Here is a 56,236-nt window from a genome sequence, read left to right as displayed (position 1 = left end):
AACGTACGCGACATATAGAACGAATCCAATATCCCGCTTTCGGCCACCTCTTCCGCGATGCCATTTACAAAATCATCATCAAGGAACACGCCAACTTCGCCGCGTTCCGAAAAATCGGTCAACGTCGTGAATAAGGTAGCGCTATTCACAGATGTATCCTTACGCTGCTTCATAAGCGCGAGCGTCAGCGACAACGTGGTGCCCGCAATGCAATACCCCACCGCGTTTACTTTTTTCACGTCGCAGATTTTTTTCACTTCGTTGATTGCAGTCAGAAAACCGTCTTCGATATAGTCTGTCATCGATGTGTCTTTGTAACTTGCGTCCGGGTTAACCCATGAGACGACAAACACAGTGTGCCCTTGATCAACCGCCCATTTGATCAGGCTATTCTGCGGCTTAAGGTCGAGAATGTAGAATTTGTTGATCCACGGCGGAAAAATGACCAGCGGCATTTCATGAACTGTTTCGGTCGTAGGTGCATATTGGATCAGTTCAAACAAATGGTTCCGAAACACCACGGACCCTGGCGTCGTCGCAATGTTCTGCCCCAATTGAAACGCCGATTTATCCGCCAAAGTCACGACCAGATCACCATTGTTCGCTTCGAGATCAGCGATCATGTTTTCCAGCCCGGCAATCAGGCTTTCACCCTCTGTCTCGGCGGCAAGGGCTAATGCCTCGGGGTTGGTCGCAAGAAAATTTGTTGGGCACGCCATGTCTAAAATCTGCTGACTGAAGTAGCGCAACCGCTTCTTTTCATCCGAATCAAGCGTATCTATATCCTCGACCGCCTGCTGCACCGCAGCGGAATTCATCATATATTGCTGTTTGATATAGTTGAAATACGGGTTGGTTTCCCACAGTTCATGCGAAAATCGGCGGTCCGTTGGTGTTTCATCCGTAGCAGGCGAAAGTTTGCCTTGTACCAAAAGGTGCTGCGCCTCGACGAAATGCTTTACGGATTTTCCCCAAAATTCGATCTGATGCTCGATCAGTTTGGCCGGATTTTGCATCATTTCGCCCATATAAGCGCTTGCGGCCTTTAAATAGAGCTCTTGACTTGGTCCTTGCAGAGCAGAGGGGATCTTACGTCCGTGGCTCATTGCCTTAAGGAGACGTTGCGTCAGCTCCTCAATATGGACAAGATTAGCCTCTAAAGTTGTAACATTGTGATCAGACGCCGCGTTTGTTTCTAAATCGTTAGTTGTCATATTCACGTTCCCATGCCTATGCTGCAAGTGCAGCATGATCTGCGCGCCCCTAACCGGAGATGTTCTGATGAAGTATATGATGACCTACGACCTGATGGAAAGCGCGCGAAACACAAACCAATGGCTTGGGGCGACCGCACGTGCCTTTGCATCATATCCAATGATGTCGGTTGGGGCGAACCCTGCGATGGATTGGCTTATGGCGTGGGGTGAAGTTACGGAACGCACGTTTGCACGTATGATCGTCAAGCCTGATTGGAACATTCCGCCGGTCACCTGCGAAAAAGGCAAAGACCACCCTGTCGTCATTGAAACTGTCATTGAACGCCCTTTTGGTGATTTGATCCACTTTACGATCCCTGGCCGTAAGCCAAGCAAACGTCGGGTGTTAATTGCCGCACCGATGTCGGGTCACTACGCCACTTTGCTTCGTAAAACTGTGATCAGCCTGCTGCCTGATTGTGACGTTTACATTACTGACTGGCACAATGCCCGTGACATTCCCGTCAGCGAAGGCAAGTTTGATGTCGAAGACTACACGCTATACTTGGTCGATTTCATGCGTGAACTCGGCTCTGATATTCACGTGATTGCCGTCTGTCAGCCTGTGCCTTTGGCGTTGGCTGCGACTGCCTATCTTGCCGAAGAAGACCCCAAAGCGCAGCCGCGTTCGCTGACCCTAATCGGCGGCCCGGTTGACCCAGAGGCGAACCACACCGAAGTCACCGACTTTGGTCGTTCTGTCACCATGGGTCAGCTGGAACAGACCATGATCCAGCGCGTCGGCTTCAAATACGCAGGTGTTGGTCGTACCGTTTACCCCGGACTGCTTCAGCTCGCTTCATTTATCTCGATGAATGGTGAAACGCATGCCAACGCGTTTCGCGATCAGATCATCAAGACCGCCAAGGGCGAAGCACGCGAACACGATAAGCATAACGCGTTCTATGACGAATATCTTGCCGTCATGGATATGACCGCCGAATTCTACCTATCAACCGTTGAACGGGTCTTCAAAAATCGTGACATCGCGCGCAACGATTTCAGCGTTGCAGGCCGCAAGGTTGATATTGGGAAAATCACAACAGTCGCAGTGAAAATTGTTGAGGGCGAAAAGGATGATATCTCAGCGCCCGGTCAGTGCCTTGCTGCGCTGGACCTGTTGACCAACCTGCCTGACAGCAAAAAAGCGTCGCATGTTGAACCCGGTGCAGGTCACTATGGTATCTTTGCGGGCGGAAGCTGGCGCAATAACATCCGCCCACTTGTGCTTGATTTCATCGACGCGAATTCTGACGAGCCTAAAAAGCAGAAAGCCGCAAACAAAAACGCCGCCGCCTAGCCTAGTTACGCAACATCAGCGGCGCTTTCATCCAAGTCCGAAGCGCTGCTGTTACCGCATTCGCGGCTTCGACAGTCGGAAGATACCCTGCATCCTCGATCACCTCGAGCGTCGCATAGGGAATAAGTTCAGCCATAAACTCGTGACGTTTCACTGGATAGTGGCCATCATGACGGCCGCAAATCACAAGTGCAGGCTGTGTGATCTTGCGCAAAACAGGTTGTTGGTCCTTACGGCGCTGCATCGCCCGCGCCTGTTTGACATAGGCTTCGGGCCCCAGCTGATTACCCATCATCGTGAGCAACCGCACGAGAGCAACTTTATCGATATTCGGAGACATCCATGTCGAATGAATTTCATGCTGCAGCACATCGGCCCAGCGCCCCGCCCGTGCCGCAATAATTTGTGGTTCCCGCGCAGAGGCCGCTTCGGGCGTGTCAGGCTGTGGGCTCGTGCTAATCAACGCGATACGCGTGACGCGTTCTGGCGCCCTACGCAGAACCTCCATCGCGACCATGCCGCCCATCCCCATGCCTGCTAGTGCAAATTTTGACGGCGCCCATGACAGGATTTGCGAAGCGACTTCCTCCATCCGCTCACCCTTAGTGGTCGGCGCAAACATCACAGCATGATCCGACCCGAGATCACTGATCTGCGGTTCGAAAATGCGTGCATCGCACAGCATTGGTGGGATCATCACCAGCGTCTCACATGGCATTTATGCTTAGACCTGTCTGCATACCTAACCTTTTAGGTTTTTCGTTCGCACAACTCTGACGCGGTATGCTGCCCCACGCAACCATTCGGCAGCGTTAAAGCGTCTTAAGCCAAGCCGAAATCCGCCGAGCAAGTGGTTCCGTCTGGTTAGGACTAAAGACATCACCTGCCATAACATGCCCATTCACATCGTCGCCCGGACCTGGAATTACGATGTCTTCGGTTGTCGGACCACCCCAGCGCGCGATGACTTTACGGGTCAGTTTGGGGTGCACGACAGTGTCAGCTTCGTTCATGACAAACAAAGCAGGCGTTGTGATTTGTGACAGATCGGCATGGCGCGCTGCACGCACGGCATCAGCCATCGGGTATAGCGCCTCGGTGGGGTAAGATGTCGTCCAATACGCGCTGTGCCCATCGTTAATGGGTACAAAGCTCCGTGTTTTCCCCACCACATAACGGCCCCATTTCCGCACACCCGGCATATCCAGCAGGGTCTGTGCGATCCAGCTACGCAAACCATAGTTCGGGGAAATCAAAATTGCGGCTTTGGCCTCTACCCCTTGGGCTAGGGCAAGCGTTGCCAAGGTACAGCCTGTAGAACACCCCATCAGAATGATTTCATCTCCGATGGTTTGGGCGATTTCGACTGCCTCGGCCACGTCTTGGGTCCATTCAGCAAATGTAGCGGTCGCCATCGCCGGACCATCTTGGCCATGCCCAGATAGTCGTGTGAAAAAGATATTCGCCCCAAGATCTTGGGCAACACGTTCTGGAAGCGGGCGCAATTCCGCAGGTGATGCGGAAAACCCATGGATATTCAGAATAACGACCGGAGTTTTAGTGCTTGGTTCACCGGCCCACACGATGTGCTTTTCACAACCGGGCCGCAAATTTGGAACCTTCGCCTCTGCGGCAGCCAAATCCTGTTCAAGCGTTGTGATATCCATCAAAATCACCATTTTATTCATGTTGCAGAACACCATAGCCAAGGCTTCGGCCTTGGACCAGTGGTTACCCTGCGGCGTGCAGCACCTCGGTAACCGACTGTTCAATCAGTGTCAGACAGGTATCATCAGAGAACCGATGATCTGCACCATCGACCAAGGTCAAACGCATATCCGGCCCAGTGGCGTGATCTAACAATCGCAGTGCAACGGACATGTCGACATCCTCATCGGCTGTCCCTTGTAAAAACCGCACAGGGAATGGCAGTGAAAGCGGGTCACGCAGTACCAGTCGATTACGGCCTTCTTCGATCAATCTTTTCGTAATGATATACGGTTCGCCATAATCGGATGGCAACGCGACCTGCCCTGCTTCTAATTCGGCTTTCTGCGCGTCGTTAAACCCGCCCCACATACTGTCCTCGGTGAAATCGGGGGCAGCGGCGATCGTAACCATTCCCACGATACGTTCTGGCATTGCGCGGGCAACCTGCAACGAAATCCACCCCCCCATCGACGACCCGACAAGCACGAGGTTCCCAGCAAGCAGGCCCAGCGCGGCGCAGGCGTCTTCGAACCAGTCACCTATTGTGCCGTCTGTGAATTCCCCATCGCTTTCGCCATGACCCGAATAATCGAACCGTAGAAATGCGCGACCTTCTTTGCGCGCCCAGTCTTCTAAATACACGGCCTTTGTACCGCCCATATCCGATTTAAAGCCGCCAAGGAACACGATTGCCGGGCCAGTACCATCGGTCAGATGATATGCAATTTTGCGCCCTTGTGGCGTGGTGAATGTCGGGGTGTCAGAGGTCTTTGTCATAGGGTGAAATCATCACAAGCAGCGCTATCCTGCAAGCCCCATTAGGTTACCCTATTATCACGTTACTAAAAAGTAACATATAAGCGATTCTATGGACAAGATATTCAAAGCTCTCAACGACCCTGCCCGCCGTGCGCTATTAGACAGCTTGCGCAAGCAAGACGGACAAAGCCTAAGTGATCTTGAACAGGTGCTAAGTCTGAGCCGTTTTGGCGTAATGAAACACCTGAAGTCACTTGAAGACGCAGGGCTGATCGTCACGCGCAGACAAGGGCGGTTCAAATATCACTATCTAAATGCACTCCCGTTACAGGAATTGATGGATCGCTGGGTTGCACCATTTTTGCAGCCACAGGCCCGTGCTTTGACCGCATTAAAACAGAAACTTGAGAGAGACACGAGAATGGGAAAACCCGATTTCATGATGCAGACATTTATCCGCTGCACCCAAGATGCGCTTTGGTCTGCCCTGACAGAGGCTGACCAAATGGCGGCCTATCACTTTGCCTGTAACGTGGTGCAAGGGAATGCTGCTATCGATCAACCGACCGCGTTTATCCTGCCCAATGGCGACGCAATGTTGCGACAAGTGACGACCGCATTTGATCCCAAAACCCGTATTGCGATGACGTTTGAACCGCTTTTCATGGGTCCCAATGCCCCGTCTAGCCACATGGTCTATCTGATCGAAGATCAGGGAGGTCAATGCAAACTGACCATTGAACATTACGATATCGCACCGGGCCAAGAAGGATTTGCCGAAGGCTGGGCGCGATTAGCAGCCTCTCTCAAATCATACCTCGAAACTGGCGCTGCGCTTAAAGCGGCGATGTAACAAAGGAAACGATGATGACTGATAAACCAAAATTTATGATGCAAACCTATATTAACTGCACCCAAGACGCGTTGTGGGACGCGTTGATAAATGCCGATGCTTTCCAGCACTATGATTTTCTTCAACAAACCGCGACACGCGATAACGACAAAGTCACCTATATGATGCCTGACGGTACCGTCACCCTTTATGCTTGCGACCTAGTGGTGACGCCTAAGACCAAGCTTGTCACGACCTTTGAACCAACTTGGGAACCCGATGCCCCACCATCCAAGATTACCTATGAAATCGCAGTCGAAGGCGATTTTTGCTGTCTGACCGTATTGCATGAAAACCTGAACAACGATCCGTCAGACGGCACTGCAGACGGCTGGGTACGCAGCATCGCAGGGCTTAAAACTTGGTTGGAAACCGGCAAACCCGCGCACTTTGGCGGCGCATATCTGATGGAGGGTATGTGAACCGCGTTTTTCTGGATCAGGATCATTCATGCCGTCGGGATGATCTCTGGCCGATTGAAAATGCCGCTGCGCCCGTTGATCTTTAATCTTGGCGTGCTTTGCGTTCTGGTCATGGGAATTGCTGTCTTTACAGCACCCTGAACTATTTCGGCTGTCAGGCATTGCTTGACAGCCGTTTTTATTGGCTCCATTTAGCAGCACACACATAACCCGCAACCGGGCGTTCCGTGGGCGCCAAACTGACGAGGAGCCGAACATATGGCCCAAATCTCCCTTACATTTCCTGATGGCAACAGCCGTTCCTATGACGCTGGCGTAACCGCCGCCGAAGTCGCTGCTGACATTTCGTCGTCGCTGCGCAAAAAAGCGATCTCTGCGACTGTAAACGACCAACACTGGGATCTTCAGTGGCCGATTGATGCGGACAGCAGTATCGCCATTAACACCATGAAAGACGAAGAACCCGCGCTAGAACTGGTCCGTCACGATCTGGCGCACATCATGGCGCGCGCGGTTCAAGAACTGTGGCCTGACGTTCAGGTGACCATTGGGCCGGTAATCAAGGACGGTTGGTACTACGACTTTGACCGCAAAGAACCGTTTACCCCCGAAGACCTGACTGTCATCGAAAAGAAGATGAAGGAAATCATCAACAAGCGTGATGAGGTCCGGACCGAGATTTGGGAACGTGAAAAGGCGATCGCCTACTACGAAGATCGCGGTGAACCCTATAAGGTCGAGCTGATCGAAAGCATCCCGGGTGATGAACCGCTGCGCATGTATTGGCACGGTGACTGGCAAGACCTGTGCCGCGGCCCACACCTGCAGCACACCGGCCAAGTTCCGGCGGACGGTTTCAAACTGATGTCTATCGCAGGTGCGTACTGGCGCGGTGACAGCGACCGCCCGATGCTGCAACGTATCTACGGCGCGGCCTTTACCAACAAAGAAGGCCTGAAAGCCCACCTGCATATGCTGGAAGAAGCAGCCAAACGCGACCACCGCAAGCTGGGCCGCGAGATGAACCTGTTCCACATGCAAGAAGAAGCGCCCGGTCAGGTGTTCTGGCACCCCAACGGCTGGACTGTTTACACTGAACTGCAAGACTACATGCGCCGCCAGCAACGTAAGGGCGGCTATGTAGAGGTGAACACCCCGCAAGTCGTTGATCGGAAGCTTTGGGAAGCCTCAGGCCACTGGGAAAAGTACCAAGAGAACATGTTCATCGTCGAAGTCGACGAAGAGCATGCCCGCGAAAAAGCCGTGAACGCGCTGAAGCCAATGAACTGCCCGTGCCACGTGCAGATTTTCAATCAGGGTCTTAAATCCTATCGTGACCTGCCGTTGCGTATGGCGGAATTCGGGTCTTGTGCCCGCTACGAACCGTCAGGTGCGCTGCACGGCATCATGCGTGTGCGTGGCTTTACCCAAGATGATGGGCATATCTTCTGTACAGATGATCAGATCGAAGCAGAAACAGCGCGCTTCATCGAATTCCTGTCGAAGGTTTATGCTGACCTTGGGTTCCACGATTGGACCATCAAACTATCCACCCGCCCTGAAAAGCGGATCGGTTCGGATGAAACATGGGATCACATGGAAAAGGCGCTTGGCGATGCCTGCCGTGCGGCTGGGTACGAATACGAAGTGCTTGAAGGTGAAGGCGCGTTCTACGGTCCAAAGCTAGAGTTCACCCTGACCGACGCGATTGGCCGGAACTGGCAATGTGGTACGCTACAAGTAGATGCCAACCTGCCCGAACGTCTGGACGCTAACTTTGTTGGTGAAGACGGCGCCAAACACCGCCCCGTCATGCTGCACCGCGCGACACTTGGGTCGTTCGAACGCTTTATCGGTATCTTAATCGAAGAACACGCTGGCAAGCTACCGTTCTGGCTGACCCCGCGTCAGGTGGTTGTTGCGACCATCGTTTCTGACGCCGATGATTACGCGAACGAAGTGGTCAAAGCGCTGCGCGCCGTTGGTGTCCGCGCCGAGGCCGACACCCGAAATGAGAAGATCAACTACAAGGTTCGTGAACACTCTGTCGGTAAAGTTCCGGTCATTCTGGCGCTGGGGGCGCGCGAAGTGACCGAGAAAACTGTGACTGTCCGCCGCCTTGGCGAAAACAAAACGTCTGTAACATCTCTTGATGAGATCGTTGCAGAGTTGGGAAAAAGCGCCACAGCACCCGATCTTTTGTAACATTCCAGCGCTGGAAGCTGTAACAAACCCGCCGGGCATTTCGCCCGGCGGGTTCTTTTTTGTCAAATCCCTTAGTGCGACAGGGCGCCGCAGCAACCCATACGTGTTCACACGACCTCACGGAAACGCGATGCACGCGGCTGTGAATAGAAACCCGACAACCGGAACGATTAACATTTAGGCATCGCCGCTGATAGGCGACGCAAAAATTTGATCCAACTGAAGGAAACCTTCCATGTCCAACACCAAAAAATCACTTGTTCTTGCTACTGCTGTTGCATCTGCTGTTGCTGGTCTTGCAACGACTGCCCACGCTGCTGACGAAAAATGCTATGGTGTTTCACTTGCCGGTGAAAACGACTGTGCTGCTGGCCCAGGCACAAGCTGCGCAGGCACATCTTCTGTTGATTATCAGGGCAACGCTTGGTCGCTGGTTCCAGAAGGCACATGCACAACGATGGAACTACCCGCGATGGCTGACGGCAAAGAGCGCATGGGTTCACTAGAAGCGCTAGAGCGCGACATCCCTGCATAAGCCCAAAATATGGTAAGGTGGGTTTACGCCCACCTTACACCCGTTCTGACAGGAGCCTGCCATGTTTGATGTGTCTCGCGATGCCCCGCTACCCCCGCTTCCCGGTGTTGGCTACAAGCCACAGCACTACGCTGACATTATCAAAAATCCTGACCCTGTTGGTTGGCTCGAAATTCATGCTGAAAACTATATGGGTGACGGCGGACGCCCCATCGCCCAATTGCGCCACCTTGCTGAACGCTTTCCGATTTCGGTTCATGGTGTCGGCCTTTCTATCGGATCCGAGGGCGACCTTGACCCCGATCACCTTGCCCGGCTCAAGCATCTTGTTGATTGGCTGAACCCTGCCAGCTTTTCTGAGCACCTCGCGTGGTCGACCCACGACAGTCATTTTCTGAACGACCTATTACCCCTGCCCTACACCGAAACAACGCTTGCGCAGGTGGCCAGCCACATTACCCAAGTCCAAGATACGCTTGGTCGTCAGATGTTATTAGAAAACCCATCCAGCTATCTGGCCTTTGCGGAATCCACGCTGTCCGAAACCGAATTCCTACGCGAGATCGCCGCGCGCACCGGCTGTGGCCTGCTACTTGACGTGAACAACGTCTTTGTCAGCGCGACCAACCTCAAAACATCCCCCCAAGCCTATATCGACGCCTTCCCACTAGAGGCCGTCGGCGAATTGCACCTTGGTGGCCATGACGAGGACGAAGATGAAACCGGCGCGCCACTGCTGATCGACAGCCACGGCAAGGCAATCGTCGATCCTGTTTGGTCGCTACTGGACTACACGCTTGAACGGTCTGGCCCAAAGCCGCTGTTGATCGAATGGGATAACGATGTGCCCGATTGGGCCACATTGGCAAAAGAAGCCACCCGCGCCGCAACTGCGCTGACAAAGGTCGCAGCATGAAAGTGAACCAAGAAGCGTTTCAGGCCGGGCTGTTTGATCCCGCAGCGCCTGCCCCGACTGGGCTGCAAAACCCCGACGGCGCACCCGCAACAAAACGTTTCGATGTCTACCGCAATAACGTCGCCGTCAGCCTGTCTGACGCGCTAGAGGCCGCCTTTCCGGTGATCCGCAAACTTGTCGGCGATCAGTTCTTCCGTGCGATGGCTGGCGTCTACCTGCGCAAACATCAACCGACTTCTCCGCTGATGATGTTCTACGGGGAAAAGATGCCGCAGTTCTTGCGCCGTTTCCCCCCAGCACAAAGCCTGCCGTATCTACCTGACATCGCAAAGCTAGAGTTGGCAATGCGCCGAGCATATCACGCCGCAGATGCGACAGCGGTTGACCCTCAGGCGCTCGCCGCGCTTGCACCAGATGCGTTGCTTGCGTCGCGCTTGCGTCTTGCGCCGCCGGTACAGGTGCTAACCTCTGACTATCCAATCCACGGTATATACCGTGCAAATACCACCAATGACGCACCCAAACCCGTGATGCAGCCTGAAGCAGTTCTGATTACCCGACCCGGCTTTGATCCGCAAATCCACCTTATCGACCGCAGCACCGCGACTTGCGTCACCGCGCTGATGGATAACACCCCATTGGGCGAGACCCTGACCGACGACCGTTTGGATCTAGGCGCGACGCTGTCGCTTTTGCTCGGCCAATCCGCGATTACTGAAATTCACTGAAAGGAGCAGACATGCAACTCCCCCCATTCATTACCCGGAGCGCCGATCAGTTGAACCGTTTAGGTGATCAGGCCCTTCCCTTGCTTACGCGATTTGTCTTTGCGGCAGTTCTGCTGATGTATTTCTGGAATTCGGGCCTGACCAAATTAGGTGACGGGATATTTGGCTTCTTGTCGCCTTCGTCAGGCGCATACGTACAAATCTTTCCTCGCGCGATGGAGGCGGCGGGCTATGATACGTCGCAACTATCCCTGTTTCATTGGGCGGTTGTCACGGCAGGCACATTGGCCGAGTTCATCTTGCCCCTTCTCATCGTCATCGGGCTTTTGACGCGACTTGCAGCACTTGGGATGATTGGGTTTATCGTGTTGCAATCCCTGACTGACCTATTCGGTCACGGGGGTATTGCACATGACGGAACTTTGGGCGCGTGGTTTGATCGCGTGCCAGATGGATTAATCCTAGATCAACGCGCGTTCTGGGTGCTGTGTCTGGTGACACTGGTCTTCAAAGGGGCCGGCGCATTATCCGCCGACCGCTTGCTGTTCAAAAATGCGCCTTAGGCTCATCCGGTTTACCGGCTGCGATGGCCAACACGCCACCAAGCCCCGCAAATCCAATTGGGAACATGGTCGCTACATTGAACCCAAACGCGGTGTAAAAACACAACGCCGATAGGATCATCAGCCCGCCACCCCAAAGGGCGCGCGCTTTGGCCATCGCACCACCTGCAATCGCCAGCAATGGGGCCATGAAGCTCGCAAAACGGATAAAGCTTGGGTTATCGAAGACACCAAACACCTCCCCCACCTCAGTATGTCGTTCAGTCAATTCGGCATAGCCATAGCCAAACAGGCCAACAAAAATACCCATGATGCCTGCAATCAGGCCAAGGGTGAGTGCGGCATTGCGCATCTGTGTCTCCTTACTGCTCGGACGTCACATAAACACGCGTTGGCTATTCGCCAAGGTGTACGGCCTGTGCGTCGGCCTTCCAACCGATCGTCCATTGGCCATCGGCCTCGATTACTGGGCGCTTCATCAATGTTGGGTGCGCCGCCAATAGCGCAGCAGGATCACTGGCCTTTTCCTCATCAGACAAACCACGCCATGTTGTCGAAGCGCGGTTAATCGCTTTGTCACCAAACTGGGCAATAATTTGGGCGCGATCCGCGTCTGATACGCCATCAGCGCGAACATCTATGACCTGCGGGTCGTGTCCCGCAGCGAGTAGTGCCTTTAATGCTTTGCGACACGTATCGCATGATTTTAGACCGAAAAAACGCATAACGCCTCCTGAATGAGCAATTCGCAACCTTTCGCCAATCAGACGAAGTGTCACTTGCATTTTGCATAGAACACCTAACTCTAGAGAGACAAGGCTTGGGTGCGCTCACTCAAGTAAAGACGACGAAACGGAGGAAGACTCATGCCAAGCGGCACTGTAAAATGGTTCAACACGACCAAAGGGTTTGGATTTATCGCGCCAGATGAAGGCGGATCGGACGTGTTCGTCCATATTTCAGCCGTCGAACAAGCAGGCCTGACAGGGCTCGCCGACAATGAAAAGGTGACCTTCGATTTGATCGAAGGACGAGACGGCCGCAAGATGGCCGGGAACTTAGCGCAGGGTTGACCGCGTTAAGCCGCGATCTTTAGCTTGGCCCGCTCGATGTGGGCCTGGCCGTTTGCCAGACGGTCGCAAGTGCGGGTCAAGCGATCCACCAAATCCATGCGGATTGGGGAAAATGTGTCGCGTGGCGCAGTGTCGGTATTTGGTTGGGTATTCATGTGTTCACTCATCACTAGACCTGGCTCTCTGTTCGTTAGCTGGGACGTATTTACAAAACCATATATATCGCAAAACAGCCCATAACTTATGGGGAAAAGCGGATAGGTTGCATCAAGTGACGCTAGGTCATGCGGCCTTGAGGTATGCAAAAGAGACCAGCCCACAACCAGAAGAATCGCTCAACCTATACTTTGGGTAAGGCTGAAGGAAATACCGCCTTTGACCAACAGAATCAGTCGGAATTTTCATTTTGATGGCGTTTTCGCCACCAATCTAGCATTTCGGCAGACAAAGATCGGCACATCTTTGCCGACCCACACCCCTAGAGCCAGACCGCCCGGGCGTCACTCCCCCAACCTAACGTCCACTGCGTTCCATCTGTGATGATGGGGCGTGCCATGAGGGCGGGTTGTGCCTCTAGCTGCGCATCTGCCTCGCTCTCGCGGAGCCACGCATTCAGGTTGCGGTAGGTCTGTGACTTACGGTCGATGATATTGTCGCCGAATTCCGCAATGAGCGGTGCCCACTCTGCTTCGGACAATGGATCGGCCCGCACATCACGAAAATCCACATCCCGCCCCGCAGCTTCAAGCGCCTTGACAGCCGCCTTGCAGTCGGAACAGGTGGGAAGGCCATAAAGGATCATGTGCTTGGGTCCGGTTTAGTTGCCGGGCGACCTTAGCGGTGCAGGAAGTCATGCACAATAAGATGGGCGGAACCTGCGGTCTATGTTTCATGAAACACTAGGGGAGCGTTCGGACCTCGGGGGTGAACCGCGTCCAGGAAAAGGTCCAGTGGACCTTTTCAGCGGTGAACGCGCGAAGCGCAGGGGGTGCGAAGCGCAGGGGGTGCGAAGCGCAGGGGGTGCGAAGCGCAGGGGGTGCGAAGCGCAGGGGGTGCGAAGCGCCCTCCCCATGGGGGAGGTCCGGGCGCTGCCCGGCGATGCCGGGCTGTGGTCAACATTCTTTGCGAAATCTTGCTGCACACTCCAACAAGTATTTTTGTCTTTCACGTTTCTCCGTCGACTCGTCAAGGTCGGCAAAGGACCAGAATTCTGTCAGTTGAGAAAACTCAAATGGGTTCGTAAGGAAATTCATTAGCATAGGCTGAATTAGCGAACGCACTTGAAAGACAAGCGACTCGGAGTCATCTGCACGGATAGGTTTTCCATGTGAAATAGAGTTCCTACGATGCATCAAGTGACGACCAAGTTCGCGCATTTCTTTTCGGTCTCTAAAAAACGACGCCGCCCTCTCAACAAGCAAGTCGTTTTTTGTATAGTTCGGACCTGCGATTAATTCGAGGAGTCGCCAAGCGTCCAAGAAAGCCGCTTCCGGGTCAGTGTGTCGAAATGCTCGGTAGTGTCGGCGCAACGCCTCTCCGGCTTCTTGTCTCCAAGGAAGGTTGGGAAGCGAACTCCTAATCTTATGCGCATACTCAAGCACCACTTTAGTGCGCTCAGCATCCAACTCCTTACTTTTGCTTCTCAAGGACCATTTATCATACCAAAAAGTATCTGTAGACAAAGCACCGTCCATTTCATGGACCGTAATCTGCGGTGCTACAAGTGTCGTCGCAATTGGCGTGTTTGGAGTTGTTGGTATGATGCTTTGGCCCCGACCACAAAGAACTGACAAGACCCCCAGTTCCAACGATATTGCATCATCCGCTTGCATGTAAGCATCTTCGGGATCAATGGCCTTCACAGTGCCAATCGCTAGTGGCAAAATTGGGAAACTATAGCCTGGAAGATCGGCCGAGAAATCTCGCCCATCTACCTGATTTACCCTCTCTTTGACCGCTTTCTTAATAAAGGTACTGTTCGTCGAAAATCCAAAATTTAGCCAAACCTCGCACTGCTTCCGTCGTCCACTGAGTAGATTTGAGTTCCCCCACATTGGAAACAGAACTTTATAGTTCTTGGTTCTATCTTTTTCTAATTCATGTGCGACACGTCGGCAGTCTTTTAAGAACTCTCCGATCGACAGGTCTTGCTTGGCCTTTATTGCTCTGCCGACCACGCTTCGAATGAAAGCATCAGATTTCCCTCGCGCAATAAGTGCCGAAGCCAAATAGCTTTCCCATTTATCCATTGCAGTAATACTTGGTAAGCTAATGGAGCCGTCACCATTGATGGTTCGGGCGCTGGAGATCGCATTTAGCGCAACACTTAGATCAAAGCCTTTTCGCGCCTCGATCACCGCGGTACCTGTTCAAAAAGCAAGTACGTTACACTCATTGAATCCACTCACCCAATAATCCCTTCAAACTCCCGCCATTCACCTTTGCTCATCCCAGAGGTTTCCTGCGTGACCTTTTCACCCTTAAGCATACGTCGCACGCAGTCAATCGCCTTGCCGGATAGGTTGGCTCCGCCCATGCGGTAGTCTTCGAAGGCGGAATAGGCGGCGGGCACCCAGAGGGCGAGCCGTTTTCCAATATCGACGCAGTGACCATCTATAGAATACGTACATCAGCCGCAAGACTGGTGGCTCTGTCGATCAAAGGTGGTACTTTGGCCGCAACTGTTACTTTGGGTCACAAAAACATCGCTCAAACAGTTGGATATTACAACGCTCGAGGGGATTGGGACGTCGAGTTTTCTGAGCTCATATCAGAAGTCGACGAGGCGCTTGGGTCTGAAATCATTAAGGAATATCAGGATGGTATTGTGCCTCCAAAACTGGAGCAGTTCATTGAACCCATTCTGACGGCTGCAGACCAAGGTTCAGAAATGCCAAAAAACGGAGAAGAAGATACTGGCGAGACCAGTGTTGCCGACGCACGACGAGCCATTGGGTCGTCTTTCCGAATTGTAAGGCGTGGGGTCCTTTGCTCAGCGCGGGGAATGGAGCTTGGCCGATGCTCCAACCGAAGGGGCGTACAAGATTTCACAAACTGTAAATCGGACTGCTTGTGGAGGTTTGAGACCGCTGCGGTGGTGGAGGACCTACGGCAGGTTATTGAAACCTATCTTGAGCATTGGAGTAGCATTGACAAAAATGAAGCACTTTTGGTTTCAGAAGCAGTGGAAGCGCTGGTTGACGCTTTTGAAGGCCGGGACTGGCTTATACAGGAATTTAAAGATGAACCGCTTTACCTCAAATTCATTGACGCCTTGGCGGAACCCCGCATAGCTTCGATCTCAACCAGAGTGAAGAAATTCAAGCTTAAGGTTCAGGGGTATTTATAAGGTGTCGTCTCTCGCCGATTATTCAAGCCGCACGAAGGCATCCACAGTCCAACGCGTTCGGGATGCTATGCTGAAGATGGAACCCGAGGTGCCGTCAGCTTCGAGCACTAAACGGCCAAAGATCACTTTGAGGGCCGTGTGCCAAGTTGCGGGGATTACCGAACAAACACTGCATAAAAAAGAGCATTCCTTATTGAAACAAGAGGTTCGTGAATGGATCGGCAAACTATCCCCGGAGGCCGTGCAACATACGTCAGACCTGAAAAACAACGGGGCAAAGACGCTGAAAATTGTAAACAAGCAGCTGAGTACATTAGCGGCGGAACTCTTGGTCTTGAGGAAGCGAGCCATTGATCTCGAGGCTGAGAACCGCAAGCTACGCCACGAAGCAAAATTAACAAAACAATCGCGATAATGATCATCGAACCTCTTTTGGATACAAGCCGAAAGGACTACCTTGGTTGAGAGAGAAAGCCGCAACAGCTCTGGCATCTTTGGTGATTGAATAATTTTCCAGGCTTTGCCAAGTACCAGAACTAGAAAAATTGTGTGACCTAGGGAGATCGAAGTGCAGCAGTATCATGATGCGTTAAACACCATTTTGGAATGCGGTGAGGAATCGACTGACCGCACGGGCACGGGAACACTCTCCTACTTTGGCTTGCAGTCGAGGTATCGCCTGTCCGACGGCTTTCCGCTGGTAACGACCAAAAAACTGCACCTGAAGTCGATCATTCACGAACTTCTTTGGTTTTTGTCAGGCGAGACCAATATCGGCTATCTGAAAGATAATGGCGTTTCGATTTGGGATGAGTGGGCTGACAAAAATGGCGATCTGGGACCTGTCTATGGCCGCCAATGGCGCGCTTTTTCATCGCTTGAGCCTACTGGGCAGATGTTTGAGGGTAAGCCTCTTTATAAGGAACGGGGCGTCGATCAGATCACAAATCTTATTGATATGATTAACGCGACACCTGATAGCAGGCGCCTTATTGTATCCGCCTGGAACCCTGCCGACGTGCCACAGATGGCGCTCCCTCCATGCCATACGATGTGGCAGGTCCGTATTCATAATGGTCGGTTGCACCTTCAGCTCTATCAGAGATCGGCTGACATGTTTCTTGGCGTTCCCTTTAACATCGCATCCTACGCGTTGCTTCAGGTTATGCTGTCACATGTGATGCAGTATGAGCCAGGTGATTTCGTCCACACCCTTGGAGACGCACACATCTATTCGAACCACATGGATCAAGTCAAATTGCAGCTTTCGCGGACTCCGAAGGCGCTACCAACAGTAAGAATCAATCGTAAAGTGACCTCCATCTTTGACTTTAAGTACGAGGATTTTGAGTTCATAGATTATGACCCCGATCCTGCCATCCGCGCACCTGTGGCGGTTTAAGCCATGATTTCTTTGATTGTCGCGCGCGCAGCCGAAGGTGCAATAGGGTTGGAGGGATCAATTCCTTGGGACATCCCGCAAGACTTAAAATTCTTCCAGCGTGAAACGGTTGGGGGAGCGATCATCATGGGACGCAACACCTGGGATAGCCTTCCGTTTAAACCGCTATCCAAGCGTCTCAACATTGTCGTATCCTCAAATCCAAATGCAGCGGAAATTGCTGCTCCGTCGGTCGCCGCCGCGATCAATTATGCGCGTGGGGCAGGTTTGAGCCGTATATATGGCATAGGTGGAGCGCAAATTTATCAAGAAATGCTGCCGCTTGCGCATAGGTTGTTGATTTCCGAAGTGGATATTGAGGTTCCTAATGCCGATACATTTTTCCCCGACTTTGATGCGGACCTGTGGGAGAAGATCAGCAGCATATCCCTCAGCGATGGCGACCCTACATGCACTTTGCATGAGTATATCAGGCGAAACCAAGACGCTTCCAGTTGAGACAATTCTGAAAGAACACGGTGGAAATTCTCTTTCAATTCGCATGTTTGCCTGAGCGGACTGTTGGGGCGAGTATGAACTGATAAATTTCAATTGACGTCGTTTAATCAATATCAACCTAAACGACACTTAGCCCGTCGATCCCCTGCCCTGTCTATCGCTCAAAACGAAACCGGCAACGATGCCGGTGTCACGTAATCTCGACCAAAACGGAAGACTACCAACAGCAACCTCAAACGGCTCTAGCTCGCTTTCGCAGATCGACTGGTTCGAGACCTACGCTTCGCCCTCGGTTTGATCTTGTGGTCGGCAATACGAGTGAGGACATCCGTCAGCCAAGCCTGCGGATCCACGTTGTTGAGCTTTGCGGTTTCCATGAGGGTGTAGATGATGACAGCCGAGGTGCCACCGCGTTCAGAGCCGACGATGACGTTGTGGTGGTCGCGATGAAACGAGACTTCTTTGAACGTCCTTTCAAGTAGGCATGAATACGCCGTTGCCGAAACGGGCAACAAGAGTATCAAGCAACTGCTTCTCTTCTACGTCGAAGCTCCCAGCGTCTACTAATCGCCAGTTGTTTTCGTACAGGCCAAGCGCCTCAAGTCCGTCCAAGACAGCATTGTCAGGGCGGTTCCAGCACAAAGTGCGTAACTGAGGATATGCGTTCACATAGATTTGCATAATTGAGTATTTATCAGTTTCAACTGCTAGTTCCAAGTTTTTCTCGATCGCGAGCCGCAACTTGGGATCAGCGTTGGCTGCCAGCATATTCACTATGACATATCAGGCTTTAGCCAAGCTAAACTCAGCGCCGTCGTACACCAGCTTAACGAGCGGCCTCGCAAGACCTTGCAATACCGGCCATTCGCTGCGACCGCGAAAACAAGAGGGTCGCGGATTCACAGTTCGCGGGACGAAGCCGCCCTTGTGGGGGAAATATCTAGTGTCTGCTCTGCACTTCCGGACTCCCGCTGCGTAGGAAAACCGCCTACTTTCTAACACAAGAGTGCCACAGTGGCTCCCTATCGTTTCGTTCGATCTCCTGCTATATGTTAAAGGCTTTGACTTATGCCCAAAATTGACGACGCAACGCTGGCGCTTTGGGATGACCAGTCCAACCGTAATCGCCAACTGGATCCCGATGAAGTCGAACAGATGGTCGAGGCGTCCCGCGTTCCGAGTGTTTTGATAATAAAGACGATCACCGACGAAACGCCCGGGGCGTCGGGCTGCTGGTTAGGTGGTGATCCAACATTGCCGGCGCACATTGAATGGCCGTGGGTGAAGTCGGTGCCGATACCAGAAGAATTACATGACTATTATGCTAGGAACAACAAGCCGCTTCCCAAGGTAGGTCCGCTATATCCGATGCATTTCTTCGCACAGATCAATTTGGCTGAGGTGCCAAGAGCACCCGGCATGATCGACTTACCTCTTGAAGGGACATTGTTCTTCTTTGCAGACTATGTAGGTAATGCCGAGAAAAATGTACGAAACCCCAACTACAAGATCATCTATGTCAAAGATGACATCTCGGATAGTCCCAAGCAATCCCAGCCTCAATTCCCGGATGACTTTGACGACTCACATATGATGTACTGGTGGAAGAAGAACCCGGTGAAGTCATTCCGGCACTGGCCAATTACTTTTGCGAACTTTGGCATCATTCATGAAAATAGGTTTCCTAACGATGACTATTGGACGTATGCGCTTAATAAGACCATCGATGAGTGGGACAATATGTTTAGAATGGCTGATAAATCGGGCCATAAAAAGCGTGGCCCTTGGGGCACTGTACCCATGCCGAGTGGGCAGCGACGCCGTGAAGAAAAAAAACAGCATCATTTGTTAGGCATAGATACGCCGCCCGGCTATTCCGGTCCGTACAAACCCGATACTATCCGCCTATTAACTCTTGAACACGATTCTAATCTGAATTTCTGGCACACGGGGCAAATTGGTTTTTTCATCGCTTTTGATGATCTGGCCAAGCGGAACTTTGATGCAGCGTGGGCCTTTACCGAAAGCTCTTAGTCAAGACAAAATCACAACCCCTGATAATTCGGGGGCTGGACATACAACGCCTGAAACTTAACCCTCACCTCGACCTCAGCCGCGTCGTTTGAGCCCATCATTCTTCCAATCAGGAAAGCAGCCATTTGTGTATTACGCTGTATCGGTCAAAGTGGGCTCTTCGCGGTCATAAGCTGCGCAGACCACGAACGGCTGGTCTAGGATGAACTGACTTTCGCTGCACGGCGCATGAACCGGTAAGATGCGGGACGGAGCGCTCTTTCGCTGCAGCTGCGCTGAGGTCCGCTTTAGCAATGGAGAGCCCTATATGCGGGCATCAGAGATTTGGAACATTCTGAGATGCATGTAGAACAGTAGCGTTCGCTAGTTGAGTCCGAACGAACGCATCGATTTGACGAAGGTCAGGCAAAAACTGCTCCGAAAAGCGGTATTCGACAAAGCGCTCTTGCGGCAGCCAGAATGTAAAACGACAGCTGCCAAACGCTGCGGAGGACCGGTATTTTGCGCACCGGCCAAATCCTGACGGTTCACCCGCATCATTCAAGACTGTGAACGCCGCACCACTTGTTGCCGCACGCCCAATGCAACCTTCGCGATATTCAAAGCGTGGGCCTCGGTCTTTATGGCGTTGCAGTATGTTTTCGGACTCCGCCAACGTAGGCTCGCGATACCGTGCGATACCGGGTGCAATCTCGCCGTCGATCACACATTCGAATTGGGTCAGTTTTTTCAACTTCATCCATGAATGAAGGTGAAGTGCCCCAGTCTTTCTGAGTGGCGTATCTGCGGGGTTCAGGTTGGAGCGTAACATGAAGGGACGATGTCGGCTGATCGTCAAACTCGCCCTGAACATTTCCAAAATCAGGCAACGAGAACAAGAGCCTCACCGGAGTTGAAGAATTTTCGATGGATTGAAGCCGTCGCTCCATGATGGGTCGAAACACTCGAAAACCGTCGCGTATTGTCACAACTGGTCTGTCGGCATCAAATCCAACGATTGCATCATTTACGGCGAGAACGGGATCGACATTCATACCAATGGGAAAGTTGAACGCCCAGATGAGACTGTCAGTGCCTTCACTATAGCGCGTGCTACCAGGCTCAAACAGAACGGTTTTTTGCCCAATCATCTCCGCATAGGACGGTGCATTCGACGCTTCTGTGTCGTTGACCAGATAACCGAGGGTGAGATCGAGTGCCGCGAGCAATCCGATCCCTATACACAACTGGCCGATCAAGCGTCGCGATCCCGTCTCGGACGTCTCGGGCACAGGATCATGGGATGTAGTTGGGACATCGCCATAGCGGTTTTGGTATGTGTCGCCTTTCCTTAGGCCGACATAGACGGCAAATAGAAGGCTGGTGAACGCTCCGAGAATTGGGCTATTCAGTACAATAACAGCGAACGCGATAGAGCCCAAAAGAACCCCAAGATACAGGCGACCCGATAACCCAAAATCCTGGCTGCGGCGCACGCCAACCGCAAGCAACGGGAGAATAAGAGCAATGTTAATCAGCGTACCGAGGGTGCCGAGCAGATAAAAGCGATGGGTCCCGCCGAGGACTTTTTCGACAAGCGATGTGCTGAACCAAGTTCCCAAAAAGATCTCGACGCAGATACGGACCGAGACGCAACACAACACGAAATACCAATACTCACGGCGCGATGCGCGACCTTCGAAGGTGGAGTATTTGTCCCAAAGGCTGGATTTGATGGCTTGCTTGAAAGTCATTTGGAACCTCGTCCAAATATACTTAGCGTTCGGTTGTGACCATAAGAAGGCTGTGGAACGGCAACAAGTAGGCCCAACAGGACCGAACATGCATATTTGGGCGTTTCCAAGAACAAGCGGAGAACAAACTGAAGCCGTGATCATTCAAAGCGCTGCATTTGAACAATTAGGATGCCCCGGTCGTTACAATCGCCAATGACAGCATTGCATCCCTCTCAAGTTACCTTTGATCACCTTCCGAAAGCCTTCTGCGATGCGCCGCTACCTTATGTCGATTACCGCAAGTTGACATATTGCACCAACGGCGGCCCCGTCCTCTGCCTGAGTTCAAGAAAAACCAGCTGCATCCTTCGCATTGGCGCAGCTTTGCTGCTTCGGGGGAGCAGAGGAACCCTTCGACAAGCAGGACAAATCGGTCGATCCAGTAATGGCTATGGTTGCCGGTGGTGATCCATTTTGCTGGGGTGGTGCTCAAATCCAAATGTGCGTGTCCCAGAGACGACTTGATTTGAGCCTCAAATTTCTGGATGTCAGCAGGATCGGCTGTCGTATTCCCCAACGAGGCCGAAAGGACGCAGTGTGCAAGCTCCCGAAACTTTACCAGCGCGTCCACATCATCTTGCGATGGCGAGCGGCCTTTTGCGTCTTCATCCTCAGTAATGCTGGCCGTGAGCCAATCCAGCAGCGCGTCAGGTGACGTGATCAAATTGGCTGACCGCGACTTATCGGTGTCCCCAACGGTGTTGAGGAAATCCAAGGCCATATGCCCCCCCACAAAATTCTCATCTGACCACATGGTAACCTCATTTAATATTTTATAGGTTACATTCGTTGAAAAATGGTGTAACCGCTTATTTATCATAAAGCATTACGGGAAAATAGCTATGCTGTCGCTATCCGAACGTTACGATCACAACGGACAATCTATTGCCTGGGGGAAAATGGGAACAGGTGATCCGCTTGTGCTGGTGCATGGGACGCCGTTCTCATCACAGGTCTGGCGACGGATCGCGCCTTTGTTGGCCCAACGATGGACTGTCTATTTTTTCGATTTGATTGGCTATGGCCTGTCGGAGAAGACAGACAATCAGGATGTATCTCTGGCCGTGCAGAATGATCTTCTGGCCGCCATGTTCAACCATTGGGATTTGGATCGTCCCGAAATTCTGTGTCATGATTTTGGGGGCGCGACCGCTCTGCGGGCCTACTATCTGAATGACCTGAGATACAAACGCATGACGATTTTTGACCCTGTTGCGGTCGCTCCGTGGGGCTCGCCGTTCGTTGCGCATGTCAGACAGTACGAGGCTGCATTTGCAGGGCTACCGGCCTATGCCCACGATGCGCTTTTGCGGGCTTATTTGCAAAGTGCCGCGCACAAGAAACTAACGGACGAAGCACTACAGGTCTACATGGCACCTTGGCAGGGCGAGGTGGGACAGCCAGCTTTCTATCGTCAGATCGCACAGATGGATCAGAAATACACCGATGAGGTCGAGAGCCAGTATGCGTCACTGGATTGTCCCACCACGTTGCTTTGGGGCGAAAAGGACGAGTGGATACCCCTGGAACGCGGTCACAAATTGGCAGGTATGTTGACTGACGGCCAGATCACGGTGATCCCAGACGCTGGACATCTGGTTCAAGAGGACGCGCCAGAAGCCATCGTTGCTGCTATGTTCCAGCACAGCCAATAAGGGGTCGACTCCGGCTGAGTGCAGAATAGGGCGGTAAGGAATTTTTTCCCCTCGGAAAAGCGGGAGAGCGGCTCTTCGCTGCGCGGTGCATGAACTGGTAAGTTGCGGGACAAAGGTAGCTTTCGCTGCAACTGCGCCAATGGCTGCTTAGTTGTTACTGGCGGGGCTGTAAGGAATGAGTAACACTACTGAGACAGCTCACATTGAGGAACGTCTCTCATCCCGATACCCATTGGTTACAATGAAGCGCTAAAAACGCCTAAAATGGCCCGTCGCATTGAGGCGATATGGTCGTTTTCTGCATGCACTTCCGGCAGTGCCGTCATTCTGCCGGATGGGCGTTGCGATATCATTGTGCGCAACCATGCCAGCACACCGGATGAAGTTACGCCGATCATCACTGGACCCGCGACGCAGCCTTATCGTATTGATTACGATACAGGCGACCAGTGGTTTGGCATCCGCCTACGCCCGGAACATGGTGCGGCATTGTGGCAAGATGATTTGGGCAATGCGCCTGACAGCGTCTTGAGGGGACCGGAAGCGCTGGATCGCTTGCCTTCGCTCGCCGCGCTTCATGGGGCAGCCCTGACGCTCGATGCTTTAGCGCAGATTATCCCCGCCCAAACTTGGCCTGATGTCGAACCGCGACTTACGCGTGCAATTGACATACTTCACGCGTCTGGTGGACGGCTGCGCATTGATGCATTGGCGCAATTCGTTTCATGTACTGCCCGGCATCTGAACCGTCTCTTTCGCCGCAATATTGGTCTTTCTGCCAAGACCTACGCACAGCTTATACAGTTCCATCGCACACTCAAATTAATCACCAATGGTAATGTTCCGATCATCGCCGCCGCGTTCGAAGGTGGGTATTCAGATCATGCGCATATGGCCCGCACCTTTCGCCGTTTTGGTGGGTTCACACCAAGCGGGATTCCAACAGACTTGTCATTGCCAGACATCCCTCCCAAATAGGTCCGATTTATTCAAGACCTACATGTTGGCGTGGGATACGATCATCTGATGAAACTCGGATACACAATAATTTATGTAGCAGATGTGCCCAAAACGGTCGCATTCTACGAAGCCGCCTTCGGGCTCAAACAACGCTTTATTCACGAGAGCAATCTTTATGGAGAGATGGAAACTGGTGATACAATCCTAGCTTTTGCAGGGACCGAAGCCGCCGAGATGAACGGTCTGGCCATCATGCCGAATACCCCAGATGGACCCGCCGCTGCATGGGAAATCTGTTTTGTCACGGATGATGTGGCAACCGCTTATGAGCGAGCACTGTCAGAGGGTTGCCAGCCAGTCAGCGCTCCTAGCGAAAAGCCGTGGGGGCAGACAGTCTCCTATGTCCGCGATCTGGACGGCTGTATCGTCGAGATTGCCTCTCCCATCCAAGGTTCGGTGTGACATGGACGACGCGACGAAAACGAAGATCACCGACAGCTTGGAAGAAATGATAATTGAGCTGGCACCTGATGCTAACCTGCGACCGATGTATGGCGGCACAGTGGTCGAACTTGAAACAGACAACCCAAAAAGCCGCATTGGCGGTTTCTACGTCTATGCCGATTACGTGTCATTTGAGTTTGCCAATGGTGTCCAATTCGAAGACCCGGACGGTGTGCTGGAAGGGACTGGAAAGTTTCGACGGCACGTCAAACTACGCAGTGCTGGCGATGTAAAGACCAAAACCTGCACGGGCTTTCTAGATCAAGCTGTCGCGCTGTCCCAAACTAACTAAGCCGACATTCGAACACCGCGCAGCATCGGTGAAAGTGGGCTCATTTCTGCCGTTATTTGATATTTGATGTGACAAATTCATGCGTTGGTATAAGTTGAGCCTCTCTGAGGCTTTCAACGGAATCGGTTTAATTTTGGGCCGCCAAACTACTGAGGAAACGCCGCCCAGTATGCAATACTTCACTCAATCCAAAGTCGGAAACGCAGCGATTAGATTGGGATAGAAAGAATACGCTAAAGCAATAATAGCATTCATTTCATGGTCCGCATCCGTCCCAATCCATTCTTGAGGTGAAATCGTTTTCTTAAGGTCGTATAGTCTCCAAGCTCGGGCCAAAATGGCCTCATAGGCTCCTGCTTCATTAGGAAAGAACAAACCCTCTGAACACAAAACGCATCTATACATAGAACAGAGTTCCCCTTTTCTATGACTGGGGTCAATATGAGGAGGTGGTTGGCGTGGACTTTGGCATCTTGCCCCCGACGGCGTACGCCCCCCACGTAGCTTGGAGCGTAACTCATCCGAAATATCGGAAAGCGAACCTGAATAACAACGGGCCATCAACGTCTTCGGATCAATTCCGTTGCCTTCTTGCACTTCCTCCAATGCTGCACCCGTAACTGTGGCAAATTTTCGAAACATCTCTTCAACACGGCTCTTCTGATTAAGATAACGCATTGTTGTACCAATAGATTCATGGTCCAAAACGGATTGAACCGAGAACACATTCCCATCTGTTCTCTCGAACTCGCGTACGGCTCGGGCATCCCTGAAATCCGAAAATCTTAAGTTTGATATCTCAGAGCTTGATCCAGTGCGTATTCCGAAAGCACACTGCATGATGTCCATTTTTGCAGCGGCATGGAATCCAATTTGATACAACAGGCGCTACGGTAGCCGAGGCGGGAAGCGCGTAGACCTCAAATATCGCAGCGGTTCCCGCCTCGGCGGCCATTTGAGTCAAGTCAGAACAGCCCATTCCCGACTTTGGATGTGTATACGTGATGCTGCGGTCGCAGCCCCCTTTCCCGACATTCGCTGCGTGCGCGAAATCCGGGTATGCTCGAACTCACGGTCTGCGGACAAAGCCGCCATCCGACAACATTGCATGAATGGTCGCTTTTGCGGGCCACTCACCGCGTCACGAGCTCTATGCAACCGTTGCATATCACCTTTGACGATGCCGCTCTTGTTCAAGAGAATATAATTTGTTAGCTTAAAGCCGATCAGGGAGGTCCTGATCGATAAATATTCGCAGCGGAGGTCGCGCGTAATGAGCAAGATGCACACATTGGCCGTTTTTATCGGCCGTTTTCAACCATTTCACGTCGGGCACATGGATGTCGTCGAAAACGCTTTGGCACAATCTGACAGTTTGTTGATTTTGGTCGGCAGTTCTTATCGCCCACGCAGTTGGAAAAACCCTTTCTCATATAACGAACGCATGTCGTTCATTCGTGATGCAACGCAAGGCACCGCCAAACCGGTCGCGACATTGCCGCTTGTGGATACGTTGTACAATGATCGCGCGTGGACGACCAACGTTCGTACCGCTGTAACATTGCATATGCGCAAGGTCGGATTGGACCCGGATCAGACCCAAATCCTGTTGGTTGGTTTAGAAAAAGACAAGTCATCCCAATACCTGAACTGGTTCCCGTCTTGGTCGTTGAAGTCTATCTCACCCACCCTGCACAATGGGGATGTCATTAGCGCGACTGATTTGCGCGGAGGGCTCTTCTTTGGAGAAGATGTGACTGACTTGGCGGATAGATTTGGGCATCAACAGGTGGCTGCAGTCCAGCAATGGATGGATCAAAGGCCCGATGCCGTTGATACAATCCGCAAAGAAGGCGCGTTCGTTCGCAGCTATCAGGACCGCATTGACGCCGCAGAGGCCGTCTATGGTTACCCTATCCCAATCAACACCGCAGACGCTGTTGTGATCCAGTCCGGTCATATCTTAATGGTCGAACGCAAGATGGAACCGGGAAAAGGCTTATGGGCTTTGCCTGGCGGCCACATCGATCCTGGGGAAACCGCGGAAGAAGCCAGCCTACGCGAGCTTTACGAAGAGGCGGGCCTCGACATGCCCAAAGGCGCGATGCGTGGGCGGTTGCGGGCTCGGCGTGTGTTTGATCACCCTGACCGGTCTGAACGCGGCTGGGTGCGGACAGAGGCTTTCGTGTTCGAACTGCAAGACCGCAAAACACTTGAGAAACTCAAGGCGGGCGACGATGCAGCCAACGCGCGGTGGGTCCCGATTACCGAGATTATGCCAGATACAATATTCGAGGATCACTTTGATATCATCCAAGCCCTCGTCCCCGATGTGCCCTTTGCTTATTCGTCCATTCTGATGGCGCAAAGCTAAGGCCCGTTGCCCGCAAAGAGCATATCTTTGCATCCTAAATCTGCGGGAGGTCCGCAGGTTTCATATCCGTCCAAATCCGAGGAGGAACAGGACAATGACTTACGACCCAATGGGCGCGCACGCGCTTTTCCAAGATGCTGTAGATGTAGCCAACATTCTGTTCGATACTGACAGCTACAAACTATCCCATTATTCCCAGTACCCTGAAGGCACCCAATATGTGTCATCATACGTCGAGCCGCGTAAGGCATGGGGCCAAATCGACAAAGTAATGTTCTTTGGTTTGCAGATCGAACTGGCAAAACTGGCCGGGCAGGTTGTGACCCAAGCCATGTTGGATGAAGCAACTCCGTTTTTGAAAGCGCACGGTTTCGATATCTTCGTTGAGGGCTGGCAGTACATCCTCGAAACACACGATGGTCGCCTGCCAATCCTGATTGAAGCCCTGCCCGAAGGCACACTTGCGCCCGCCGCGATCCCGCAACTGCGGATCGAAAACACTGATCCCAACTGCTACTGGTTGGTGTCATATCTGGAAACACGTTTGCTGCGGGCTGTCTGGTATCCATCAAGTGTGGCAAGCCTGTCTTATTATGTCATGAACGAAATCCGGGCGCGTCTTGTAATGACTGATGGGGACATCACCGGTGCAGAGTTCAAACTTCACGACTTTGGTGCGCGGGGTGCGACTTGCTTTGAGGCCGCGGGCATTGGCGGGGCAGCACACCTTGTGAGTTCTTTGGGCACCGATACTATTGCAGGGTTGGTCTACGCGCGAAACTTTTATGGTGCTGATATGGCTGGGTTCTCAATTCCTGCCAGTGAACACTCCACCATGACTGCTGCAGGCGAAAGCGGTGAATTGGACCAGATGCGCCGGTTCTTGCAAAAGAACCCGCAGGGCATCATCGCCTGTGTCAGCGACAGTTATGATCTGATGCGCGCGGTCAAAGACTATTGGGGCGGTGCGTTGAAAGACAATGTGTTGGCGCGTGATGGTGTCTTGGTTGTTAGACCCGATAGTGGCGACCCGTTAGAGATCGTCCCCGATGTGATCGAGGCATTGATGGCCAAATTCGGATATGATCTGACCAAACAGGGCTACCGCATTTTGCCAGAAAAAGTCCGCGTGATCCAAGGGGATGGGGTAAACAAGGAGTCCATAGTGCAGATCATGGATGTGATGATTGACCGTGGTCTAGCGATTGGGAACATCGCGTTCGGGATGGGCGGTGGCCTATTGCAAAAGATCGATCGTGACAGTTTTGGATACGCAATGAAGGCCTCTGCCGTGTTCTATGATGGCATGTGGCACGATGTCTTTAAGGACCCAATCACCGCAAACGGTAGCAAGACCTCCAAGAAAGGCAAACAAGGGGTCATGCGGTCCGATTCTGGCCTATTTGTTGCCAGACCGGCAGCGAACATACCCGAAGGGGCGGAAGCCTTGGAATGTGTGTTTCTGAACGGTGAGATCAAAAAGGTGCAGACCTTTGATCAAATCCGCGCAGTTGCATGGCCTGACGCCTAAGGGGTCAACCGAACGAAATCTACTACAGCGGCCTCTTCGGGGGCCGCTGCTTGGCTTGTTCTGGTCAATGGGCTCGTTTCCTGCTTTTAAAAGAAAAGAGACAGCATTCCAGATTGGCCCACCATGTTTACCATGCCAAATGACGTGAGCGTTTATACATTTTTCGACAATATTTCGGATATCGAAACCTTGCACGCTGGCGAAACGTTCGGTCAGCGCCTTGAAGCTGAAATCGACGCGCATCTTGGGCAAATCCACGCGGAAAATCTGCTCCTGAACACGATTGCGCGTTACCGGGATGTCGCCTCGGCCAGCGGCCTGTCCCGCTATGCCTTTAATAAAATGGTGCGCGATGCGCGCTATGATCTCACGATCTTAAGGGAACAGATGGGGCAAATGACCGAAGGGGCAGAGCTTGATCAATTGCCAGACGGCGGTGCGATAAATACGGCCGACCTTATGCGTCAGCGCGCGGCGATGTTGGGGGCAGTGATGTCATCGACCCCAATTTTGTTGCGCGATCCGTGGGGCGGCAAACCGGTCACAACACAATATGGGTTTGAGGATGCAAAGGCGACTGTCGGAAACATCGGGTTTAGCGCCGTCGCCACGCCACGCTACAAGGGTATTTCTTATCGGTTTGCAGTGATGAAACACGAACACGACGGATTCGTGGATCATAATCCCGCGATTATCCTGTCCGACGCATTTTGCGATGCCTTTGAAACTTACAGATCAGATACCGGCTACGCCGCGAACGATCATCCCTTGATGGGGGCTATGGTCGCTGCCTTAAAGCCAAGCGTACACGATCGTTTCCACAATTGGCTTTTGTACGACACCGACGCGAAAAGTGAGGCGTTCAAAGCATGGGGCGACGACATTTTTTTCGTTGATCATAATGACAAGAACCCACTCTTGATAAACTATGAACAAATCGCCTTGTGTTTCCACCTTTACGTCCATCAGACCCTGTCACGGTTGGTTCCAGATCATGAAGAAACGATCTATGGCCAGTTCGAAGCCTGTATCTCTGAAATTGAGGCGTTCCGTCACAATATGAACAAAGGCGGCAATCCGCTGGCGGACGATATTGCAGACGCCACGCTGTATCTCATTGCTTCGAATATTTGCTTCGTCCTCGACCCCTTCAGTATAAAATTTCGATCTTGTCTTGCCCATGCGCCAGACGTCCATCAGCGGATCGTTTCGCCTCGGCCCGACGGACGCGGGATCGCGCATACCCTTCGCATGCTGCACGGCGGGTCAGATGCGGTTCCATCACTGCGATATGGCGGCGCAAAGGAAGCCGTTTTCGAGTATATTCTGCGCTATCCGCTGGTTGAGGAAATCCAAGCCCGACAGGGCGCCGCGAAGATCGCGACAGGTCCCAAAGCCATTGAAACGATACTCCAAGGTATCGCACCGGCGTTGTCTGAAAGGCTGTCGAAAAGGATCGTATCGGACGAAAGCGGGTTTCTGTTTCTGCGAATTGAGCGATCGGAGATCGACTACACCAGTTTCGTTAAACGTAATCAAGAAAAGCGGGTTCTCTTGGTGAATATCCCCGACGGTCAAAACGTCATCTTTGAAAGCGCCCGGCGGATTTCTTTGCTGCAGAACGTGACCAAGCAACGTTTCGTGTTACATGGCGGACGCGATATACTTGCTGTGAATGTGCGGGATGAACAGATCGCGCATGATCTGCTGGAGCAAGCGCGGACATCGCGCGGAATTGACCCACAAAAAATCGTCGAACGCGCGCAGTATCTTGCGCAATTGACCGGCAGTGCCGAGGTCGCGGACCTCTACGGTCTATCCAAGCCGAAGGCGAAATCTGCTGCCCTTTATGCGTTTCGAAAAACCGGTTTCTACGTGCGTAGGTTGGAAAAATACCTGGCATCATCGGTTGGGCCAATCCTCCTGAACCTCGAAAATAATGACGACCAGAGGTTACTGCGCGGTGCTTTGGTTTACATTCCGTTTGACGCCTCGCCAGCGCAGGACATCTCACCAGACTGTCATCTGATCGAGCAAACGGATTACCAGCGGGACTATGAGACACGCGAAACAGCGCAAGCTCTTCCAAAGTTCGAATTGACCATGGGCAATGTTGTCGAAACACGAACAGACATGGACGTGGTATACGACGTATTAGAAAAACTCTCGACGCATAATGTCGTCGTCGCCCATCGCGGAGATTTGTTTGCGCAGGAGCAAGGCGGCATTTTCTTCTAATATCCGAAAGCTGACATTGGTGCATCATGCAGCACAAAGCACTTTGGGCTCGTTGCAGCCATCGGAGCTCGAGCAGCATGTAGGATCTCAGGCAGGTTTGCCCAGTTGAGAACGGCCCATTCCCGCCGTTCGCTGTAACGTCAAGTTTCTGCGGTTGCTCAGAGTCAACGTCATGCTACGTTCACTGTCGAATTGTTCATCATGGCTGTTTTTGTGTTCTGCCTGTAAACTGAAGTGCATGACCATCGAACCAAGACTGGACATCATCGGCGCGGCGCTGGCCGATCCAAGCCGTTCCCGCATTCTGTGCGAGCTGATGGATGGCCGGGCCTTCACCAATAAGGAGCTGGCGTGCGCGGCCTGTATCAGCCCGCAGACCGCGAGCGCGCATCTTAAGCAGCTCGAAGGGGCCGGTCTAACCGCCTCGCTACGCAGCGGGCGACACGTCTATCACCGGATTGCCAATGCAGACGTGGCCGCCACCCTTGAAGGTCTGGCCCAGCTTTCGCCGACCGACCATTTGTCGCGGCCCGGTCGGCACGACGCTGACACGCCGCGCGCGCGCAGCTGCTACAACCACATCGCTGGCAAGTTGGGTGTCTTGATGACGGATCACCTGGTCGCGCGCGATGTGCTGACCGTGCGCGATGACGCAATCATTGCTGGCCCACATTATCAGGTCTTTCTTGATGACATCGGCATCGAGATACCATTTGGGGGCATGGGAAAGCCTCCAGCAAAGCTTTGTCTCGATTGGACAGAACGGCGGCATCACATCTCCGGTCCGCTGGCGACGGCTATCATGCAGAAGTTTCTTGAGGCAAATTGGCTTGAGCGCCGTACAGGCAGTCGGGCGCTGATCGTCACTGATGACGGTTTCGATGCACTTGAACGCTGGTTCGGTCTGAACCGGCTTGACATTGATCTCGGCGATCCGGTCTGAGAGTTCGGTCGATAGCGAACTGTCTTTTCTTACAGCATCGCCGATCTGGGTTATTCGGACTGCAAACCAGCCGGAGTTCCCCATGACACTGCCCAAGCTAGACAACGACAGGTTCGTTCCCGAAAGGGGCCTACGGATCACGGTCCAGGTGCCCGAAACCCACACGCAAAAGATTGTGGATGCGATTTTGGCCGAAGATGCACTAAGATACGGAGACTATGACTCCGTGACGTATCGGACAGCGCCGGGAACCCAGCAATTCAGGTCGCTGGGAAGCGGACGCAACGCCGCTACCGAGAAGGTGGTCGAAGTGCCCTGCGTGGAACTGTCATTTTTCATAGGCGACGCCGAAGCCAATGCCGTGCGGGTTCTGAAGGCTATCTATGCATCCCACCCCTATGAAGAACCAGTTGTCTTCGCAGGGCCATGTGTGAGGACACTCCACATTCGCGGATTGGACGAGGACAATCCCAACAGGTTCTGGAACAGCGTTGCCGAAGACTGGGTGCCGAAGGAGCATCGGTAGCTGTCATTAGTGCAATACGCAGCATTGGTGACTCTGGGCTCGCCGACTGATTGTATGCGACGATATTGGCCTACTTCCGAAAGCCCAGGAACCAACATCCATCGCGTTGGCATAACCAACCACGCTCGCCGGTTTGGTCTCATCGCCTCTCTCTAAAGACACCCAATCGACGCCGAGTGCAGCACAGTAGTTCAGGAAACCAATAATATCTCTGGCCAAGTCGAGAATGGAGTTGGCTGAAAGGCGAGCACCACTGAAACCGCACCAACTTCCAAGTGAGCGTTCGATCATAAAATCAGTAACGATCGTCTCAAGACGGCCTTCATTACTGATGACAATGGGGATCCCAGCAAGCTTGACCGCCTCGGTCCCGAAAAGGCTGAGATCATTCTTTTGAGGCAAAATTAACCTGTAGTGCGCCACCTTCGGTCGATGTCTATTACCCTGCATCTGCTGAAAATCCGTTACTCATGCGCACCGCCCGGCCTGCTTCGCCTGAGCTACGCGGGGCTCCACTCAGCAGGCCTCCGACACTACCGTTTCTTCAACAACTTAACAGGTTTCGTTTAGGAAGGTAGTCATAATACATAACGGTGCCGGATCCACTGACGCGCAACAAAGACAGGCAATTTCACGTGCAGTTTGATTTCGCACATTTCAAACGGCGTCGAATGCCAGTGGCGCATCAGATAGCGGATCAGCCCTTCGTCGTTTTGCACGGATTTTGTGCCTTTGCCGTAAGACACCCGTGCCGCCTGACAGATCGCCGCATCGTCGCCCATATAGTCGATCACCCGGATAAACCCGTGATCCAGCACGTCATGCGCCTTGTACAGGTGGTTCTCCATCCCTTCGGCCACAGCCCGCAATGTTGGTTTTGCGTTTGAACGTAGTTCGTCGATTTCGGCCTGTTGTTCGGCGGTGATGGGCATATTTTTCTCCGGCTGCTAGATTCGCGTTGCGGCTACTATAGAGTGTCTGCCAGCCGCAGGCACCCAAGATGTTGCTGGTTGCGCCGATCTACCTATGGCAGTGTGCCCAAAAATCGACTGTTCAGAGACATCCCCGATGCACACACGCGCTATAGCCTTGATTACATGCCTGATGGCGCAACCCGCCTTGGCGCAATCAACGGTCGATATTCAGGTGGACCAAGCCCGCGCTATCGCGGCCCACGCGGTGCGCGCTGGTGATGTTCAGCTTGCGCAAGAAATCGCTCGCCAATTGTTGGCCCAAGATCCGGATGATCGCACGGCGTTGCTTATTCTTGCGGCCACCGCTACGCAGTCCGAAAACCCGACCGAGGGTCGTACCGCTGGCGCCCGCGCCTGGCGGTTATCCCAGACAGCCCCCCAGAAATACGAAGCCGCCCGGCTGACCGCGCTGGCCGCTGCCAAAGAAGAACGGTTCACACTTTCAACACTCTGGCTCCGCCGTGCGTTAACCGTTGCCCCAAACGACGCAGAATATGCACAGACCCTCGCCGACGCCCGGATAATTAAACGGCGCAACCCGTGGTCGACACATTTTGGATTTTCGGTAGTTCCGTCAGACAATGTCAACGGTGGTGCAGAAGGCACGACCCTTACTGCGCCCGGAAACCCCACTGGCACGCTGTCGGATGACGCCCGCGCGCTTTCAGGAATACGCGCGTCGTTTAGCCTTCGCACCCGGTACCGCCTTCATGAAAACAAAACCAGTCGTACCACCGTTGGCCTAAAGTACAGCGGTGCCCGCGTTCGGCTTACAGATGACATCGACATTCCAGACGATGCGTTCGACACCAATGCCGCGGAATTAAGCCTACGCTATGATCGCGCCCTACCGCATGGAAATTTTGGTTTAAATGCGTCGGTGGGCGTTTCAGATTATCGTGAAGCCACGACAGGCGATCAAGATGTCGAGTTTCAAAAATACGACATCCTCCGCTTTGGGCTTAGCTACCAAACGCCACTTTCAGATCGATCTAAGGTTGCGTTGGCAGCGCGAACAGAACAGCTCAGCTATCTTGAGGAAGCTATCGGTGAGGTGCAGCGTAACACCCTCAGCATGTCATATATCCACGCGCTAAGCAGCGGGGACAGCTGGCACGCATCTATTAGTGCGACCGATAGCGTGGGCGACAGTGTAAACTACACTTCGAATACGATGACTATTCAGGGAGGATACAACTGGAAAGATCCGATTGGCCCCGTAACCATTTCTGTTGGTGCGGGGTACACGCGCACGGATTACCCTGACTACCGACTTCTATATCCGGTAACCGGTGGGCGCACCGATGATACGCTATTTTATAACATCAACGTTGGTTTTCCTGACGCAACTTACGCTGGCTTCACGCCCGGCCTCAGCCTGAATCGCAGCCTGTCTGAAAGTAACGTCAGCCGGTACACCCGCGATAGCATGTCAGTTGGGATTACACTAAAGTCGGTGTTTTAGTCACGACGTCACTGCGTGAAAGAGCCAGCGTTGAGAACTGATTACAACACTCGTGGGCATACTAGACTGTAGCAAATCCATTCCAGCCAACTATATGATTATGCCAGTCACGCGATCGCGTATATGACACGCGAAGCACCAATTAAAATTGGCACTTCGCGCAAAAAGAACACTTTACCCCTGCAGGGTTAAAACAGTTCAAACTTAGAAGATGAAGCTATCATAGCTAAGATCTACCGCATCCACTGATTTAAGAACAATACGATCATCATCGCATCCGCCCGGCAATTGCTGAAGATCGATAATCGTGCACCAGCCAATATCTTTTGTAGCAGCTTGGACGTCTTCCATATCCACGTCAAAAGCGGACAGATCAATAAGGTCATGATCTACTTCGAAATCATGCACGTAGTCTTTACCAGAACCCGCCGCGAATACAAAAGTATCTGACGTGTCGTCGCCAGCCCAGTTCCCACCCCATAGGTGATCATTGCCAGCGCCCCCCTCGATTGTGTCTGCGCCAGCACCGCCTACAATCTTGTCTACACCTGCGTTACCTGACAGTTGGTCATTTCCTGAACCACCATCAAGATAGTCTGCACCATCATTGCCGTTCATGGTGTCGTCGCCGCTTTGGCCGCGCATTTTATCGTCGCCTGTACCGCCAAACATTGTGTCATTACCGCTGCCGCCAGCAACTTTGTCGTTGCCTTGGTCGCCATGCAATACATCATCACCTGTACCGCCGTTTAGGTCGTCGTTACCTTCGTTGCCATGTATCTCATCATTCCCTGCTCCGCCGCGAAGAATGTCGTTGCCACCGTCAACATGCGTCAATGAAGGTTCACGGATCAACACAGCAGCGTCCGCATCCACTTGTGAAAATGCATCCGTGGACCGCGGGTCAACCGCACCGTCATTTGAACCTGTGGCGGGCGCTTCGGACATAAATTCGGAATAGGCTTGACCTGCTTCCCAATCGACGTTGACCTTAAAGATTGCACCCTTGGTACCTGTCGATGCGTCAAGGTCGTGATCGCCATTGTTCAGGCCGTAATACAGATTGCCGTCACCGTCCAAGAACACGGCTCCGTAAGCGCCTTTTGCCATACCGGCTTCCATTTGATCGCCATACAGTGTTCCTGTAATTGCAATTTCAGAAAATGTCGGCACGCCGCCATCTGCTACTTTGCTTAGATCAATCTTTACAACCTTGCCTGCCGCACCGTTGCTAGAAGGTGAAACGACAGCGTAAAAATTGCCGTCCTCTGCATTGTAAGCCAAATCATATGTACGATCAGTGAACATGTCAGGCGGAAACTTAAAGTGGGTAATGATTGGGTTGCCGTTTGCATCCATTTGATCAACATCAACAACGCTGACCCGGTTCAAAGCGGAATGGAACGTCCAAAGATTTCCGTTGTCATCAAAGTCACCAACATAGTCACCATAGAAACCGTCGCCGATGCGATACGTCGCGCCTGCCGCATCAATCATCACGATATCAGTGCTTTTCACTGCGTTGCCAAGTGAATCGACGCCTGCTGACTTTGCTACGCCGTAAATAAGATCGTCCTCAACATTGAAGCCAACAGAATTGATTTTAAAGCCTGGCGCGCTGCCAACATCGACGTATTCTTTGGCTTGGACGTCAAAGACCTTCAGGTGGCCGTCAATGACCTGATACAGTTTGGCCTGACCAGCGGCGAACCCTTTGACCGCAACATCTGCGCCACCAATCGACATTTCTTTGTCGTATGACACAATAGGACCGTCAAAGTTATATGTTGTGGTGTCTTCTGGCTCTACTGCACGAAAACGAAGTTCGCCTTCGTTGCCATTGCTAACAACATCAATTTCAAAGGTTTGATATGCGCCGGAAGTAGCCTCTACAGTATCGATAACCTCTCCGTTCCAGATGACTTCGACGATGCCAGTTGCGTGTCCGCCAGCCAAGTTCGCGGCAAGATCAAATGAGATCGTATAGCTTTCGCCTGCCTCGGTTTCCATTGACTGTGAAATCGCAGAGGATCCAAACGAGTCAACCATGGTCCAAGCGCTAGACTGTGCCATCTCGGCAAATGTCGTTGCCTTATTCCCGTTTTCCGCCAGCAAGTTACTCCCTTTAACGTCACCGTAGATAACATCGTCGCCATCGCCGGCGTTGACGATATCGTCGCCCAGCCCTGCTTCTGTATAGTCGTTGCCATCTTCAAGATTGATGATGTCGTTACCGTTGCCGCCGAAGGCTTTGTCGTTGCCACGCCCAGCATTCAGGATGTCGTTACCAGCACCTGCATACAGGCTGTCATCACCGCCATTTCCCAGAAGAACATCGTTTCCAGCGCCTGTAATGATGACGTCGTCATATGATCTGTTCAGTCCAAAGTCGCTCAAGACAAGTGCGCTGGGGATATATACCCAACGACCGTCAACATAGACCCATTCATTGCCCACCATATCTCCGGCGGCGAGATTATTACCGTGACCTGTGACGATGCTGTCGCTTCCGTCGCGCCCGTTCACTTTTACAACCTCATCAGAGCTTGCCGACAAAACAGTCCCGTCGACAGACTTATATCCATCGGCCATCGTGTCATTCTGAGTTGTTCCGACAAAGCCATAAATTCCGTTTACAATCGCGTTAGGCATTCTATTTCCGATCTCGATTTCAAAGTTCAGGGCATCTGGCAAAGACTTGCGGTGGGCGCTCTGAATTAGGTTTCAATTCTTTCAATTTCGTTGCGCCGCGGACTAAGTTAGCTTGCGAAATATAACGCCTGGCGCTTGAGATATGTTTTACCCAAACGCAAAGCCGCCTGTCTCGCCACCAAAGGGATCAAAACCCTGCGGAATGGGATTGGGCCGGTATCAAAGGGATAGGTTCGACCAACCGATTGCGCAGAAAACGGAATAAAAGCGCCAAAACTTCGCTGCATTGTTGAACGAAGAGAAAATTCGCGGCGGGCGATGATAGGCATTCCACTAGGTTTTGTAAGCAGACCCACGCAATCTATTGTGCTTCTGAACAGGCAAGCAAGTTCCGCAGGCGTTGCTGCGGTGGCAGCTAAAATACCGAATTCGGCCTGCCCAAACGCCTAATAGATCAAAGTATTAATCGCATTTGCCCATCAAATTGACCAAAATATTCGAAATTTCGTCGGTCATATCCGCCATCATAGTAGCATCAATATGCTCGGCTCGCATTTCGACTTCTCCCGCAAGCTCTGCGATACGTGAAAAACCAAGCAAAAGCGACGACCCCTTCAAAGAATGGGCCTGTGCACTCAGCTGTTTATGCGAATTATTTTCATAAAGCACCCGCATATCCGCAACAATTGACTGGGCATCAATGACATAGCGTTTTACCAAATCTGTTAAATCCTCAGGCGAAAACGTTTCGAGTAGCTGCTGGACCGCGTCTGCAGACATTAACGCAAACACGTCAGGACTTTCGTTCTTTGGAATAACGGGTGGCTCCGGGGGCACAGGCACATCGTTTTTCATTGCACCAACGGCCGATTGCATCGCTAACTTCAGCTCATCATAAGGGATCGGCTTGCTGAGGACGGTCTCGACACCCACCGATGCGGCTTCATCCTGAATCGCGTCCATTACATGAGCCGTCAGGATCAAAATCGGAGGCAAGACATCTTCAGTCCATTTCGTGCGAATTTGACGAATTGCATCTAGCCCATCGATCTCGGGCATTGCGACGTCCATAAGAACCAGATCGTATTTTCCAGGCTCGAATTTTTCCAAGGCAACCCGTCCGTTTTCGGCCAAGTCCGCGTCAACCTCCATCCGCTTGAGATAAGTGAGCAGCAGCTTTTGATTGATCACGTTATCCTCTGCGAGCAGGACCCGTTTTCCAACAAGCGACACGCCACTGCTATCCTGAGCGTCCGTTTGCGCGTCCAGTTCTAAAGCTTGCGGTGCGGCCAATACCTCTACCGGAAGCTCAAACCAAAATGTCGAACCTACTGCTGGCGTACTATCAACACCAATCTGACCTCCGCACCCCTCGACGATGCGCTTGCTAATAGCCAGCCCAAGTCCAGTCCCTTGCGCAGCCGCTGTGAGCGATGTCGAAATTTGCGAGAAGTCTTTAAACAAATTGCCGATTTGATCAGGCTCTATACCAATCCCAAAGTCTTCGACCTCAACCCTAAGCAACACTCCCTTCGGATCAGGGGTCGCCTTGGCACGCACGATGATTGGACCCTCGACGGAATAACGCAACGCGTTACTTACAAAGTTAGAAATGATCTGTCGGATCCGCGTCGCATCCCCGAAAAACAGTTTGGGTACGGTGCTATCCACTTTTGCAAATATCGAACGGTCTTCACATTTGCGATTAGTACGTGCGAGTGCAATCACGCTTTCGACAAGCGCACGCAGATCAACACTTTCTTCTTCGAAAACAAAAACACCAGCATCCATTTTTGAAAAATCAAGTACGTCGTTCACGATCCGGTTCAGCGCCTCGCCTGACGTCTTTGCATACTTCAGAAGTTCGAGCTTGGAGGCATCAGTTTCATCCGTGGCAAGCAGGTCAATCATGCCAAGCAAGCCACCCAAAGGCGTTCGTATCTCATGGCTCATTGTTGCAACAAACCTTGACCGCATCGTCGATGCGGCCTCGGCTTTTTCTAAGGCGCTGCGCAGCTTAGCTGTCCTATCCAGAACAGCCCCCTCTAATGTTGTAGAATACTCGCTCAATTGTTTATTGGCTAGAAACAGTTCACGGCTTTTTTGCTCAAGAAGGGCTTCAGCTTCTTCGCGAGCACGTTGCTCACGTTCATATCGCCGTCGCGATACGCGATCATCTGTTTCACTCGACATACTTTTAACCTGATACTATTCTATTTTGATCTGGAATGTTGTGCTGTTATCCGCGGGGCGCGTCGGGCCACGATCAATTTCAGCAGTTTCATCAAACCTTTCCACACATGCCTCAATCAGCCCATGACAAAACGCCGCCAGTGGACGCGGCGAAGAGTAAGTCATTTCTAGATGTGTGTCCGACTTCCGCTCTGTCACAAATTTTGGCAACTCGGCATCGGGATATAGCTTGCGCACTTCAACGTGTATTTCACCATCCACGGCTTCAAGCATAGCAAAAGAGTTCGACTTATCCTTGAAAAAATCGGGGTAGTTCTCTCCGAAATGATCCATCATCCACGCGCCAAATTTGCGCTGAAGAACTTCCGCGCTCAATCCAGAGTGGTCACTAAAAGCTTCTACGATTTTCACCAAATCAGAACATGGGTAGTTTCCTACAGTCGTAAATGCCCCACCATTTTCCAGGTCTGCCTTATCAAGAACATCGTCTACGACGTCTTCTCCAAATGCGCCTTCGGCCATTTTTAGAAGCTCGACAAATACTGTACCCTTCATGCGCGATCCCTTCCTAACATATATTATTGCTGCCTAAATTGACCTGCTGACGCGGGGCAAAACTCAGGCCGAATAGCCACAATCCGTTCTCAGGTATCACGATGATCACGACATTTTGCTTTATCGTTATACATTCTTCACATTTAACAGCAAAGACCCAAACGGATAGTCACCACCCCTAAAGGTGTAGATCAATACCCACAAGATATTCACTTATCCCTTAATTACAAAGAAATATCATTGCATTATGTTAATTCTACAAAGTACCTTCACATAAGTGGATTCGCCCATTAGTAGTAATGTAACCACGAGTACAATGTTGGAGCTAATGTCGGAGATATTTCATTCTCAGTTAGTTAGCGGCACGAATTTGCCGCCTTTATCTAATCGGAATGATAGTTCCCGATACAAATGTTGCCGTAAAACAATTCCCCCGATAGCCAACGTCAGACAGCCATCCGCAACGCATCTTCAAAAGGTGTTCGGATGTTGAACGCACCAAAACTAAAAGTGATCGTCGCTGAAGATCACGGGGTGCAGCGCGCATATATGTGCATGCTGATCAATAAACTGGGTTATGAAACCATTCCTGCCGAAGACGGCTTGCAAGCGTTAAAGTTGATTTGCGAATCTGACGCCCAGATACTGATCAGCGATCTTAACATGCCCAACCTAAACGGAATCGAATTAACGGTTGAAATTCGAAAGCTCTCGTTGGACCGCTACGTACACGTGATTATGCTTACCGGGCAGGACGAAAACGACATACGTAGCAAAGCGCTTGAATCAGGCGTTGACGACTTCATGCCGAAGGGGATGAATATCGCAATGCTGACCGCAAGATTGCGGGCAGCTACGCGCCTTATTCACCATGAAAAAGAACTGGCCGAAAGGAACCGTATTCTTAAAGAATCGAATGATCGCATTCAGAAAGATCTACGTTCAGCCGCCATTGCCCAGCGCAGGCTGTTACCTGAAATACATGATGACATTATGGGGTTTCGCGTCTCATCAGCCTTCGTTCCATCCTCATTTGTTTCCGGCGATATGTTTGGCTGTTTCCCCTTAAGCGACACTAAGCTTGGTTTTTATATGGTCGACGTGTCTGGTCACGGGGTTCAGGCCTCGCTGCTCTCTGTTGCAATCGGCCATCTAATCACCCCTGAATTCTTTGGAACCAAAGCAATTCTTTCAGATACGACAATTGCCCCTGCCGCACTTGTTACAGACCTAAATCAGCGATTTTGTGGTTTTGATAGTGATGAATATTTCACGATGTTTTGCGGAATTATCGACAAAGAGAACGGCCATTTTGATTATTGTCAGGCAGGTCATCCATCTCCGTACTACGTGACCTCAAATGGCCAGATACAAGCGATCGGTGATGGTGGGTTCCCTGTCGGTATGCTTGCCTTTGCTGATTATGAAAACCATTCGCTTACGTTCGATCCCGGCGCATCATTGATCCTGTGTTCAGATGCGGCGATCGAGGCTGAAAACCACGCCAACATTCCATTCGGCGAAGATCGGCTCCAGAGCGTCGCTGCGACCGCCCCCCAAATAGGGCCCGCGAATATCCCTGACCAAGTTATTGATGCGCTCAACAATTGGCGCAGCGGAGAACCGTTAGAGGATGATTTAACTGTTGTGGCTATAGAGAGGATATAACCGCATGATACATACCACACGACACAACGACGAAATCACGGTTATCAGGCCCGGGGTTGAACGTTTGACTGCTGTAAACGCGCGCGAATTCAAGGACGAAGTTTCAACCTTGATTGAGCAAGGCGCGTATCAACTTGTTATTGATTTCAAAGACGTTAGCTTTTTGGATTCGTCAGGTTTAGGCGTCTTGGTTGGCATCTTAAAAAAGGTGGGTAGCCGCGGCGAGCTGACAGTGTGCAGCTTGGGTGCCAGCATAGAGCAGATGTTCCGTATCTCGCGAATGGATCGCGTGTTCACGTCTTACCCAAATGCCGAAATAGCCGTTCAATCCATGAGCGAGCGCCTATGACACAAACGGCCTTCAGTATGCCCAACAGCATTGACAGCGTTGATAAAACGGTGCTGTCATTGAAGGATGCTATTGAGGGGTTGCTCGAAGACGACGCACTGTTTCGTTTTGACATCTGCGTAATAGAAGCGCTCACTAACGTGGTCAAACATGCGAAAACGTCCGACGTTAACGCGCCAGTTCAAATTACGCTAACCTTAAAAAACGACAAGGTAATCGTCGACATCTTCGATCCTGTTGGCGCAACGTATTTTGATATTCGGGAACATGCGCCTGACATGTCAGATATTGATGAAATGGCCGAAAGCGGTCGTGGCTTGGCGCTCATTTTGCAATGCGCAAACGATGTCCAATACGGCCCTTGGGATAATCAAAACCGGCTATCACTCACGTTCGAAAATGGGGTCCATGAATGATCAGAGCTTATTTTCCAGTTTCACTGAACCGCGGAGTTTCAACATGCAATTAAGAGACATCACAAAAACTATCTTAACTGTTGGGACTGCCGTCATGGCACTATCGTTGCCCACAGCATCATTGGCACAAGAAGACACACCAGATGAACCACTGGCCGTTACAATTGACGACATTCTTGTTGATGGCACCAGATACAACAGCGTAACAATTACGTCCGATTCACCGCTTAGATTATCACTATCAGAGGCGGCAGCGGCAACTGGACCCACCTGCCAAAATGCGCGTTCACTTAACGCGACCCCTCACTTTGGGCGCAATGGGGCACTGACCCCGCGTGAATATGCGATGGCACAAACAGCTTGGTCGTATTTTGTTGAACGCTACCAACCGGAAACCGGCCTTGTAAACGCCGTGGGAAGTTACCCATCGACGACGATGTGGGATACCGCATCGTACATTAGCGCATTGGTCGCCGCCCATGAGCTTTGCGTGATCGACAAACGTGAATTTGATGAACGTGCGACAAAACTGCTGCAAACGCTGCGCAACCTTGATCTGTTCCGCGGCGAGGCACCTAACAAAGTTTATCAAACCCAAACCGGCGCAAAAGTTAACTATGCCAACGAACCGGGAGAAGTCGGCGTCTCGGCCTTGGATTTAGGGCGTATGCTGGTCTGGTTGAAAATCCTTAAGGAACGAAACCCCTACTTGGCAAACAGCGTGGATAGCGTCCCCATGCGCTGGAACTTTTGCAATATTATACCCGAAAATGACGGCCGGATGTTCGGATCACTTGTGCGCGAAGAAGGCGCAACACGTTACGTACAAGAAGGCCGTCTAGGCTATGAAGAATACGCAGCAAAGGGTTTTGCATTATGGGGATTTGACACTCAACGCGCTCAAGCCCCACAGCCTTTAGAGTACGTTAATATCTATGGTGTTGACGTTCCCTACGATGGGCGTGATCCCAGAATTTTTAAAAACCAAAACTATGTTCTGACCGAAGGCTACATCTTGGATGGGTTAGAGATGGGGTGGGACTTGCCGCGTGACCGAGAGAACGATGGACTTGTCGCCAGTAATGGATGGCGTGCCGAATTTGCAAACCGGATTTATTTGGTTCAGCAGCGTCGGTTTGAACAAACAGGGATCGTTACTGCCCGATCCGAACACCAAGTCGAAGGTAGCCCCTACTTTGTTTATGACTCAATCTTTGCAGACGGATACGCTTGGAACACCCTCGCGCCGGGCGGGGATTATTCACCGGACCGTTCCGCAGTGGCAGCCAAAGCAGCCATTGGTCTTTGGGCGCTTTGGGAAACCGAATACACTGATCTTCTCTTCGAATCCGTAGCTGATTTATCGTTGCCCGACCGCGGTTTTTATGAAGGCCTGTACGAAAACGGAAATGGATTTATTCCGCTTCAAACTGCAAACAATAACGGCGTTATTCTTGCGGCCCTGCTCTACAAGGTTCAGGGGCCAATCTTGCAAGCAACGAACAATAACACCCAAGTGTGGGATACGTCGTTTTCTGGCACTGACATTCGAGAAAACAAATGCCACCCCAATAATATGGTCGTCGAAGTGCCGTGCTGTGCCTGTGCGAACCCCACGACGATCCCTCCAGTCATCCCAATCGAGGAATTCAAATACTGCCGTCCAGTGATTACCGCAGAAGGTGTCGCCGCGACAGACTGCGCGCCCGAGGAACACAACCTGCCGGCCCCAACTGCGCAACCTGTATTGCCGCAAAGCTGCCCAATCCCTGAGGCCAACCCATGAGCCAAGCCGCCAAGTCAAGATTAGTTTGGTTTGACGCAAACCGCGTATTTGCAGCGCTTGGCGTCGTGCTAATCCATTCGTCCACGGACTTTTCGGGCCAGCCGTTTGCTAGCGCGACATCCGGCGAACGGGTATTTCCAGTGTTCCTACGGTCAATCGGCGAATTTTCGGGATCAGAAATGTTCTTCCTGTTTTCGCTGTTTTTGATGGCAATGCGCGTCGACAAATACATGCCAAAATACGGCACCGCAATTCATCAACAAGCGCAACGCCTCCTCATCCCATTCGCATTTTGGGTCATATTTTATGCGTTCTTTCGTTTACTAAAGGCAAGCGCGTTTGGGTACTCGCCTTACATCTGGGAACAGTTAGGCCACTGGCAAAGCTGGGTTGGGTATTTCGTATTGGGAAAGTCCCAATACCACATGCACTTTTTACCAACCTTATTCGCGCTGTTCCTGTTTTACCCTGTGATGCGGCTTGGGACGCGTTTCCCAATTCTTGGTTTGGCCGTATTCGCGACACTTGGCGCAATGAACAGCGTACATGCCTACCTGTGGAGTATAGATATTGATCCTGTACTGCGTGACTATCTTGTTCGGGGCGTCAAAATATGGGGCTATGTCGGGTATGGCCTTGCTGCCTTTGCCTTGTTTGGGTTGTGGAAGGACGGCATCCCACGTGGTGAATCGCGGCTCATCCGTCGTGGGGGCATTTATTTCGCTGTTATGGCTTATCTAGCAACGATCCCATTCTATGGCCACGCCATCGAAACTGGCCAGTGGGGAGTCCGCACAGGATGGGATTTTTACGGTCATTTCCTCATGCCGCTGTTTATGTTCTCACTGTTTATTGGGGGGCAGTATCTGGTTTGGTCACCAACCTGGTCTAAGCTCGCGCAATTCACTTTTGGCGTTTATCTCGTTCACCCGCTGGTCATCGACTTATTTGACGTTGCCCTGTTCAAATCGGGCATGTCGGGCGCGATCGAACCTTGGGTGATTGTTATTATGCGTTATATTTTGGTTCTTCCCGGGTCCCTACTGCTCGCTGTTGGTATTTCGCGGGTCAAACTGCTTGCGTGGACGGTTGGGCTTGGTCCAACGCCGTGGAGCCAAAAGAACAAATCTGCGAAGGCGGGCACATAAACGATGGATGATTACTTTCTAAAGTTTGAACAGCGCCGCCCGCCAGAACCGCTCCCCTATTCGGCAGTCAGAGAAAGCATTTGGCAATTTTTAGCTGTTGTCGCGCTGGTGGTCGGCGGGTGGTACATTTGGTGGCGCTGGACTCATTCACTGAACCCTGATGCGATGTGGTTTGCTATCCCACTGGTATTTGCAGAAACCTGTGCATTTTTCGGCATGGTTCTGTTTGTCTTCAACTTGTGGAAAGATCAGCCAACCAAACTTGAACCTGCCCCTGCGGCCTTGGCTGACGTGTACCCTAACCATCCAGACGGTGAACGACTTATATCCGTCGACGTGATGTTCGCGACATACAACGAAGAACCGGAATTGGTACGCTTGGGTATTCATGACGCTAAGAACATCGCCTACCCTCATCCGATCGATGTCCGAATTCACATTCTGGATGACGGCCGCCGCCCAGAAATGCGCGCCGTATGCGACGAAGAAGATGTGAACTATATTTCGCGCACAACAAACGAAGGGTTTAAAGCGGGCAATCTGCGTAATGCGATGGAGCGAACCTCGGGCGATTTCCTTGTGATTTGCGACGCGGATACGCGCCCATTCCCGACCATTTTAGAACATACACTTGGGTATTTTCGCGATCCAAAGATGGCGTGGGTGCAAACCCCGCAATGGTTCTACGACCTTCCCGAAGGTGAACGGCTCCACAAAAATTGGGAACGAAGATTTGGACCGAGAGGCGCCAAAGTCGCACATTTCGTTGAAAAGGTTATCGGGCCAGTCCAAGTCGGAAACGACCCATTCGTGAATGACCCCAAGATGTTCTATGATGTTATCCTAAGACGGCGGAACTGGGTAAACGCGTCCTTTTGCTGTGGCGCCGGCTCCATCCACCGACGCGAAGCCGTTATGGAGGCAGCATTACGCAGTTTCGGTGCGAATGTTGAAAAACGCACGTTCGCCGTTGAAGAAGAATTTACAGTTTCCAGTAAGGAACGCACCGTAGATCCAGAACTCATGCAGGCGATCCGTACACAAGCTGCAACGACCGAAGTTCTTACACCTTATCGGTTCCACGTTTCCGAAGACATATACACATCAATTGTTTTGCATTCAGACCGTGAACGCGGTTGGAAATCCATGATGCATCCGATTGTCGAAAGTAAAATGCTATCGCCACAGGACCTGCTGACCTGGACCATTCAACGGTATAAATATGCTGGTGGGAGCTTGGATATACTTGTGAACGACAACCCTATTTTTCGGCGCGGCCTCACCTTTCCACAGCGCTTGATGTACGGAACGACCTTTTATTCCTATTTGGCACCAATCTGGAACGTAATCTTTTTGGTTGCGCCTGCCCTCTATCTTCTGACCGGCATTTCACCTGTTGCGGCCTACTCTAACGAATTTTTCCTCCATCTCATTCCATTTTTAGTAACGCTAGAACTGGCGATGATGGTAGGATCTTGGGGTATATCTGGGTACTCTGCAAAAGCGAGCTATCTATCGTTTTTTCCGCTTGGGTTACGGGCCATATGGGCGGTGCTACGTGGTGAAAAGATATCGTTTCCAGTCACTCCTAAGGATCGACAGTCAGGCCGCTTCCTTAGTCTCGTAAAACCGCAGCTTGGCATTATTGTGATGACTGGTGTTGCAGCCGTGTGGGGGATCGGCGCCTTGGTGATTGGTGGAACCCCTCATACCGCCTCTGGCGTCGTTGCGAACATCGCTTGGGGGCTGAACAACTGCTTTGCGATGGCCGGCATAGTCGCCGCTGCGATGTGGCAGCCGCCCACAGATACAAAGGACATTGATGAATGAGCTTCCAACAAAACCTTATTAATGCGAGAAGCCATCTCGTTTTCTTGGCCGCGCTCGGTTTCGGGTTGCTACTGGTTACCAAACTCGAAACAAATGCCAAAACCGAAGAGATTAAGAACGGGGATCCACTAGTGGTCGAAACACCCAATGACCCGATGGATGCATTTGATGCGATTACCCCCCTCCCACTGGCAATCACTGGCACCAGTTCTGAAGAAGATATCGCCTACGCGACGATCGCATGGCGGTATTTTGAGAACAACACAAACCCGAGCACGGGGTTAGTCAATTCAGCGGATAAATACCCATCCACTACCATGTGGGAAACGGGGTCATATTTCATTGCAGTCATTTCGGCTGAGCTGCTGGGCTTGATTTCACCTGACGAAGCCACGTCACGGATTGATTTGGCGCTAAACACGCTGTCTGAACAGCGGCTTTACGGTGAAATATTGCCGAATAAAGCTTACAACGTATCAACAGGGGAATTAGTAGACTACGCAAACCAACCCTCGGAAGAAGGGCTTGGCTGGTCGGCATTGGATGTCGCCCGTATCGTCGCGACGCTTGCCGTTGTCGAACATCATCATCCGGATCTCGCGCCGAGTATATCGAAAGTAATCGCACATTGGGATTTGTCACGCATGGTGAACGACGGTCAGTTGTTCGGCGGTAACATTTCCGAAAATGGGCTGCGCGAAGATCAAGAAGGGCGCGTCGGTTATGAACAGTATGCTGCTAAGGCAATGATGACGCTCGGTTATAATATGTACCGGTCCTATAATGCCGAAGACCACCTGATGACAAAAGAAGTTTATGGTCAGCCCATCCCAGTGGATACACGCCTGCATCGCAACGTAACGCCTGCATTCACCGTGAGTGAACCATATGTTTTTGATGGTCTTGAGTTCGGGTTTGATGCGCGGTCTGCGCGATTTGCAACTGCGATCTACCAAGCCCAAGAAAACCGGTATCGCGATACCGGCGTTCTGACGGCAGTCAGCGAAAGCCATATCGACGAGGCACCCTATTTTATCTATTCTACCGTATGGGGCGGTGGCGCACCTTGGGCGGTGCTTACGTTTCAGGGTGAACGACTTGATAGTAAGCGCACGACAAGCACCAAGATTGCTTTCGCTTGGGACGCTTTGTTTGGCACCGATTATACGCGCGAACTCATGGCGGCGATTGCACCAGTGGCGGACCCCGAACGCGGCTGGCCAGAAGGTATCTATGAAATTGACGGCTCAACCAACGCGTCATTCACGACAAACACAAACGCCGTTGTGCTCGCGTCTTTGGCGTTTCGAGCAAACGGCCCACTTTTAATGGTAGAAAAGTGAAGCTGATTGCTACAATTGCTGCGGTGTCCTGCACTGTTATTGCAACATCTACGCTGGCCGCACCCTGTGTCCTTTCGACCTTTGACAAACCGCTGCCTGGCGCGACCAACGTCGAATGGCGTCATGCGGACGTGCCCTCTGCGCGTGCGCCTGGGGTCTGGCAAGAAGGACGGATAGGCGATTACGTTTACTGGCTTTATCCCACCGGGGACGGTATTTTGGCCGAAAGCAAGCGAGCGTCGGAATGGCGTATTAATTTTGTCTGTGACAGTACAATCGGTGAATGCGCGTATTCCAATATTGGTAACCCATCCGATACCGCCCAAGATATCGCAGCCACCCTTGGGCGATGCCTATTGGGTGACACCTTGACCGAAGAGGACATCTTAGGACCGGAAGACGTGGTTACACCCACCGTAGAAGTTTTGCCATTAGTCGAGAACATCGAAACTTCAGAAACGACTTCAGACGCACAAGAAGAAACATTCCAAGAAGTTCCGCCGCCCTGTGGCCTCGCCCTGTTGCCGGATGGGCCACCGATCCTCACTTTGCAACGATTACTAGACCGCGCAGGCATTCCCCCCGGCCCGCTAGACAATATTATGGGGCCATTGACACGCGAGGCGATCAGAGACGCGCTCGGAGAAGATGCCGTTGACTGGGACGTAGAAGTAGCAGTCACAGTTTTAGACCAACAAATCTGTGCTACAATGAATTAGTTCGCGCCAAAAGCAGGGCAAAACCCATTCATCGATATGAATTACAGTTAACTTGTACGACCCGCCGCCACGGACACATGCGAAGGTCTGGACGCTAAGATAACAATTTCCATGATTTGTGATGGTGCTGCGAGGGAGAATTGAACTCCCGACCTCGTCATTACCAATGACGCGCTCTACCACTGAGCTACCACAGCATCTGAGCCGGGAATTAGACGCAAATGCGCGATGGTGCAAGCCCTGACTGGACGCTTTTTGCACATATTGCTAACAGGGCTGTCATGAGCGACAAACAAACCAAGAGTAGTAAGGGCAAGACTGCCACAAGCCGCGAAGATCGGCTAAAGGCGGCGCTCAAGGCAAATATGGCCAAGCGCAAGGCGCAGGCCCGTGCTCGCGCTGCGGGTAACGATAAAAAAGAGAAAGAGTAGGCAGGCATGGATTCGATTGTTGTCAAAGGCGGCAAACCCCTGAACGGAAAAATCCAGATCGCAGGGGCAAAGAATGCCGCGCTGACGCTGATGCCTGCGACCCTGCTATCAGAGGAACCGCTGACGCTGACCAACGCGCCACGCCTGTCGGACATCAAGACAATGACCGCTCTTTTGCAGTCTTTGGGTGTTGAAGTCACATCCATGCAAGGTGGCAAAGTGCAGGTTCTGTCATCTCATGACATGACATCAACGACTGCCGATTATGAAATCGTGCGTAAAATGCGTGCCTCGAACCTTGTTCTTGGCCCCCTGCTCGCCCGTCATCATCAGGCTGTTGTGTCGCTCCCCGGCGGCTGTGCGATTGGCGCACGCCCAATGGATATCCACGTCACCGCCCTCGAGGCGATGGGCGCAGAGATTGAATTGAAAGACGGCTATCTGCATGCCAAAGCCAAAGGCGGCCTGAAAGGTGCGCGCGTTCCGCTTCGCTTTGCATCCGTCGGCGCGACCGAAAACGTATTGATGGCGGCGACATTGGCCAAAGGCACGACCGTCATTGAAAACGCAGCCCGCGAACCCGAAATCGTTGACCTTGCGCATTGTTTGCGTCGCATGGGCGCGCAGATCGAAGGCGAAGGCACGAGCACGATCACCATCCAAGGTGTCGACAGCCTTGGCGCGGCAACCCACCCTGTTGTGACTGACCGGATTGAGCTGGGCACATATATGCTGGCCCCTGTCTTTGCAGGTGGTGAGGTGGAATGCCTTGGTGGTCGGATGGATTTGGTGACCTCATTTGTTGAAAAACTGGACGCTGCTGGCGTTGATGTGACCGAAACCCCTGATGGGCTAAAGGTGAAACGCCGTGGCGATCGTGCGAATGCCGTTGATGTCACGACCGAAGTGTTCCCCGGCTTCCCAACTGACCTTCAGGCGCAGATGATGGCGATGCTGTGTACCGCCGAAGGGACCTCTGTTCTGGAAGAGAAAATCTTTGAAAACCGCTTTATGCACGCCCCGGAACTGATCCGCATGGGTGCAAACATCGAAGTCCACGGCGGCACAGCCACTGTGAACGGTGTTGAACGTCTGAAAGGTGCCCGCGTGATGGCGACCGATTTGCGCGCCTCTGTTTCACTGATTCTGGCGGGTCTTGCCGCCGAAGGCGAAACCGTCGTCAGCCGCGTTTATCACCTTGATCGCGGTTACGAACATGTTGAAGAAAAACTAGGCGCGATTGGCGCACAAATTGAACGGGTATCTGAATCATGACCGAAGACGCACGTTTCGAAGATGGCAAAGAGGCCCCGCTACGCCTGAAAGCACTGGATGCCGACGACCTGACAGTGATCGCTGCACTGGTGCAAGATGCCGTATTCCCCGCGTCTGAAATGCGCTGGGATCGCAAGGCGCGTCGCTTTGCCTTGCTGCTGAACCGTTACCGTTGGGAGGACGCTGAAAATTCAGTACGCCACGGCCACGAACGGGTCCAAGCGGTTCTTGCTTTCGAAGATGTGATGCGTGTGCAAAGCCAAGGCGTCGACAAATCCGACCCCGAGATGGTGTTTTCACTGTTGTCCATCAGCTTTACCCCCGGCAAAGACGGTGCAGGTCGTATTGAGCTAACGCTCGCGGGCGATGGCGCCATCGCGTTCGAGGTCGAAGCGCTTGAGGTTATCTTGCGCGATGTGACCCGCCCCTATGTCGCGCCGTCGGGTAAGGCCCCAACACACCCAGAGTGATAGAATGGCGCATTGATGCGCGCCGCACGGGCGGCTATGTCCTGCGCTGAAGGAGTGCCCCATGCCACAGTTTCTAAACACATCTGATGCCGATTTCGAGAACCGCTTTATCGCCCTGTTGGGCGCAAAGCGCGAAGACAGCCCAGATGTCGATCATATTGTGGCAGATATCATCGCTGACGTGCGCGCGCGTGGCGATGCGGCGGTGCTGGAACTGACGGCCAAATTTGACCGTTTGGAACTTACACCTGAAACAATGCGGTTTTCAGCAACCGAGATCGAAGCAGAATGCGCCAAGGTCAGCAATGAGGACCGCGCAGCGCTTGAATTAGCTGCCGAACGGATTGGCGCGTATCACGCCCGCCAGATGCCCGCAGATGATATGTGGACCGACGACGCGGGCGCGACCTTGGGTTGGCGCTGGACCCCCGTTTCAGCTGCAGGGCTATATGTGCCGGGCGGTTTGGCATCTTACCCGTCATCTGTCTTGATGAACGCGATCCCGGCAAAAGTTGCTGGCGTTGGTCGTTTGGCTATCGTCGTGCCAACACCGGACGGTGTAACCAACCCTTTGGTTCTGATGGCCGCAAAGATCGCTGGCGTTGACGAAATCTATCGCATCGGCGGAGCGCAGGCCGTTGCTGCGCTGGCTTATGGCACCGACTCAATTGCGCCTGTTGATAAAATCACGGGACCCGGCAACGCCTTTGTTGCAGCCGCCAAACGCCGTGTCTTTGGTAAGGTCGGCATCGACATGATCGCTGGCCCATCCGAAATCGTGGTCATTGCCGACAAAGACAACGACCCCGACTGGATCGCGCTCGACCTACTAAGCCAAGCAGAGCACGACGAAAGTGCACAATCGCTGTTGATTACAGACGACGCTGATTTCGGTCAGGCCGTGGTAGCTGCAGTTGAAAAGCGGTTAGAAACGCTGGAACGCCGCGAAATCGCGGGTGCCAGTTGGCGTGATTTTGGTGCGGTGATCACTGTGGCGAACATGGACGAAGCCGTCGCCCTGTCTGATCGCATCGCGCCCGAACACCTAGAGCTATGTACAGCAGATGCTGAAAAATTGGCCGATCAGGTGACGCACGCTGGCGCGATCTTTATCGGGGGTTGGACACCCGAAGCGATTGGTGACTACATTGGGGGACCGAACCACGTTCTGCCCACGGCACGTTCTGCTCGTTTCTCAAGTGGATTATCCGTCATGGATTTCATCAAACGCACGACCTTATCACGCATGACCCCAGAAGCGTTGGCCGCAATTGGCCCAGCCGCAGAACGGCTTGCCAAATCCGAGAGCCTAGAGGCGCACGGGCTATCTGTTCGCGCGCGCTTGGATCGTCTGAATGCAGGTGAACCATGAGCAAAATCAGCCACATCACAATCGATGATAGCGGCCTGCCCGCGCCCACGCCCGAGATCGAACAAGAGCGCAAAGTCGCGATGTTTGACCTGCTCGAAGATAACAGCTTTGACCTGCCCGTTCGCGAAGGCCGCGAAGTGCCGCCGGGGCCGTATCGGCTTGGCCTATCTATTCGCGAACGTCGTCTTGTGTTTGATATCCAAACCGACGACGAAAGCCCGGCAGGTGAATTCCACCTTTCGCTTGGTCCGTTTCGCCAAGTCGTCAAAGATTATTTTCAAATCTGCGAAAGCTATTTCGACGCGGTCAAAACATTGCCCCCCAGTCAGATCGAAACCATCGATATGGCGCGGCGCGGCATTCACAATGAGGGCGCCCGCGTCCTGCAAGAGCGCCTAGAAGGCAAAGCCGACGTCGACACCGACACCGCGCGCCGTCTATTCACCCTTATTTGCGTTCTTCATTTTGGTGGCTGAATTGGTGGACGGCGACAAATTCGAGCCTCTACCGCAGTCAGTGTTATTTTGCTGCGACTATAATTCCGTGCGGTCCCCCATGGCCGAAGGAATCATGAAAAGCCTTTACGGCAAAGACTGTTACATCCAATCAGTTGGCGTAAAAAACGACCTTGAAATCGACGGGTTTTCAATCGCAGTTTGCGCCGAAATCGGGGTGGAACTATCCCGTCATCGATCCCGGACGTTCGACGAAATGGAAGAATGGGGGGATGACCTTTCGTCTTTTGACCTTGTTCTTGCGCTATCACCAGCAAGCCAACGTCGGGCGCTGGATTTAACGCAGTTTTATCACCTTGATGTGGAATATTGGCCAATTCTCGACCCGACGGGCATTGGTAACAATCGCGAAGCGCAATTGAACATGTATCGTCAAGCACGTGACCAAATCAGGGACCGATTGATCGCGCGCTGGGGGCCGGGCAAGGTCAAAGCCACCCAGAAAGCCTAAATCGGTTAAAATTCGACATCAAAACCGCCACATCCGCGAGGTTACGCTGATTAGGCCTTGAAAACTGACGGTTTCGGGCGCATCTAGACGCCGTCCGCCAATCTTTGGGCGGATGTGAAACACAGGAGATCACATGGCCAAGGAAGAACTGCTCGAATTCCCCGGTGTCGTAAAAGAACTTCTGCCAAACGCGACGTTTCGGGTCGAGCTGGAAAACGGCCATGAGATCATCGCGCATACGGCAGGCAAGATGCGCAAAAACCGCATCCGGGTTCTGGCTGGCGACAAAGTCCAAGTCGAGATGACACCCTACGATCTGACCAAAGGTCGGATCAATTATCGCTTTAAATAAGGCGAAACGCATGTTTCGCCCACTGCGGGTCGGCGTTTTGCCTTTGGGCGAAACGCGGCCGCTGCTTAGCAACAGCGAAACGGCAACCCAATGACGACGCTCCCCCCTCTCCAAGACCTTCAGCTTGTCCTCGGATCTGGCTCGCCACGGCGGCTTGAACTGTTAGCGCAGCTCGGCGTAACGCCCATCGCGATTCGCCCACCCGACATTGACGAAGACCCTTACAAAGCTGAACTGCCGCGCGATTACGTAAACCGGATCGCTGCTGAAAAGGCTGCTGCCGTTGTTGCGGGCGAAGGCGAGATCGTGCTTTGCGCAGATACCACCGTCGCATTGGGCCGGCGTATCATGGGGAAACCCAGCGATACGGGCGAAGCTGCCGCATTTTTATATGCACTCTCTGGCAGGCGGCATAAGGTGATCACATCGGTCGCCGTCAAACGCGGTGATCAGATTTGGCAAAAAGACGTCCAAAGCACCGTCGCGATGAAGCAGCTCTCAGATGCCGAAGTGAACGCCTACCTTGCAAGCGGCGACTGGCAAGGCAAAGCAGGCGGATACGCCATCCAAGGCCCAGCAGGCGCATTCATCCCGTGGATCAATGGATCGTACACTGGGATCGTCGGCCTACCGTTAACAGAGACCGCCGGACTTTTGACCGCAGCAGGTTTCCCACTTTATAAAGGTGACACATGAAGGGTCGCTCAATCATTCTTGACCACATTGGCGATATCGAAGTCGCCGCATATCTGGTCGATGGCAAGCTCGACGATCTGCTGATCGACGACATTGACGCCCCGCGGCCCGGCGCAATTTTCCGTGGCATCTGTGACCGCCCTATCAAGGGCCAAGGCGGGATGATGTTGCGCCTACCTGACGGCGAAACCGCATTTTTACGCGCGGGCAAAGGCCTGCGTCCCGGCCAACCGCTGCTGATCCAAGTGACCGGATACAGCGAAGGCGGCAAAGCAATTCCAGTGACTGACCGCGTACTTTTCAAAAGCCGCTACGCGATTGTCACCCCGGGCAAGCCCGGCCTGAACATCTCGCGTCAAATCACAGACGAAGACACACGCGACAACATATTGGCCATCGCGCATGAAGTCTTTGACAGCGAACATGGCTTAATCCTGCGGTCATCATGCGAAGGCGCGGATGAGGCTGAAATCGCCGAAGACATCGTTGCCATGCTATCGCTTGCAGACGCAGTCCTTGATGACGCCGAAGGCACCACCCCCGAGGCACTGACCGAAGGCGACGGCCCGCACACGATCGCATGGCGCGAATGGTCCAGCGTGGCAAACGTCGTGACCGACACAGGCAGTTTTGAAACTCACGGCGTGCTCGATCAGCTAGCCGCGCTTGAAGGTGCTTTGGTGCCATTGGGTGAAGGCACGATGTACGTCGAACCAACCCGCGCCCTCGTCGCCGTTGACGTCAACACCGGCAATGACACATCGCCAGCGGCCGCTCTCAAGGCCAACCTTGCCGCCGCCCGCGCCCTGCCCCGCGCCCTACGGCTGCGCGGACTTGCCGGACAAGTCAGCGTAGATTTCGTTTCGATGTCCAAGGCGCACCGTAAACAGCTTGAGCAATCGCTACGTGCCGCATTTAAGAACGACCCAATCGAAACCTCGCTCGTCGGCTGGACCCCGATGGGTCTGTTTGAACTACAGCGAAAACGCGAACGCGCGCCGTTCCCCAAACAACTCTTTGCGAACCTCTAATGGCCTGTCCGATCTGCAAAAAACCAACTAAGACAGCATTTAGACCCTTTTGTTCCAAGCGGTGTGCAGACATCGATCTGGCCAAATGGTTTAGCGGAAGCTACG

General features: G+C 52.4%; 59 protein-coding genes, 1 tRNA gene and 3 pseudogenes (2 of these 63 only partly in view). 43 read left to right on the top strand and 20 right to left on the bottom strand.

What is annotated here, in order from left to right; genetic code table 11:
• On the bottom strand, window positions 1-1,214 hold the 5' portion of the coding sequence (locus tag CYQ09_RS02025) for a PHA/PHB synthase family protein (RefSeq protein ID WP_106743796.1). Its footprint begins 583 nt before the window's first position; 1,214 of the gene's 1,797 nt are visible here — the first part of the coding sequence; the start codon lies at window positions 1,212-1,214; its stop codon lies beyond the left edge, outside the window.
• Between the two features lie 67 nt (window positions 1,215-1,281).
• On the opposite strand from CYQ09_RS02025, the gene phaZ reads away from it, so the two are divergent.
• The gene (gene phaZ / locus CYQ09_RS02020) at window positions 1,282-2,556 is read left to right on the top strand and encodes a polyhydroxyalkanoate depolymerase (RefSeq protein WP_106744529.1); all 1,275 of its coding nucleotides are present in this window, start codon (window positions 1,282-1,284) and stop codon (window positions 2,554-2,556) included.
• A 1-nt stretch (window position 2,557) separates the two neighbouring features.
• On the opposite strand, the gene CYQ09_RS02015 is transcribed toward phaZ, so the two are convergent.
• The 3 genes from CYQ09_RS02015 to CYQ09_RS02005 all read right to left on the bottom strand — a co-directional run bounded on the left by CYQ09_RS02015 (window position 2,558) and on the right by CYQ09_RS02005 (window position 5,043).
• Complete coding sequence (locus tag CYQ09_RS02015) at window positions 2,558-3,253, bottom strand: alpha/beta fold hydrolase (protein WP_430383328.1); 696 nt, start codon at window positions 3,251-3,253, stop codon at window positions 2,558-2,560.
• A 115-nt stretch (window positions 3,254-3,368) separates the two neighbouring features.
• A complete protein-coding gene (locus tag CYQ09_RS02010; protein WP_162617544.1) occupies window positions 3,369-4,223 on the bottom strand; it encodes an alpha/beta hydrolase in 855 nt (284 codons plus the stop codon).
• A 64-nt stretch (window positions 4,224-4,287) separates the two neighbouring features.
• Entirely contained in the window at window positions 4,288-5,043 is a 756-nt protein-coding gene (locus CYQ09_RS02005) for an alpha/beta hydrolase (protein WP_106743793.1), read from the bottom strand.
• Between the two features lie 91 nt (window positions 5,044-5,134).
• Here CYQ09_RS02005 and CYQ09_RS02000 point away from each other — a divergent pair, with 91 nt between their 5' ends.
• The 8 genes from CYQ09_RS02000 (at window position 5,135) to CYQ09_RS01965 (ending at window position 11,286) form a co-directional block, all read left to right on the top strand.
• Window positions 5,135-5,878 (top strand): ArsR/SmtB family transcription factor, encoded by a 744-nt coding sequence (locus CYQ09_RS02000; RefSeq protein ID WP_106743792.1) that lies wholly within the window; start codon window positions 5,135-5,137, stop codon window positions 5,876-5,878.
• A 14-nt stretch (window positions 5,879-5,892) separates the two neighbouring features.
• Window positions 5,893-6,339: an SRPBCC domain-containing protein gene (locus tag CYQ09_RS01995; RefSeq protein WP_162617543.1), complete on the top strand. Its 447-nt coding sequence runs from the start codon at window positions 5,893-5,895 to the stop codon at window positions 6,337-6,339.
• 15 nt (window positions 6,340-6,354) lie between these two features.
• On the top strand, window positions 6,355-6,480 hold the full coding sequence (locus CYQ09_RS18615; RefSeq protein ID WP_430383326.1) for an MAPEG family protein: 126 nt from the start codon (window positions 6,355-6,357) through the stop codon (window positions 6,478-6,480).
• A gap of 117 nt (window positions 6,481-6,597) precedes the next feature.
• Entirely contained in the window at window positions 6,598-8,544 is a 1,947-nt protein-coding gene (gene thrS, locus CYQ09_RS01985; protein ID WP_106743789.1) for a threonine--tRNA ligase, read from the top strand.
• A 235-nt stretch (window positions 8,545-8,779) separates the two neighbouring features.
• The gene (locus CYQ09_RS01980; RefSeq protein ID WP_106743788.1) at window positions 8,780-9,079 is read left to right on the top strand and encodes a BufA1 family periplasmic bufferin-type metallophore; all 300 of its coding nucleotides are present in this window, start codon (window positions 8,780-8,782) and stop codon (window positions 9,077-9,079) included.
• A 61-nt stretch (window positions 9,080-9,140) separates the two neighbouring features.
• Complete coding sequence (bufB, locus tag CYQ09_RS01975; RefSeq protein WP_106743787.1) at window positions 9,141-9,995, top strand: MNIO family bufferin maturase; 855 nt, start codon at window positions 9,141-9,143, stop codon at window positions 9,993-9,995.
• Entirely contained in the window at window positions 9,992-10,723 is a 732-nt protein-coding gene (locus tag CYQ09_RS01970) for a DNA-binding domain-containing protein (RefSeq protein ID WP_106743786.1), read from the top strand. Before bufB ends, CYQ09_RS01970 begins: the two co-directional genes overlap by 4 nt.
• Window positions 10,724-10,734: 11 nt before the next feature.
• The gene (locus CYQ09_RS01965) at window positions 10,735-11,286 is read left to right on the top strand and encodes a DoxX family protein (protein WP_106743785.1); all 552 of its coding nucleotides are present in this window, start codon (window positions 10,735-10,737) and stop codon (window positions 11,284-11,286) included.
• Here the strand turns inward: CYQ09_RS01965 and CYQ09_RS01960 are convergent.
• Both CYQ09_RS01960 and CYQ09_RS01955 read right to left on the bottom strand, forming a co-directional pair.
• On the bottom strand, window positions 11,270-11,638 hold the full coding sequence (locus CYQ09_RS01960; RefSeq protein WP_106743784.1) for a hypothetical protein: 369 nt from the start codon (window positions 11,636-11,638) through the stop codon (window positions 11,270-11,272). The two genes, CYQ09_RS01965 and CYQ09_RS01960, sit on opposite strands and share 17 nt — an antisense overlap.
• 43 nt (window positions 11,639-11,681) lie before the next feature.
• Window positions 11,682-12,011 (bottom strand): arsenate reductase family protein, encoded by a 330-nt coding sequence (locus tag CYQ09_RS01955; RefSeq protein ID WP_106743783.1) that lies wholly within the window; start codon window positions 12,009-12,011, stop codon window positions 11,682-11,684.
• A 141-nt stretch (window positions 12,012-12,152) separates the two neighbouring features.
• Here CYQ09_RS01955 and CYQ09_RS01950 point away from each other — a divergent pair, with 141 nt between their 5' ends.
• Window positions 12,153-12,359: a cold-shock protein gene (locus CYQ09_RS01950; protein ID WP_106356632.1), complete on the top strand. Its 207-nt coding sequence runs from the start codon at window positions 12,153-12,155 to the stop codon at window positions 12,357-12,359.
• Between the two features lie 5 nt (window positions 12,360-12,364).
• Here CYQ09_RS01950 and CYQ09_RS18225 read toward each other — a convergent pair whose 3' ends face one another.
• The 4 genes and pseudogenes from CYQ09_RS18225 to CYQ09_RS01935 form a co-directional block, all read right to left on the bottom strand.
• The gene (locus CYQ09_RS18225) at window positions 12,365-12,514 is read right to left on the bottom strand and encodes a hypothetical protein (protein ID WP_162617542.1); all 150 of its coding nucleotides are present in this window, start codon (window positions 12,512-12,514) and stop codon (window positions 12,365-12,367) included.
• Window positions 12,515-12,837: 323 nt separating this feature from the next.
• On the bottom strand, window positions 12,838-13,161 hold the full coding sequence (locus CYQ09_RS01945) for an arsenate reductase family protein (protein WP_106743782.1): 324 nt from the start codon (window positions 13,159-13,161) through the stop codon (window positions 12,838-12,840).
• A 310-nt stretch (window positions 13,162-13,471) separates the two neighbouring features.
• Window positions 13,472-14,716 (bottom strand): hypothetical protein, encoded by a 1,245-nt coding sequence (locus CYQ09_RS01940; protein ID WP_106743781.1) that lies wholly within the window; start codon window positions 14,714-14,716, stop codon window positions 13,472-13,474.
• A 47-nt stretch (window positions 14,717-14,763) separates the two neighbouring features.
• Window positions 14,764-14,943: pseudogene (locus CYQ09_RS01935) on the bottom strand (FAD-dependent thymidylate synthase); the annotation flags it as partial.
• An 87-nt stretch (window positions 14,944-15,030) separates the two neighbouring features.
• Here CYQ09_RS01935 and CYQ09_RS01930 point away from each other — a divergent pair.
• The 4 genes from CYQ09_RS01930 to CYQ09_RS01915 all read left to right on the top strand — a co-directional run bounded on the left by CYQ09_RS01930 (window position 15,031) and on the right by CYQ09_RS01915 (window position 17,608).
• Entirely contained in the window at window positions 15,031-15,708 is a 678-nt protein-coding gene (locus CYQ09_RS01930) for a hypothetical protein (RefSeq protein WP_162617541.1), read from the top strand.
• Window positions 15,709-15,775: 67 nt separating this feature from the next.
• Entirely contained in the window at window positions 15,776-16,123 is a 348-nt protein-coding gene (locus CYQ09_RS01925) for a hypothetical protein (protein WP_162617540.1), read from the top strand.
• A 153-nt stretch (window positions 16,124-16,276) separates the two neighbouring features.
• Window positions 16,277-17,110, top strand: a complete 834-nt coding sequence (locus tag CYQ09_RS01920; protein ID WP_106743778.1) for a thymidylate synthase — start codon at window positions 16,277-16,279, stop codon at window positions 17,108-17,110.
• Window positions 17,111-17,113: 3 nt separating this feature from the next.
• The gene (locus CYQ09_RS01915; protein WP_106743777.1) at window positions 17,114-17,608 is read left to right on the top strand and encodes a dihydrofolate reductase; all 495 of its coding nucleotides are present in this window, start codon (window positions 17,114-17,116) and stop codon (window positions 17,606-17,608) included.
• A 242-nt stretch (window positions 17,609-17,850) separates the two neighbouring features.
• Here CYQ09_RS01915 and CYQ09_RS01910 read toward each other — a convergent pair.
• Window positions 17,851-18,030: pseudogene (locus CYQ09_RS01910) on the bottom strand (transposase domain-containing protein); the annotation flags it as partial.
• Window positions 18,031-18,082: 52 nt separating this feature from the next.
• The gene (locus CYQ09_RS01905; RefSeq protein WP_239495873.1) at window positions 18,083-18,376 is read right to left on the bottom strand and encodes a hypothetical protein; all 294 of its coding nucleotides are present in this window, start codon (window positions 18,374-18,376) and stop codon (window positions 18,083-18,085) included.
• 300 nt (window positions 18,377-18,676) lie between these two features.
• Between CYQ09_RS01905 and CYQ09_RS01900 the strand changes: the two genes are divergently transcribed.
• A complete protein-coding gene (locus CYQ09_RS01900; RefSeq protein ID WP_106743776.1) occupies window positions 18,677-19,642 on the top strand; it encodes a DUF1963 domain-containing protein in 966 nt (321 codons plus the stop codon).
• A 620-nt stretch (window positions 19,643-20,262) separates the two neighbouring features.
• Here the strand turns inward: CYQ09_RS01900 and CYQ09_RS01890 are convergent.
• Together CYQ09_RS01890 and CYQ09_RS01885 are read right to left on the bottom strand one after the other, a co-directional pair.
• Window positions 20,263-21,375: a DUF805 domain-containing protein gene (locus CYQ09_RS01890; RefSeq protein ID WP_162617539.1), complete on the bottom strand. Its 1,113-nt coding sequence runs from the start codon at window positions 21,373-21,375 to the stop codon at window positions 20,263-20,265.
• Window positions 21,376-21,595: 220 nt separating this feature from the next.
• Window positions 21,596-22,171 (bottom strand): CGNR zinc finger domain-containing protein, encoded by a 576-nt coding sequence (locus tag CYQ09_RS01885; protein WP_162617538.1) that lies wholly within the window; start codon window positions 22,169-22,171, stop codon window positions 21,596-21,598.
• A gap of 88 nt (window positions 22,172-22,259) precedes the next feature.
• Here CYQ09_RS01885 and CYQ09_RS01880 point away from each other — a divergent pair, with 88 nt between their 5' ends.
• The 4 genes from CYQ09_RS01880 (at window position 22,260) to CYQ09_RS01865 (ending at window position 24,828) form a co-directional block, all read left to right on the top strand.
• A complete protein-coding gene (locus tag CYQ09_RS01880; protein WP_106743772.1) occupies window positions 22,260-23,072 on the top strand; it encodes an alpha/beta fold hydrolase in 813 nt (270 codons plus the stop codon).
• 264 nt (window positions 23,073-23,336) lie between these two features.
• A complete protein-coding gene (locus tag CYQ09_RS01875; protein ID WP_106743771.1) occupies window positions 23,337-24,050 on the top strand; it encodes a helix-turn-helix transcriptional regulator in 714 nt (237 codons plus the stop codon).
• Window positions 24,051-24,098: 48 nt separating this feature from the next.
• Window positions 24,099-24,494 (top strand): VOC family protein, encoded by a 396-nt coding sequence (locus CYQ09_RS01870; RefSeq protein WP_106743770.1) that lies wholly within the window; start codon window positions 24,099-24,101, stop codon window positions 24,492-24,494.
• 1 nt (window position 24,495) lies between these two features.
• A complete protein-coding gene (locus CYQ09_RS01865) occupies window positions 24,496-24,828 on the top strand; it encodes a DUF1801 domain-containing protein (protein WP_162617537.1) in 333 nt (110 codons plus the stop codon).
• A 183-nt stretch (window positions 24,829-25,011) separates the two neighbouring features.
• Here the strand turns inward: CYQ09_RS01865 and CYQ09_RS01860 are convergent, their stop codons facing one another.
• Window positions 25,012-25,506, bottom strand: a complete 495-nt coding sequence (locus CYQ09_RS01860; protein WP_162617536.1) for a hypothetical protein — start codon at window positions 25,504-25,506, stop codon at window positions 25,012-25,014.
• Between the two features lie 595 nt (window positions 25,507-26,101).
• Here CYQ09_RS01860 and CYQ09_RS01855 point away from each other — a divergent pair.
• The 5 genes from CYQ09_RS01855 to CYQ09_RS01835 all read left to right on the top strand — a co-directional run bounded on the left by CYQ09_RS01855 (window position 26,102) and on the right by CYQ09_RS01835 (window position 32,440).
• On the top strand, window positions 26,102-27,202 hold the full coding sequence (locus CYQ09_RS01855; protein WP_106743767.1) for an NUDIX domain-containing protein: 1,101 nt from the start codon (window positions 26,102-26,104) through the stop codon (window positions 27,200-27,202).
• A 94-nt stretch (window positions 27,203-27,296) separates the two neighbouring features.
• The gene (locus CYQ09_RS01850) at window positions 27,297-28,733 is read left to right on the top strand and encodes a nicotinate phosphoribosyltransferase (protein WP_239495833.1); all 1,437 of its coding nucleotides are present in this window, start codon (window positions 27,297-27,299) and stop codon (window positions 28,731-28,733) included.
• A gap of 123 nt (window positions 28,734-28,856) precedes the next feature.
• On the top strand, window positions 28,857-30,971 hold the full coding sequence (locus CYQ09_RS01845) for a hypothetical protein (RefSeq protein ID WP_106743766.1): 2,115 nt from the start codon (window positions 28,857-28,859) through the stop codon (window positions 30,969-30,971).
• Between the two features lie 238 nt (window positions 30,972-31,209).
• Complete coding sequence (locus CYQ09_RS01840) at window positions 31,210-31,914, top strand: ArsR/SmtB family transcription factor (protein ID WP_162617535.1); 705 nt, start codon at window positions 31,210-31,212, stop codon at window positions 31,912-31,914.
• Window positions 31,886-32,440 carry a hypothetical protein gene (locus CYQ09_RS01835; RefSeq protein ID WP_239495832.1) on the top strand — a complete coding sequence of 185 codons (555 nt, stop codon included), beginning with the start codon at window positions 31,886-31,888 and terminating at the stop codon, window positions 32,438-32,440. The genes CYQ09_RS01840 and CYQ09_RS01835 overlap by 29 nt, the downstream gene beginning before the upstream one ends.
• Window positions 32,441-33,030: 590 nt before the next feature.
• Here the strand turns inward: CYQ09_RS01835 and CYQ09_RS01825 are convergent.
• Window positions 33,031-33,372: pseudogene (locus CYQ09_RS01825) on the bottom strand (FAD-dependent thymidylate synthase); the annotation flags it as partial.
• 136 nt (window positions 33,373-33,508) lie between these two features.
• On the opposite strand from CYQ09_RS01825, the gene CYQ09_RS01820 reads away from it, so the two are divergent.
• On the top strand, window positions 33,509-34,879 hold the full coding sequence (locus CYQ09_RS01820) for a surface lipoprotein assembly modifier (RefSeq protein WP_106743762.1): 1,371 nt from the start codon (window positions 33,509-33,511) through the stop codon (window positions 34,877-34,879).
• A gap of 204 nt (window positions 34,880-35,083) precedes the next feature.
• On the opposite strand, the gene CYQ09_RS01815 is transcribed toward CYQ09_RS01820, so the two are convergent.
• The 3 genes from CYQ09_RS01815 to CYQ09_RS01800 form a co-directional block, all read right to left on the bottom strand.
• Window positions 35,084-37,531, bottom strand: a complete 2,448-nt coding sequence (locus CYQ09_RS01815) for a calcium-binding protein (RefSeq protein ID WP_162617534.1) — start codon at window positions 37,529-37,531, stop codon at window positions 35,084-35,086.
• A 462-nt stretch (window positions 37,532-37,993) separates the two neighbouring features.
• Window positions 37,994-39,724 (bottom strand): ATP-binding protein, encoded by a 1,731-nt coding sequence (locus CYQ09_RS01805; RefSeq protein WP_106743759.1) that lies wholly within the window; start codon window positions 39,722-39,724, stop codon window positions 37,994-37,996.
• 15 nt (window positions 39,725-39,739) lie between these two features.
• Window positions 39,740-40,279: a heme NO-binding domain-containing protein gene (locus tag CYQ09_RS01800; protein WP_106743758.1), complete on the bottom strand. Its 540-nt coding sequence runs from the start codon at window positions 40,277-40,279 to the stop codon at window positions 39,740-39,742.
• Window positions 40,280-40,765: 486 nt separating this feature from the next.
• On the opposite strand from CYQ09_RS01800, the gene CYQ09_RS01795 reads away from it, so the two are divergent.
• The 8 genes from CYQ09_RS01795 to CYQ09_RS01760 all read left to right on the top strand — a co-directional run bounded on the left by CYQ09_RS01795 (window position 40,766) and on the right by CYQ09_RS01760 (window position 49,538).
• On the top strand, window positions 40,766-41,947 hold the full coding sequence (locus tag CYQ09_RS01795) for a SpoIIE family protein phosphatase (protein WP_106743757.1): 1,182 nt from the start codon (window positions 40,766-40,768) through the stop codon (window positions 41,945-41,947).
• A gap of 4 nt (window positions 41,948-41,951) precedes the next feature.
• Window positions 41,952-42,296 carry an STAS domain-containing protein gene (locus CYQ09_RS01790; protein ID WP_106743756.1) on the top strand — a complete coding sequence of 115 codons (345 nt, stop codon included), beginning with the start codon at window positions 41,952-41,954 and terminating at the stop codon, window positions 42,294-42,296.
• 17 nt (window positions 42,297-42,313) lie between these two features.
• Window positions 42,314-42,712, top strand: a complete 399-nt coding sequence (locus CYQ09_RS01785) for an ATP-binding protein (protein WP_106744526.1) — start codon at window positions 42,314-42,316, stop codon at window positions 42,710-42,712.
• A gap of 94 nt (window positions 42,713-42,806) precedes the next feature.
• Window positions 42,807-44,498, top strand: coding sequence for a DUF3131 domain-containing protein (locus tag CYQ09_RS01780; protein ID WP_239495831.1), 1,692 nt, complete (start codon window positions 42,807-42,809; stop codon window positions 44,496-44,498).
• Window positions 44,495-45,646, top strand: coding sequence for an acyltransferase (locus CYQ09_RS01775; RefSeq protein ID WP_106743750.1), 1,152 nt, complete (start codon window positions 44,495-44,497; stop codon window positions 45,644-45,646). Before CYQ09_RS01780 ends, CYQ09_RS01775 begins: the two co-directional genes overlap by 4 nt.
• Window positions 45,647-45,649: 3 nt before the next feature.
• A complete protein-coding gene (locus CYQ09_RS01770; protein WP_106743748.1) occupies window positions 45,650-47,476 on the top strand; it encodes a glycosyltransferase family 2 protein in 1,827 nt (608 codons plus the stop codon).
• On the top strand, window positions 47,473-48,819 hold the full coding sequence (locus CYQ09_RS01765) for a DUF3131 domain-containing protein (RefSeq protein WP_106743746.1): 1,347 nt from the start codon (window positions 47,473-47,475) through the stop codon (window positions 48,817-48,819). The genes CYQ09_RS01770 and CYQ09_RS01765 overlap by 4 nt, the downstream gene beginning before the upstream one ends.
• Complete coding sequence (locus CYQ09_RS01760) at window positions 48,816-49,538, top strand: peptidoglycan-binding domain-containing protein (RefSeq protein WP_106743744.1); 723 nt, start codon at window positions 48,816-48,818, stop codon at window positions 49,536-49,538. Before CYQ09_RS01765 ends, CYQ09_RS01760 begins: the two co-directional genes overlap by 4 nt.
• A 122-nt stretch (window positions 49,539-49,660) precedes the next feature.
• Here the strand turns inward: CYQ09_RS01760 and CYQ09_RS01755 are convergent.
• Window positions 49,661-49,735 (bottom strand) — tRNA-Thr (locus tag CYQ09_RS01755).
• Window positions 49,736-49,819: 84 nt separating this feature from the next.
• Here CYQ09_RS01755 and CYQ09_RS18390 point away from each other — a divergent pair.
• The 10 genes from CYQ09_RS18390 to CYQ09_RS01705 form a co-directional block, all read left to right on the top strand.
• On the top strand, window positions 49,820-49,969 hold the full coding sequence (locus CYQ09_RS18390) for a hypothetical protein (RefSeq protein WP_204353891.1): 150 nt from the start codon (window positions 49,820-49,822) through the stop codon (window positions 49,967-49,969).
• Window positions 49,970-49,975: 6 nt separating this feature from the next.
• Entirely contained in the window at window positions 49,976-51,244 is a 1,269-nt protein-coding gene (murA, locus tag CYQ09_RS01745) for a UDP-N-acetylglucosamine 1-carboxyvinyltransferase (RefSeq protein WP_106743741.1), read from the top strand.
• The gene (locus CYQ09_RS01740) at window positions 51,241-51,714 is read left to right on the top strand and encodes a DUF2948 family protein (RefSeq protein WP_106743739.1); all 474 of its coding nucleotides are present in this window, start codon (window positions 51,241-51,243) and stop codon (window positions 51,712-51,714) included. Before murA ends, CYQ09_RS01740 begins: the two co-directional genes overlap by 4 nt.
• Window positions 51,715-51,775: 61 nt before the next feature.
• On the top strand, window positions 51,776-53,086 hold the full coding sequence (gene hisD, locus CYQ09_RS01735; protein WP_106743737.1) for a histidinol dehydrogenase: 1,311 nt from the start codon (window positions 51,776-51,778) through the stop codon (window positions 53,084-53,086).
• Complete coding sequence (locus tag CYQ09_RS01730; RefSeq protein ID WP_106743735.1) at window positions 53,083-53,562, top strand: UPF0262 family protein; 480 nt, start codon at window positions 53,083-53,085, stop codon at window positions 53,560-53,562. The genes hisD and CYQ09_RS01730 overlap by 4 nt, the downstream gene beginning before the upstream one ends.
• Before the next feature lies 1 nt (window position 53,563).
• On the top strand, window positions 53,564-54,052 hold the full coding sequence (locus CYQ09_RS01725) for a low molecular weight phosphatase family protein (protein WP_106744525.1): 489 nt from the start codon (window positions 53,564-53,566) through the stop codon (window positions 54,050-54,052).
• A gap of 133 nt (window positions 54,053-54,185) precedes the next feature.
• Window positions 54,186-54,404, top strand: coding sequence for a translation initiation factor IF-1 (gene infA, locus CYQ09_RS01720; RefSeq protein WP_007205486.1), 219 nt, complete (start codon window positions 54,186-54,188; stop codon window positions 54,402-54,404).
• 90 nt (window positions 54,405-54,494) lie between these two features.
• Window positions 54,495-55,100 carry a Maf family protein gene (locus tag CYQ09_RS01715; protein ID WP_106743733.1) on the top strand — a complete coding sequence of 202 codons (606 nt, stop codon included), beginning with the start codon at window positions 54,495-54,497 and terminating at the stop codon, window positions 55,098-55,100.
• Window positions 55,097-56,131, top strand: coding sequence for a ribonuclease E/G (locus CYQ09_RS01710; protein WP_106743731.1), 1,035 nt, complete (start codon window positions 55,097-55,099; stop codon window positions 56,129-56,131). The genes CYQ09_RS01715 and CYQ09_RS01710 overlap by 4 nt, the downstream gene beginning before the upstream one ends.
• A protein-coding gene (locus CYQ09_RS01705; RefSeq protein ID WP_106743729.1) for a DNA gyrase inhibitor YacG crosses the window boundary here: on the top strand, window positions 56,131-56,236 show its 5' portion. 80 nt of this gene lie beyond the right edge of the window; only the first 106 of its 186 coding nucleotides appear in the window; it begins with the start codon at window positions 56,131-56,133; its stop codon lies beyond the right edge, outside the window. The genes CYQ09_RS01710 and CYQ09_RS01705 overlap by 1 nt, the downstream gene beginning before the upstream one ends.

Source organism: Yoonia maritima, from assembly GCF_002933395.1.
Taxonomy (GTDB): Bacteria; Pseudomonadota; Alphaproteobacteria; order Rhodobacterales; family Rhodobacteraceae; genus Yoonia; species Yoonia maritima_A.
Note: the sequence above shows the minus strand (reverse complement) of the source record. Positions and strands in the feature narration are given on the sequence as shown.

Coding starts and splice junctions, on each gene's coding strand:
- phaZ (WP_106744529.1), top strand. CDS start 1,282: ATGAAGTATATGATGACCTACGACCTGATGGAAAGCGCGCGAAACACA.
- CYQ09_RS02015 (WP_430383328.1), bottom strand. CDS start 3,253: ATGATCCCACCAATGCTGTGCGATGCACGCATTTTCGAACCGCAGATC.
- CYQ09_RS02010 (WP_162617544.1), bottom strand. CDS start 4,223: ATGGATATCACAACGCTTGAACAGGATTTGGCTGCCGCAGAGGCGAAG.
- CYQ09_RS02005 (WP_106743793.1), bottom strand. CDS start 5,043: ATGACAAAGACCTCTGACACCCCGACATTCACCACGCCACAAGGGCGC.
- CYQ09_RS02000 (WP_106743792.1), top strand. CDS start 5,135: ATGGACAAGATATTCAAAGCTCTCAACGACCCTGCCCGCCGTGCGCTA.
- CYQ09_RS01995 (WP_162617543.1), top strand. CDS start 5,893: ATGACTGATAAACCAAAATTTATGATGCAAACCTATATTAACTGCACC.
- thrS (WP_106743789.1), top strand. CDS start 6,598: ATGGCCCAAATCTCCCTTACATTTCCTGATGGCAACAGCCGTTCCTAT.
- CYQ09_RS01980 (WP_106743788.1), top strand. CDS start 8,780: ATGTCCAACACCAAAAAATCACTTGTTCTTGCTACTGCTGTTGCATCT.
- bufB (WP_106743787.1), top strand. CDS start 9,141: ATGTTTGATGTGTCTCGCGATGCCCCGCTACCCCCGCTTCCCGGTGTT.
- CYQ09_RS01970 (WP_106743786.1), top strand. CDS start 9,992: ATGAAAGTGAACCAAGAAGCGTTTCAGGCCGGGCTGTTTGATCCCGCA.
- CYQ09_RS01965 (WP_106743785.1), top strand. CDS start 10,735: ATGCAACTCCCCCCATTCATTACCCGGAGCGCCGATCAGTTGAACCGT.
- CYQ09_RS01960 (WP_106743784.1), bottom strand. CDS start 11,638: ATGCGCAATGCCGCACTCACCCTTGGCCTGATTGCAGGCATCATGGGT.
- CYQ09_RS01955 (WP_106743783.1), bottom strand. CDS start 12,011: ATGCGTTTTTTCGGTCTAAAATCATGCGATACGTGTCGCAAAGCATTA.
- CYQ09_RS01950 (WP_106356632.1), top strand. CDS start 12,153: ATGCCAAGCGGCACTGTAAAATGGTTCAACACGACCAAAGGGTTTGGA.
- CYQ09_RS18225 (WP_162617542.1), bottom strand. CDS start 12,514: ATGAATACCCAACCAAATACCGACACTGCGCCACGCGACACATTTTCC.
- CYQ09_RS01945 (WP_106743782.1), bottom strand. CDS start 13,161: ATGATCCTTTATGGCCTTCCCACCTGTTCCGACTGCAAGGCGGCTGTC.
- CYQ09_RS01925 (WP_162617540.1), top strand. CDS start 15,776: ATGCTGAAGATGGAACCCGAGGTGCCGTCAGCTTCGAGCACTAAACGG.
- CYQ09_RS01915 (WP_106743777.1), top strand. CDS start 17,114: ATGATTTCTTTGATTGTCGCGCGCGCAGCCGAAGGTGCAATAGGGTTG.
- CYQ09_RS01905 (WP_239495873.1), bottom strand. CDS start 18,376: ATGCTGGCAGCCAACGCTGATCCCAAGTTGCGGCTCGCGATCGAGAAA.
- CYQ09_RS01900 (WP_106743776.1), top strand. CDS start 18,677: ATGCCCAAAATTGACGACGCAACGCTGGCGCTTTGGGATGACCAGTCC.
- CYQ09_RS01890 (WP_162617539.1), bottom strand. CDS start 21,375: ATGACTTTCAAGCAAGCCATCAAATCCAGCCTTTGGGACAAATACTCC.
- CYQ09_RS01885 (WP_162617538.1), bottom strand. CDS start 22,171: ATGTGGTCAGATGAGAATTTTGTGGGGGGGCATATGGCCTTGGATTTC.
- CYQ09_RS01880 (WP_106743772.1), top strand. CDS start 22,260: ATGCTGTCGCTATCCGAACGTTACGATCACAACGGACAATCTATTGCC.
- CYQ09_RS01875 (WP_106743771.1), top strand. CDS start 23,337: ATGGCCCGTCGCATTGAGGCGATATGGTCGTTTTCTGCATGCACTTCC.
- CYQ09_RS01870 (WP_106743770.1), top strand. CDS start 24,099: ATGAAACTCGGATACACAATAATTTATGTAGCAGATGTGCCCAAAACG.
- CYQ09_RS01865 (WP_162617537.1), top strand. CDS start 24,496: ATGGACGACGCGACGAAAACGAAGATCACCGACAGCTTGGAAGAAATG.
- CYQ09_RS01860 (WP_162617536.1), bottom strand. CDS start 25,506: ATGCGTTATCTTAATCAGAAGAGCCGTGTTGAAGAGATGTTTCGAAAA.
- CYQ09_RS01855 (WP_106743767.1), top strand. CDS start 26,102: ATGAGCAAGATGCACACATTGGCCGTTTTTATCGGCCGTTTTCAACCA.
- CYQ09_RS01850 (WP_239495833.1), top strand. CDS start 27,297: ATGACTTACGACCCAATGGGCGCGCACGCGCTTTTCCAAGATGCTGTA.
- CYQ09_RS01845 (WP_106743766.1), top strand. CDS start 28,857: ATGTTTACCATGCCAAATGACGTGAGCGTTTATACATTTTTCGACAAT.
- CYQ09_RS01840 (WP_162617535.1), top strand. CDS start 31,210: ATGACCATCGAACCAAGACTGGACATCATCGGCGCGGCGCTGGCCGAT.
- CYQ09_RS01820 (WP_106743762.1), top strand. CDS start 33,509: ATGCACACACGCGCTATAGCCTTGATTACATGCCTGATGGCGCAACCC.
- CYQ09_RS01815 (WP_162617534.1), bottom strand. CDS start 37,531: ATGCCTAACGCGATTGTAAACGGAATTTATGGCTTTGTCGGAACAACT.
- CYQ09_RS01805 (WP_106743759.1), bottom strand. CDS start 39,724: ATGTCGAGTGAAACAGATGATCGCGTATCGCGACGGCGATATGAACGT.
- CYQ09_RS01800 (WP_106743758.1), bottom strand. CDS start 40,279: ATGAAGGGTACAGTATTTGTCGAGCTTCTAAAAATGGCCGAAGGCGCA.
- CYQ09_RS01795 (WP_106743757.1), top strand. CDS start 40,766: ATGTTGAACGCACCAAAACTAAAAGTGATCGTCGCTGAAGATCACGGG.
- CYQ09_RS01790 (WP_106743756.1), top strand. CDS start 41,952: ATGATACATACCACACGACACAACGACGAAATCACGGTTATCAGGCCC.
- CYQ09_RS01785 (WP_106744526.1), top strand. CDS start 42,314: ATGCCCAACAGCATTGACAGCGTTGATAAAACGGTGCTGTCATTGAAG.
- CYQ09_RS01780 (WP_239495831.1), top strand. CDS start 42,807: ATGGCACTATCGTTGCCCACAGCATCATTGGCACAAGAAGACACACCA.
- CYQ09_RS01775 (WP_106743750.1), top strand. CDS start 44,495: ATGAGCCAAGCCGCCAAGTCAAGATTAGTTTGGTTTGACGCAAACCGC.
- CYQ09_RS01770 (WP_106743748.1), top strand. CDS start 45,650: ATGGATGATTACTTTCTAAAGTTTGAACAGCGCCGCCCGCCAGAACCG.
- CYQ09_RS01765 (WP_106743746.1), top strand. CDS start 47,473: ATGAGCTTCCAACAAAACCTTATTAATGCGAGAAGCCATCTCGTTTTC.
- CYQ09_RS18390 (WP_204353891.1), top strand. CDS start 49,820: ATGAGCGACAAACAAACCAAGAGTAGTAAGGGCAAGACTGCCACAAGC.
- murA (WP_106743741.1), top strand. CDS start 49,976: ATGGATTCGATTGTTGTCAAAGGCGGCAAACCCCTGAACGGAAAAATC.
- CYQ09_RS01740 (WP_106743739.1), top strand. CDS start 51,241: ATGACCGAAGACGCACGTTTCGAAGATGGCAAAGAGGCCCCGCTACGC.
- hisD (WP_106743737.1), top strand. CDS start 51,776: ATGCCACAGTTTCTAAACACATCTGATGCCGATTTCGAGAACCGCTTT.
- CYQ09_RS01730 (WP_106743735.1), top strand. CDS start 53,083: ATGAGCAAAATCAGCCACATCACAATCGATGATAGCGGCCTGCCCGCG.
- infA (WP_007205486.1), top strand. CDS start 54,186: ATGGCCAAGGAAGAACTGCTCGAATTCCCCGGTGTCGTAAAAGAACTT.
- CYQ09_RS01715 (WP_106743733.1), top strand. CDS start 54,495: ATGACGACGCTCCCCCCTCTCCAAGACCTTCAGCTTGTCCTCGGATCT.
- CYQ09_RS01710 (WP_106743731.1), top strand. CDS start 55,097: ATGAAGGGTCGCTCAATCATTCTTGACCACATTGGCGATATCGAAGTC.